At 72.1% G+C, this 55,671-nt stretch carries 53 protein-coding genes and 2 pseudogenes (1 of these 55 only partly in view); 29 read left to right on the forward strand and 26 right to left on the reverse strand.

Features of this window, described 5'->3' with window-relative positions; all coding sequences use genetic code 11:
• Positions 1–33: 33 nt before the first annotated feature.
• The 5 genes from ABGB05_RS19190 to ABGB05_RS19210 form a co-directional block, all read right to left on the reverse strand.
• A complete protein-coding gene (locus tag ABGB05_RS19190) occupies positions 34–1,656 on the reverse strand; it encodes a glycoside hydrolase family 13 protein (protein ID WP_347654901.1) in 1,623 nt (540 codons plus the stop codon).
• Positions 1,657–1,797: 141 nt separating this feature from the next.
• Positions 1,798–2,913 carry a LacI family DNA-binding transcriptional regulator gene (locus tag ABGB05_RS19195; RefSeq protein ID WP_347654805.1) on the reverse strand — a complete coding sequence of 372 codons (1,116 nt, stop codon included), beginning with the start codon at positions 2,911–2,913 and terminating at the stop codon, positions 1,798–1,800.
• Between the two features lie 141 nt (positions 2,914–3,054).
• Positions 3,055–4,023, reverse strand: a complete 969-nt coding sequence (locus tag ABGB05_RS19200) for a carbohydrate ABC transporter permease (protein WP_347654806.1) — start codon at positions 4,021–4,023, stop codon at positions 3,055–3,057.
• A gap of 1 nt (position 4,024) precedes the next feature.
• Complete coding sequence (locus ABGB05_RS19205) at positions 4,025–5,098, reverse strand: sugar ABC transporter permease (RefSeq protein ID WP_347654807.1); 1,074 nt, start codon at positions 5,096–5,098, stop codon at positions 4,025–4,027.
• Positions 5,099–5,185: 87 nt separating this feature from the next.
• The gene (locus ABGB05_RS19210; protein WP_347654808.1) at positions 5,186–6,529 is read right to left on the reverse strand and encodes an ABC transporter substrate-binding protein; all 1,344 of its coding nucleotides are present in this window, start codon (positions 6,527–6,529) and stop codon (positions 5,186–5,188) included.
• A gap of 304 nt (positions 6,530–6,833) precedes the next feature.
• Between ABGB05_RS19210 and ABGB05_RS19215 the strand changes: the two genes are divergently transcribed.
• Positions 6,834–7,292, forward strand: coding sequence for a hypothetical protein (locus tag ABGB05_RS19215; protein WP_347654809.1), 459 nt, complete (start codon positions 6,834–6,836; stop codon positions 7,290–7,292).
• 14 nt (positions 7,293–7,306) lie between these two features.
• On the opposite strand, the gene ABGB05_RS19220 is transcribed toward ABGB05_RS19215, so the two are convergent.
• Complete coding sequence (locus ABGB05_RS19220) at positions 7,307–8,059, reverse strand: HD domain-containing protein (protein WP_347654810.1); 753 nt, start codon at positions 8,057–8,059, stop codon at positions 7,307–7,309.
• Positions 8,060–8,188: 129 nt separating this feature from the next.
• Between ABGB05_RS19220 and ABGB05_RS19225 the strand changes: the two genes are divergently transcribed.
• A complete protein-coding gene (locus tag ABGB05_RS19225) occupies positions 8,189–8,968 on the forward strand; it encodes a peptidoglycan DD-metalloendopeptidase family protein (protein ID WP_347654811.1) in 780 nt (259 codons plus the stop codon).
• Positions 8,969–9,121: 153 nt separating this feature from the next.
• On the opposite strand, the gene ABGB05_RS19230 is transcribed toward ABGB05_RS19225, so the two are convergent.
• The 4 genes and pseudogenes from ABGB05_RS19230 to ABGB05_RS19245 all read right to left on the reverse strand — a co-directional run.
• The gene (locus tag ABGB05_RS19230; RefSeq protein ID WP_347654812.1) at positions 9,122–9,268 is read right to left on the reverse strand and encodes a GPGG-motif small membrane protein; all 147 of its coding nucleotides are present in this window, start codon (positions 9,266–9,268) and stop codon (positions 9,122–9,124) included.
• Between the two features lie 3 nt (positions 9,269–9,271).
• The gene (locus ABGB05_RS19235) at positions 9,272–10,042 is read right to left on the reverse strand and encodes a metallophosphoesterase (protein WP_347654902.1); all 771 of its coding nucleotides are present in this window, start codon (positions 10,040–10,042) and stop codon (positions 9,272–9,274) included.
• A 14-nt stretch (positions 10,043–10,056) separates the two neighbouring features.
• Positions 10,057–10,332 (reverse strand): hypothetical protein, encoded by a 276-nt coding sequence (locus ABGB05_RS19240; protein ID WP_347654813.1) that lies wholly within the window; start codon positions 10,330–10,332, stop codon positions 10,057–10,059.
• Between the two features lie 89 nt (positions 10,333–10,421).
• Positions 10,422–10,976, reverse strand: a pseudogene (locus ABGB05_RS19245) (nucleotidyltransferase); the annotation flags it as partial.
• 191 nt (positions 10,977–11,167) lie between these two features.
• Between ABGB05_RS19245 and ABGB05_RS19250 the strand changes: the two are divergent.
• A pseudogene (locus tag ABGB05_RS19250) lies at positions 11,168–11,773 on the forward strand (thymidylate kinase); the annotation flags it as partial.
• Between the two features lie 283 nt (positions 11,774–12,056).
• On the opposite strand, the gene ABGB05_RS19255 reads toward ABGB05_RS19250, so the two are convergent.
• Positions 12,057–12,785 (reverse strand): SDR family NAD(P)-dependent oxidoreductase, encoded by a 729-nt coding sequence (locus ABGB05_RS19255; RefSeq protein ID WP_347654814.1) that lies wholly within the window; start codon positions 12,783–12,785, stop codon positions 12,057–12,059.
• Positions 12,786–13,212: 427 nt separating this feature from the next.
• Between ABGB05_RS19255 and ABGB05_RS19260 the strand changes: the two genes are divergently transcribed.
• The 3 genes from ABGB05_RS19260 to ABGB05_RS19270 all read left to right on the forward strand — a co-directional run bounded on the left by ABGB05_RS19260 (position 13,213) and on the right by ABGB05_RS19270 (position 16,766).
• A complete protein-coding gene (locus ABGB05_RS19260; RefSeq protein ID WP_347654815.1) occupies positions 13,213–14,121 on the forward strand; it encodes a MurR/RpiR family transcriptional regulator in 909 nt (302 codons plus the stop codon).
• A gap of 228 nt (positions 14,122–14,349) precedes the next feature.
• Positions 14,350–15,249, forward strand: coding sequence for an N-acetylmuramic acid 6-phosphate etherase (murQ, locus tag ABGB05_RS19265; protein ID WP_347654816.1), 900 nt, complete (start codon positions 14,350–14,352; stop codon positions 15,247–15,249).
• 566 nt (positions 15,250–15,815) lie between these two features.
• Positions 15,816–16,766 (forward strand): sigma-70 family RNA polymerase sigma factor, encoded by a 951-nt coding sequence (locus ABGB05_RS19270; RefSeq protein ID WP_347654903.1) that lies wholly within the window; start codon positions 15,816–15,818, stop codon positions 16,764–16,766.
• Between the two features lie 185 nt (positions 16,767–16,951).
• Here ABGB05_RS19270 and ABGB05_RS19275 read toward each other — a convergent pair whose 3' ends face one another.
• Both ABGB05_RS19275 and ABGB05_RS19280 read right to left on the reverse strand, forming a co-directional pair.
• Positions 16,952–18,073 carry a DUF5808 domain-containing protein gene (locus ABGB05_RS19275; RefSeq protein WP_347654817.1) on the reverse strand — a complete coding sequence of 374 codons (1,122 nt, stop codon included), beginning with the start codon at positions 18,071–18,073 and terminating at the stop codon, positions 16,952–16,954.
• Entirely contained in the window at positions 18,070–18,501 is a 432-nt protein-coding gene (locus tag ABGB05_RS19280) for a GntR family transcriptional regulator (protein ID WP_347654818.1), read from the reverse strand. The genes ABGB05_RS19275 and ABGB05_RS19280 overlap by 4 nt, the downstream gene beginning before the upstream one ends.
• A gap of 246 nt (positions 18,502–18,747) precedes the next feature.
• On the opposite strand from ABGB05_RS19280, the gene ABGB05_RS19285 reads away from it, so the two are divergent.
• Both ABGB05_RS19285 and ABGB05_RS19290 read left to right on the forward strand, forming a co-directional pair.
• Positions 18,748–19,500, forward strand: a complete 753-nt coding sequence (locus ABGB05_RS19285) for an ATP-binding cassette domain-containing protein (protein ID WP_347654819.1) — start codon at positions 18,748–18,750, stop codon at positions 19,498–19,500.
• Entirely contained in the window at positions 19,497–20,294 is a 798-nt protein-coding gene (locus ABGB05_RS19290) for an ABC transporter permease (protein ID WP_347654820.1), read from the forward strand. Before ABGB05_RS19285 ends, ABGB05_RS19290 begins: the two co-directional genes overlap by 4 nt.
• Before the next feature lie 39 nt (positions 20,295–20,333).
• On the opposite strand, the gene ABGB05_RS19295 is transcribed toward ABGB05_RS19290, so the two are convergent.
• Positions 20,334–21,029 carry a hypothetical protein gene (locus ABGB05_RS19295; RefSeq protein WP_347654821.1) on the reverse strand — a complete coding sequence of 232 codons (696 nt, stop codon included), beginning with the start codon at positions 21,027–21,029 and terminating at the stop codon, positions 20,334–20,336.
• 89 nt (positions 21,030–21,118) lie between these two features.
• On the opposite strand from ABGB05_RS19295, the gene alr reads away from it, so the two are divergent.
• Together alr and ABGB05_RS19305 are read left to right on the forward strand one after the other, a co-directional pair.
• The gene (gene alr, locus ABGB05_RS19300) at positions 21,119–22,300 is read left to right on the forward strand and encodes an alanine racemase (RefSeq protein ID WP_347654822.1); all 1,182 of its coding nucleotides are present in this window, start codon (positions 21,119–21,121) and stop codon (positions 22,298–22,300) included.
• On the forward strand, positions 22,293–23,303 hold the full coding sequence (locus ABGB05_RS19305; protein ID WP_347654823.1) for a D-alanine--D-alanine ligase family protein: 1,011 nt from the start codon (positions 22,293–22,295) through the stop codon (positions 23,301–23,303). The genes alr and ABGB05_RS19305 overlap by 8 nt, the downstream gene beginning before the upstream one ends.
• 134 nt (positions 23,304–23,437) lie before the next feature.
• On the opposite strand, the gene ABGB05_RS19310 is transcribed toward ABGB05_RS19305, so the two are convergent.
• Positions 23,438–24,391, reverse strand: a complete 954-nt coding sequence (locus ABGB05_RS19310) for an NlpC/P60 family protein (protein WP_347654824.1) — start codon at positions 24,389–24,391, stop codon at positions 23,438–23,440.
• Positions 24,392–24,998: 607 nt separating this feature from the next.
• On the opposite strand from ABGB05_RS19310, the gene ABGB05_RS19315 reads away from it, so the two are divergent.
• Positions 24,999–25,541 carry a DUF6232 family protein gene (locus tag ABGB05_RS19315; RefSeq protein WP_347654825.1) on the forward strand — a complete coding sequence of 181 codons (543 nt, stop codon included), beginning with the start codon at positions 24,999–25,001 and terminating at the stop codon, positions 25,539–25,541.
• 54 nt (positions 25,542–25,595) lie between these two features.
• Here the strand turns inward: ABGB05_RS19315 and ABGB05_RS19320 are convergent, their stop codons facing one another.
• Entirely contained in the window at positions 25,596–25,925 is a 330-nt protein-coding gene (locus ABGB05_RS19320; protein WP_347654826.1) for a DUF3817 domain-containing protein, read from the reverse strand.
• Complete coding sequence (locus tag ABGB05_RS19325; protein ID WP_347654827.1) at positions 25,910–26,467, reverse strand: hypothetical protein; 558 nt, start codon at positions 26,465–26,467, stop codon at positions 25,910–25,912. Before ABGB05_RS19325 ends, ABGB05_RS19320 begins: the two co-directional genes overlap by 16 nt.
• A 133-nt stretch (positions 26,468–26,600) precedes the next feature.
• Here ABGB05_RS19325 and ABGB05_RS19330 point away from each other — a divergent pair, with 133 nt between their 5' ends.
• From ABGB05_RS19330 to ABGB05_RS19340, 3 genes are all read left to right on the forward strand, one after another.
• Positions 26,601–26,963: a DUF6158 family protein gene (locus ABGB05_RS19330; protein WP_347654828.1), complete on the forward strand. Its 363-nt coding sequence runs from the start codon at positions 26,601–26,603 to the stop codon at positions 26,961–26,963.
• Between the two features lie 20 nt (positions 26,964–26,983).
• Positions 26,984–27,298 (forward strand): hypothetical protein, encoded by a 315-nt coding sequence (locus tag ABGB05_RS19335; RefSeq protein WP_347654829.1) that lies wholly within the window; start codon positions 26,984–26,986, stop codon positions 27,296–27,298.
• A 76-nt stretch (positions 27,299–27,374) separates the two neighbouring features.
• On the forward strand, positions 27,375–27,893 hold the full coding sequence (locus ABGB05_RS19340; RefSeq protein ID WP_347654830.1) for a DUF1360 domain-containing protein: 519 nt from the start codon (positions 27,375–27,377) through the stop codon (positions 27,891–27,893).
• A 40-nt stretch (positions 27,894–27,933) separates the two neighbouring features.
• Here ABGB05_RS19340 and ABGB05_RS19345 read toward each other — a convergent pair whose 3' ends face one another.
• Positions 27,934–28,140, reverse strand: a complete 207-nt coding sequence (locus tag ABGB05_RS19345) for a hypothetical protein (protein ID WP_347654831.1) — start codon at positions 28,138–28,140, stop codon at positions 27,934–27,936.
• Between the two features lie 117 nt (positions 28,141–28,257).
• Here ABGB05_RS19345 and ABGB05_RS19350 point away from each other — a divergent pair, with 117 nt between their 5' ends.
• Positions 28,258–28,659: an amphi-Trp domain-containing protein gene (locus tag ABGB05_RS19350; RefSeq protein WP_347654832.1), complete on the forward strand. Its 402-nt coding sequence runs from the start codon at positions 28,258–28,260 to the stop codon at positions 28,657–28,659.
• Positions 28,660–28,992: 333 nt separating this feature from the next.
• Here the strand turns inward: ABGB05_RS19350 and ABGB05_RS19355 are convergent, their stop codons facing one another.
• The 3 genes from ABGB05_RS19355 to ABGB05_RS19365 form a co-directional block, all read right to left on the reverse strand.
• Positions 28,993–31,491, reverse strand: coding sequence for a transglycosylase domain-containing protein (locus ABGB05_RS19355; RefSeq protein ID WP_347654904.1), 2,499 nt, complete (start codon positions 31,489–31,491; stop codon positions 28,993–28,995).
• A gap of 146 nt (positions 31,492–31,637) precedes the next feature.
• Positions 31,638–32,723 carry a 3-deoxy-7-phosphoheptulonate synthase gene (locus ABGB05_RS19360; protein ID WP_347654833.1) on the reverse strand — a complete coding sequence of 362 codons (1,086 nt, stop codon included), beginning with the start codon at positions 32,721–32,723 and terminating at the stop codon, positions 31,638–31,640.
• A gap of 335 nt (positions 32,724–33,058) precedes the next feature.
• Positions 33,059–36,808 (reverse strand): M12 family metallo-peptidase, encoded by a 3,750-nt coding sequence (locus tag ABGB05_RS19365; RefSeq protein ID WP_347654834.1) that lies wholly within the window; start codon positions 36,806–36,808, stop codon positions 33,059–33,061.
• A gap of 425 nt (positions 36,809–37,233) precedes the next feature.
• Here ABGB05_RS19365 and ABGB05_RS19370 point away from each other — a divergent pair, with 425 nt between their 5' ends.
• The 10 genes from ABGB05_RS19370 (at position 37,234) to ABGB05_RS19415 (ending at position 48,422) form a co-directional block, all read left to right on the forward strand.
• Entirely contained in the window at positions 37,234–38,523 is a 1,290-nt protein-coding gene (locus tag ABGB05_RS19370) for a pitrilysin family protein (protein ID WP_347654835.1), read from the forward strand.
• 5 nt (positions 38,524–38,528) lie between these two features.
• Entirely contained in the window at positions 38,529–39,872 is a 1,344-nt protein-coding gene (locus ABGB05_RS19375) for a pitrilysin family protein (RefSeq protein ID WP_347654905.1), read from the forward strand.
• Positions 39,873–40,068: 196 nt separating this feature from the next.
• On the forward strand, positions 40,069–41,094 hold the full coding sequence (locus ABGB05_RS19380; protein ID WP_347654836.1) for an aspartate-semialdehyde dehydrogenase: 1,026 nt from the start codon (positions 40,069–40,071) through the stop codon (positions 41,092–41,094).
• Between the two features lie 67 nt (positions 41,095–41,161).
• Entirely contained in the window at positions 41,162–41,599 is a 438-nt protein-coding gene (locus ABGB05_RS19385) for a PPOX class F420-dependent oxidoreductase (protein ID WP_347654906.1), read from the forward strand.
• 187 nt (positions 41,600–41,786) lie between these two features.
• Positions 41,787–42,203 carry a CBS domain-containing protein gene (locus ABGB05_RS19390; protein ID WP_347654837.1) on the forward strand — a complete coding sequence of 139 codons (417 nt, stop codon included), beginning with the start codon at positions 41,787–41,789 and terminating at the stop codon, positions 42,201–42,203.
• A gap of 96 nt (positions 42,204–42,299) precedes the next feature.
• Positions 42,300–42,695 carry an SCP2 sterol-binding domain-containing protein gene (locus ABGB05_RS19395; RefSeq protein ID WP_347654838.1) on the forward strand — a complete coding sequence of 132 codons (396 nt, stop codon included), beginning with the start codon at positions 42,300–42,302 and terminating at the stop codon, positions 42,693–42,695.
• Positions 42,692–44,752 carry a glycogen debranching N-terminal domain-containing protein gene (locus tag ABGB05_RS19400; protein WP_347654839.1) on the forward strand — a complete coding sequence of 687 codons (2,061 nt, stop codon included), beginning with the start codon at positions 42,692–42,694 and terminating at the stop codon, positions 44,750–44,752. The genes ABGB05_RS19395 and ABGB05_RS19400 overlap by 4 nt, the downstream gene beginning before the upstream one ends.
• A gap of 180 nt (positions 44,753–44,932) precedes the next feature.
• A complete protein-coding gene (locus tag ABGB05_RS19405; RefSeq protein WP_347654840.1) occupies positions 44,933–45,325 on the forward strand; it encodes an SCP2 sterol-binding domain-containing protein in 393 nt (130 codons plus the stop codon).
• Positions 45,326–45,377: 52 nt separating this feature from the next.
• Positions 45,378–47,408, forward strand: coding sequence for a glycogen debranching N-terminal domain-containing protein (locus ABGB05_RS19410; protein ID WP_347654907.1), 2,031 nt, complete (start codon positions 45,378–45,380; stop codon positions 47,406–47,408).
• Between the two features lie 48 nt (positions 47,409–47,456).
• Positions 47,457–48,422: a hypothetical protein gene (locus ABGB05_RS19415; protein WP_347654841.1), complete on the forward strand. Its 966-nt coding sequence runs from the start codon at positions 47,457–47,459 to the stop codon at positions 48,420–48,422.
• 42 nt (positions 48,423–48,464) lie between these two features.
• Here ABGB05_RS19415 and ABGB05_RS19420 read toward each other — a convergent pair whose 3' ends face one another.
• From ABGB05_RS19420 to ABGB05_RS19435, 4 genes are all read right to left on the reverse strand, one after another.
• On the reverse strand, positions 48,465–49,649 hold the full coding sequence (locus tag ABGB05_RS19420) for an MFS transporter (protein ID WP_347654842.1): 1,185 nt from the start codon (positions 49,647–49,649) through the stop codon (positions 48,465–48,467).
• 220 nt (positions 49,650–49,869) lie between these two features.
• Positions 49,870–50,562: a hypothetical protein gene (locus tag ABGB05_RS19425; RefSeq protein ID WP_347654843.1), complete on the reverse strand. Its 693-nt coding sequence runs from the start codon at positions 50,560–50,562 to the stop codon at positions 49,870–49,872.
• Positions 50,559–51,416 carry an ATP-binding cassette domain-containing protein gene (locus ABGB05_RS19430; protein WP_347654844.1) on the reverse strand — a complete coding sequence of 286 codons (858 nt, stop codon included), beginning with the start codon at positions 51,414–51,416 and terminating at the stop codon, positions 50,559–50,561. The genes ABGB05_RS19425 and ABGB05_RS19430 overlap by 4 nt, the downstream gene beginning before the upstream one ends.
• A complete protein-coding gene (locus ABGB05_RS19435; RefSeq protein ID WP_347654845.1) occupies positions 51,413–51,751 on the reverse strand; it encodes a PadR family transcriptional regulator in 339 nt (112 codons plus the stop codon). The genes ABGB05_RS19430 and ABGB05_RS19435 overlap by 4 nt, the downstream gene beginning before the upstream one ends.
• An 88-nt stretch (positions 51,752–51,839) precedes the next feature.
• Here ABGB05_RS19435 and ABGB05_RS19440 point away from each other — a divergent pair, with 88 nt between their 5' ends.
• Both ABGB05_RS19440 and ABGB05_RS19445 read left to right on the forward strand, forming a co-directional pair.
• The gene (locus ABGB05_RS19440) at positions 51,840–52,472 is read left to right on the forward strand and encodes an ABC transporter ATP-binding protein (RefSeq protein ID WP_347654846.1); all 633 of its coding nucleotides are present in this window, start codon (positions 51,840–51,842) and stop codon (positions 52,470–52,472) included.
• Positions 52,469–54,031: a DUF6297 family protein gene (locus ABGB05_RS19445; protein WP_347654847.1), complete on the forward strand. Its 1,563-nt coding sequence runs from the start codon at positions 52,469–52,471 to the stop codon at positions 54,029–54,031. Before ABGB05_RS19440 ends, ABGB05_RS19445 begins: the two co-directional genes overlap by 4 nt.
• A gap of 21 nt (positions 54,032–54,052) precedes the next feature.
• On the opposite strand, the gene ABGB05_RS19450 is transcribed toward ABGB05_RS19445, so the two are convergent.
• Complete coding sequence (locus ABGB05_RS19450) at positions 54,053–54,763, reverse strand: alpha/beta hydrolase (protein ID WP_347654848.1); 711 nt, start codon at positions 54,761–54,763, stop codon at positions 54,053–54,055.
• A 233-nt stretch (positions 54,764–54,996) separates the two neighbouring features.
• Between ABGB05_RS19450 and ABGB05_RS19455 the strand changes: the two genes are divergently transcribed.
• Both ABGB05_RS19455 and ABGB05_RS19460 read left to right on the forward strand, forming a co-directional pair.
• A complete protein-coding gene (locus tag ABGB05_RS19455) occupies positions 54,997–55,401 on the forward strand; it encodes a hypothetical protein (protein ID WP_347654849.1) in 405 nt (134 codons plus the stop codon).
• A gap of 81 nt (positions 55,402–55,482) precedes the next feature.
• On the forward strand, positions 55,483–55,671 hold the beginning of the coding sequence (locus ABGB05_RS19460; RefSeq protein WP_347654850.1) for a hypothetical protein. 669 nt of this gene lie beyond the right edge of the window; the window shows 189 of its 858 coding nt (coding positions 1–189); its start codon is at positions 55,483–55,485; the stop codon falls past the right edge of the window.

The raw sequence follows: 55,671 nt of genomic DNA on the forward strand, positions 1-55,671 counted from the left end.
TCCCGCCCCCCCACCCCCCACCCCCCCACCCGATCAGGCCGGGGTGTCCTCGGCGATCCGGAACCAGACCGTGACGTCGGTCGGCACCCGACCGTCGGTGTCCAGCGGCCCGCTGGCGTGCACCAGCTCCGCGCTCTCCGGCAGGTCGACCGGGGCGGCGCCGAAGTTGGTGAGCACCCGCAGCCCCTGGTTGCGGAAACAGAGCACCTCGTCCGGGCTGGTCAGCCAGTGCACCGTACCGGCGCCGAGCCGCAGGTCACGGCGCAGCCGCAGGGCGTGCCGGTACATCTCGTACGTCGAGCCGGCCACCCCGCGCTGCCGGTCCAGCGCGTACTCGGCCCAGAGTTCCGGCTGCGGCAGCCAGCTGGCGTCCCCCGGCCCGAAGCCGTACGACGGGGCGTCCGCCTCCCACGGAATCGGCACCCGGCAGCCGTCGCGGCCACGTTCGGTGTGTCCGCTGCGCTGCCACGTCGGATCCTGACGGAACTCGTCCGGCAGGGTGGTGTGCTCCGGCAGCCCCAGTTCCTCACCCTGGTACAGGTACGCCGAGCCGGGCAGCGAGAGCATCAGCAGGCTGGCCGCCCGGGCCCGGCGCAGGCCGAGTACGGGATCCGGCTGCGGGTCGCCGATCCCGATGCCGTTCGGCCGGGGCGTGCCGACCGGCAGGGCCAGCCGGCTCGCGTGCCGGATCACGTCGTGGTTGGAGAGCACCCAGGTGGTGGGGGCGCCGACCGCCGCACTCGCCTCCAGGGAGCGGGTGATCACCGCGTACTGGGCCGGCGCGGTCCAGGCCGCGAGCAGGTACTCGAAGTTGAACGCCTGGTGCATCTCGTCCGGCCGGATGTACGCGGCCAGCCGCTCGGCGGGCTCCACCCAGGCCTCCGCGACCAGGATCCGCTCGCCCGGATAGCCGTCCAGTACCCGCCGCCAGTCCCGGTAGATCTCGTGCACCCCGTCCTGGTCCCACATCGGCGGCCGGGGGCGGTCGACCTCCGGGCCGGAGAGGATCTCCTGCGGTTCGTGCCAGTCCGCCAGGTCGGCCTGCTTGACCAGGCCGTGCGCGACGTCGACCCGGAACCCGTCGACGCCCCGGTCGAGCCAGAACCGCAGGATGTCGCGGAACTCCTCGCGTACCTCGGGGTGGTCCCAGTTCAGGTCCGGCTGGCCGGTGTCGAACAGGTGTAGGTACCACTGTCCGGGCCGGCCGTCCGGCTCGACGACCCGGGTCCAGGCCGGGCCGCCGAAGACACTGCGCCAGTCGTTCGGCGGCTCGGCACCGTCCGGGCCACGCCCGTCCCGGAAGACGTACCGCTGCCGGGCGGTCCCGTCCGGGCCCTCGGCGAGCGCCGTGCGGAACCAGGGGTGGTCCGCCGAGGTGTGGTTGGGCACCAGGTCGACGACGAGCCGCAGACCCCGCTGCCGGGCGGCGTCGATCAGGGCGTCGGCGTCGGCGAGGGTGCCGAAGAGCGGGTCGACGTCCCGGTAGTCGGCCACGTCGTATCCGGCGTCGGCCTGCGGTGACGGGTAGAACGGCGACAGCCAGACCGCGTCGACCCCCAACTCGACCAGGTGGTCCAGCCGGGCGGTGATGCCGAGCAGGTCACCGATTCCGTCACCGTCGGAGTCGGCGTACGAGCGCGGGTAGATCTGGTAGATGACGCCGTGCCGCCACCAGCGGTCGGCCGGAGTGTCGTCGGGTCCGCCGGAGGTGGGGGCTTCGGCGGTCGGGTCGGCGGGGGCGGTCGTGTCGGCGGTGTTCAGGGCGTTCTCCCAGAGGTGTGTACCGGACGGGTGTAGTCAGTTTGCCCGGGGCGGGCCGGTCGAATCCCGCACGATCAACCGGGTGGGCAGGATGTGTCGCTGCGGTTCACCATCGGCGCCACCGCCACCGCCACCGCCACCGCCACCGCCACCGCCACCGCCACCGCCACCGCCACCGCCACCGCCACCACGGCCGGCGAGCCGGTCCAGCAGCGTACGGGCGGCGAGCCGGCCCAGTTCGGCGGCGGGCTGGGCGACCGTGCTCAGCCCGACGACCCGGGCGTAGTCGTGGCCGTCGACCCCGATCACGCTGACGTCCGCCGGAACCCGCAGGCCGGCCCGGCGCAGCGCGACGATCGCCCCCATCGCCATCTCGTCGCAGGTGGCCATGATCGCGGTGGGGACGGGTGCGGTCCGGGCGAGCAGGCTGGCCGTCGCCTGGCGGCCACCATCCACCCCGACCCGGGCCCCCACCTCCAGGATCGCTTCCGGTGGTGTACCGGCCGCCTGCATCGCCTCCCGGTAGCCCCAGCGTCGGTCCAGGTCCGCCGGGCGGGTGAACTGGTCGGCGGCGTCGCCGGAGAGGCAGACGATCCGCCGGTGGCCGAGGGTCAGCAGGTGTTCGGTGGCGACCCGGGCGGCGGCCACGTCGTCGATCCCGACGCTCGGCCAGCCGGGGACCGGTGCGCCGGCCGCCACCGTCACCCCGGGCAGGGCGCGGTCGCGTCCGCCGTAGTCCGGTGCGGCGAACACGGGTGCGGCGCTGACCAGGGCCGGGGTGCCGACCAGCAGCACCGCGTCGACCCGCTTGGGCAGGTCGGCGGTCCGGAGCAACCGCTGCCGGGCGTGCTCCGGCCCGCCGACGTGCTGCAGCAGCAGGTCGTATCCGGCCGGACGGAGCAGTTCCTCGGCGGCGTCGACCACCACACCGGGAAACCAGGCACCGATCCGGGGCACCAGCACGGCGACCGTGCCGCTCTTGCCCCCGGCCAGTCGGGAGGCGCTGGGCGAGGCGGTGTAGCCGAGCTGCTCGGCGGCGAGTCGTACCCGCCGTCGGGTCTCCTCGGAGACCGTCGGAAGGCCACGCAGCGCCCGGGAGACGGTGGCGGTGGAGACCCCCGCCAGCCGGGCGACGTCGTCGATTCTGGTCACCGTGTCATCTCTCGGCCGGGCGCTGGCGCCGGCCATGCCGCCGAGGGGAGGGCGAAGGTGGAGGCCGCGGGCCCGGGTGCCGCGCCCGCCGCCGATCCGGCGGCGGGCGCGGAAGGTCCGGGAGTTCCGTTGGTCTCCCGGTCAGCCCTTGACACCGCCGGCGAGCAGGCCGCGGACGAAGTAGCGCTGCAGGGACAGGAACACGATCAGCGGTACGACGATGGAGACGAACGCGCCGGAGGTGAGGCGTTGCCACTCGCTGGCCCGGGTGCCGGCCAGCTCGGCCAGGCGTACGGTCAGCGGGGCGACCTCCTTGCTGCCACCCGCGAAGATCAGTGCGACCAGCAGGTCGTTCCAGACCCAGAGGAACTGGAAGATCGCGAAGGCGGCCAGTGCCGGCACGATCAGCGGCAGCACGATCGAGCGGAAGATCTTGGGGTGGCTGGCGCCGTCCACCCGGGCCGCCTCCATCAGGTCCTTCGGCAACTGGGACACGAAGTTGTGCAGCAGGAAGACCGCGAACGGCAGGGCGAAACAGGTGTGCGCGAACCAGACCTGGACGAACTTCTCCTCGTCGGCGAGATTCCAGGCCGGCAGCAGGGTGAACCCGCCCAGGCTCACGCCCTCGGAGAAGAAGCTGAGCAGCGGCACCAGCGCCATCTGCAGCGGCACGATCTGCAGTGCGAAGATGCCGATGTAGACCCAGTCCCGGCCCCGGAAGTTGATCCAGGCCAGGGCGTACGCGGCCAGTGCGGCGAAGGCGAGCGGGAAGAGCACCGACGGGATCGTGATCACCAGCGAGTTGACGAAGTAGCTGGCGAGCTGCCCGGATATCGCCGACCGCCCGAACAGCACCTCCTGGTAGTTGTCCAGGGTGAACGACGGGTCGGTGAAGGCGGTCCACCAGCCGGTGGTCTTGATCTCGTCCTCGGGGCGCAGCGAGGAGACGAACAGGCCGAAGGTCGGCAGGGTCCAGAGCACCGCGATGAGGACCGAGGCGAGCGTCGCGACCCGGGTGTTCAGCCGTTTGCGTACCCGACCGGCGGCGGTGGCCGGTACGGAGGCCGGGGTCGGGGTGCCGACCGGCGCGGGAGGCGTCGTGGTGGTCATCTCAAACCTCCCGCTGCTTGCGCAGGTTGCGGATCTGGTAGATCACCAGCGGGATCACCAGGACGAAGAGGAACACCGCCAGGGCTGAGCCCTGACCGGTCTGGCCGAACCGGAAGGCCTGGTTGTACATCTCGTTCGCGATCACACCGGTGTCGTAGTTGCCGTTGGTGGTGGTCCGGACGATGTCGAAGACCTTGAGGGTGGCGATCGAGACCGCGACCACGACGACGATCAACGCGGACCGGATGCTCGGTAGGGTGATCTTCCAGAACATCTGCCACGGGTTGACCCCGTCGAGCCGGGCCGCCTCGATGATGTCGGCCGGGATCGCCTTGATCGCCGCCGAGAGCACCACCATGGCGAGACCGGCCTGGATCCAGATCATGATGACGATCAGCAGGAACGTGTTCAGCGGCGCGTTCTGCAGCCACTGCTGCGGTTCGCCGCCGAACATCACCCAGATCTGGTTGAGCAGGCCGATCTGGTCGTACTCGCCGGAGCGGTAGGCGTAGACGAACCGCCAGATGATGCTGGCGCCGACGAACGAGATGGCCATCGGCATGAAGATCAGCGCCTTCGCCGCCGCCTCGAACCGGGCCCGGTCGACCAGCACCGCGTAGATCAGGCCGATCGCGGTGGCCACCAGCGGCACCACGATCACCCAGATCAGGGTGTTGGTCAGGACCCGGAAGATCTCGTCCTGGGCGAACATCCAGGTGTAGTTCTGCAGTCCCACCCAGTTCCGGCTGCCGCCGTCCATGAAGGACAGCAGCACCGTGCGGATCGCCGGCACGATCAGCCCGACGGCGAGCAGCAGCAGGGTCGGCAGCAGGAAGAAGAGTCCGAGGCCGCCCTCCCGGCGGTTGACCACCGATCGACGACGCGGCCGGGGCCCGCCGCCGGCGGGGGCCCGGGTGTGGGCGGTCGACGCGGCGACGAGCGCGGCCTCCCGGCGCCGGGCGAACCACGACGGTACGACGTCGAGCAGCACCAGCAGGCCGCCGACCACCGCCGCGAAGGCGAGCAGGCCGTACAGGAGCATGAGCAGCTTCGGTGCCTCGTCGGCGAACTCCATCAGCGTCTCCAGCGGATCGGGTACCTACGGCGCGGACGGGGAGACGGGGCGGCCCGGTCCGCTGCCGGACCGGGCCGCCCCGGGATGTCACTTCGGCCAGGAGCCCTCGACGAAGTCCAGGGTGCTCTGGGTGTCCTTGCCGTTGACCCAGTCGATCATGCCCTTCCAGAGGGTGCCGGAGCCGACCGCGGCCGGCATCAGGTCCGAGCCGTCGAACCGGAAGACCGCCGACTTGTCGAGCAGCACCTCCATGGAGAGCTTGTCGACCGCCTGCTCGACCTTGGTCACGTCGAGCTTGCTGTTCGGCGTGATCCAGTTGCCGAGTGCGGCGCGGGAGTTGGCGTACTCGCCGGAGGCGAGGTAGCGGCGGACCGCCTGCACCGTCGGCTCGTCGGTGAACGCGACGGTGAACTCGCCACCGCCGAGCACCGGCTTGCCCTTGGCCGGGTCGACGGCCGGGAAGTAGAACGCGTAGATGTCACCGTCCGGGCCGATCTTGGTGCCCTCCGGCAGGTAGTTGGCGTAGAAGTTCGCCTGCCGGTGCATCCAGCACTGGCCCTGCAGGATCGGCAGCCCGCCCTCCTGGAAGGAGGTGGAGTTGAGGCTCTTCACGTCACCGTAGCCACCGTTGACGTACTTCGGGTTCTTGAGGATCGAGCCGGCCTGGTCCACCGCCGCCACGACCCGCGGGTCGTTGAACGGGATGCCGTGCGCGGTCCACTGGTCGTAGACCTCCGGCGTCTGGGTACGCAGCATCAGGTCCTCGATCCAGTCGGTGGCCGGCCAACCGGTGGCCTCACCCGACTCCAGACCGACGCACCACGGCTTCTTGCCGTCGGCGGCGATCTGGTCGCTGATCGAGATCAACTCCGCCCAGCTGGTCGGGACCTTGTAGCCCTTCTCCGCGAACGCCTTCGGCGAGTACCAGACGAAGGACTTCACGTTGGCGCCGAGCGGGGTGCCGTAGGCCTGTCCGCCGACGGTGGCGTACTTCAGCCAGTCCGCCGGGTAGTTGGCGTCGGCGATGGCCTTCAGGTCGGCGGCCATCGGCTTGAGCTTGCCGGCCTCGGCGAACCGGGCCAGCAGACCGGGCTGCGGAATGAAGGCGATGTCCGGCGGGTTGCCGCCGTCGGCCTTCACCTGGAGCTGGGCCTCGAACTCGCCGCTGCCCTCGTAGTTGATTTCGATGCCGGTGCAGTCCTCGAACTGCTTCCAGGACTGCTGGAGCAGGTCGGCCTCCGCGTCCCGGATCGAGGCGTAGATCGACACCTCGCCCTCGTTGCCCTGGTAGCTGGCGTACGGGGCGCACTCCGGGGAATCCGGGTCGAGCCCGCTGGAGCTTTCGCCGGAACAGGCGCCTGCGCCGATAGCCAGCGCCAACACACCGGCGATCGCGAGGGCCTGGCGTGGTCTTCTGGACTGGACCGCCATGTAGTCCTCCTTTCGGGCCGGCATGCCGGGAGCCGACGGCTCCCGTGCCGGACTGTGGGCGTCACCACATGTAAGCGCTTGCACCGGAAGGGCGTCCAGCCCCGGAGAGGCACGAGGGCGTAACGATTCGGAAACCTGCTCAGCAATTGGCGGCCATGCCGTGGTGGCGCGGACCATGCCGTCGGGCCGGTCGGGCTAGGCTGCCCGCATGGCAGGCCCGACGCCCGGGACGGGCTCGACCGGCAGGCTCGTGTGGGCCTCCGACGAGGTGCGCAACCGCCTCAGCCGACAGGTTCAGCCGCAGGTGCGCCGGCCGAGAAAGATGGTGCTGGCAGCGACCACCGCGATTGTCTTCGTCTGGCCGGCGGCCTTCGTCGCGTTCGCGGCCACGACCGTCGCCGCGCCGTCGGTGACCGACGGGGCCGGCGTCGGGCGGGCGGCCTTCTGGGCGCTGCAGGTCGCGGTGCTGATCGCGATCGTCGCGGCGGCCACGACGCTGCGGCGGCACACCGCCGAGCCCGACCCGGCCGGCGGGGGTCCGCCGACCCGGGTGAGACCTCTGCGTGTGGTGGGCCACCTGCTGGTCAGCACCGTCACCGCGGCCCTGGTGCTGGCGCCGCAGGGGCTCTCCGCCGCGCAGATCGCACTGCTGACGGTGGTGCTTCTTGTCGTGCTTCACCTGCTGCCCATGGTGGTGGCCAGACTGCTGCTGCGGCGGCGTCGTGGGCGCCGTCCGGCCGACCCGTCCGACGGGCGGGCGTGACCGTCCGGTAGTGGTCACTCGCCGGCCGGGACCCGGGCGACCTCCGGACCGTCCAGGATGGCGGCGAAGCGCTGCTCGGCCAGGTCCAACTGACCGAGGATGTGGGTCCGGGCCTCGGCGTCCAACGGGGTGTCCGGGCGACGGACCAGGTCGCGCAGCAGCGGTAGCAGCGGACGGTACTTGCGGGCCGACCGGGGCACCTTGTCGCCGGTGGTGTGGATCACGCCGACGCCGTTGTCGGTGAAGTCGGAAATCTTGATCACCCGGGCCCAGGGCTCCCGTTCCAGGCTCTCGGCCAGGTGGGCGCGGTACTGCTCGTCGCGGTCGCGGTCGGGGGCGTACTCGGGATTGGTGACCGCGGCGACGAGCCGCGCGACCCGGGGGTTGAACCGCCGGGCCACCTCGGCGAGGGCCGCCTCGGTGGCGGCCGACCGAAAGCTGTCGGCCGGCAGGTCGGCGAGTTCGGCCGGGTGGTCCTCGACGGTGTCGTGCAGCAGCGCCGCGACGATCACGTCCACGTCGGTGACCCGGTAGTAGACGATGATCCGGATCGCCACCCGGAGCAGGTGGTTGAGGTAGGGCTCCCGGACGCGCCGGTCGTCCCGGTGCAGCCTCGCGGCCAGTTCCAGGGCTGCGCCGAGCCGGTCCCGTTGTGCCGGGTCGAAGCGTTCGACCTCCAGCTCGAACCGGTCGCGTAGGCCGGCTTCGCCGTACACCTCGGTGATGGCGTGCAGGGGCATGGATCTCAGGTACGTCGGCGAGGCCATGACGTCCAGGTATACCGGATCGGCTCCGGACCCGGTCGTCCGCACGCCGGGACACCGCCCTTCCGCCAGCTGAAGTTTTCTGCCACGATTCATTCAGCCATGGAAAACTTTCTGCGTAGGAGGTCATGGATGCGCTCCCGCCTGTTCGCCCTCGTCGGCGCCGGTCTGCTGATCGCCGCGACGGTGCTGGTGCCGGCCTCGCCGGCCGCCGCGGCACCCACCTTCAAGGTGCCGTTCCCCTGTAACCAGACCTGGTCCGGGCAGACCCGCAGCAACCACAGCCCGGCGTACGCGATCGACTTCAACCGCACCGACGACCAGGGCGACCCGGTGGTGGCCAGCGCGCCCGGCACCGTGGACGTGGTCGCCGACCTCGGCGGCACCAGCTACGGCAAGTACGTCCGGATCAACCACGGGGGCGGTTACACCACCTACTACGCCCACCTCAGCAGCTTCAACACCGCTGTCGGCCGATCCGTCGGCTACGGCACCGTGATCGGGTACGTCGGCACCACCGGCGGCTCCACCGGCCCACACCTGCACTACGAGCAGCGGCTGAACGGCTCCGACGTGCAGGTCCGGTTCAACGGAAGCCTGGCGCTCTACTGGGGCGAGCGCAGCTACACCAGCGACAACGGCTGCTCCGGCGGCGGTGCCGGCTCCGGCACGGTGAACACCTCCGGCACCGCGCTCACCGTCCGCTCCGGACCGGGCACCGGCTACTCGTCGGTTGGCACCGTCGCCGACGGCACCCGGGTCACCATCCAGTGCCAGACCACCGGTACGACGGTGACCGGCACCTACGGCACCAGCAACATCTGGGACCGGATCGGCAGTGGCCGGTTCATCGCCGACGCGTACGTCCTCACCGGCTACGACGGCTTCATTCCGGGAGTGCCCCGCTGCTGAGCCGGCGGAGAACAGGAACCGGGGTCGTCGGCCGGGGTCTTCAGGGGGAGGACTTAGACCCGGACCGGACGACCCCGGTTGGTTCGGAGGGATGTTGTTCGGAGGGATGTCGGTCAGCTCGGCGGGCCGGCGCGGCACTGCGTCGGCCCGGAACTAGCCGCTGAAGACACTGACCCCGAACGGCCCGACGAGCAGGCCGACGATGATCAGCACGATGCCCCAGAGGAGCTGCCGCCGGAACAGCGCCATGACGCCGGCGACCACCAGTACGACTGCGAGAATCCAGAGCAGTAGGTCCATGCCTCAGGAACTACCCGAACCGCTGATCGCGGAAACCCTCCCGCTCGTCCCCGCGTACGGCGCATGCAGGTGAAACACGCTGTACGCCTGCTTGATCACCGGGTGGGCCACGTTACGGACCCGTACCCCGCCCGGAGTGGTGCCCCGCTCGCTGCCGGCGTGCGCGTGCCCGTGCAGGGCCAGCTCGGTCGGCGCCGAGTCGATGGCCTGCCCGAGCAGGTACGAGCCGAGGAACGGATAGATCTCCAGCGGCTCCCCGGCCAGGGTGTCCGGAACCGGGGCGTAGTGGGTCAGCGCCACCCGTACGTCGCACTCCATCTCCCGCAGTGCCACCCCGAGCTGGTCGGCGATGGCCTGGGTGGTCCGGATGAACGCCTTCATCTCCGGCTCGCCGAACTCGCTCGCGCAGCGTCCGGCGAACCCGCCGCCGAAGCCCTTCGCACCGGCGATGCCGATCCGGGTCCCACCGCACTCCAGCACCAGGTTCGTGCCCTCCAGTACGACGATCCCGGCGTCCTCCAGCACCCGGATCACCGCCGGGACCTCGTCACAGTGGTAGTCGTGGTTGCCGAGCACCGCGACCACCGGTACGCCGAGGTTGCCGAACTCGGTGGCCACGCACCGGGCCTCGCGCTCGGTGCCGTGCCGGGTCAGGTCGCCGGCCAGCAGCAGCGCGTCCGCGCGCTCCGGCAACTGCTCCAGAGCCGGCCGGAACCGACCGAGCACGTCCTGGTCCATGTGCACGTCGCCGACCGCGGCGATCCGGACCACCATGTTGTCGTCTCCCGTCACCGCAGCTCCTCCACCTCGGTCGGGGCCTGGGTGCGGATCAGTCCGATGTCGACCGTCACCGGCAGCCGGGGAAAGTGCTCCAGCACCAGCCGGAGGATCTCCTCACGCCGCTGTGCGCTCTCCACCTCGCCGCAGACCACCAGCGAGTGGTCGCGGCGGGTCACGGTCAGGCCCTGCTCGGCGATCTCGGTGTGCTCGGTGAGCAGCCGCTGGATCGCCGCCTCCAGGTAGTCGTCGGGCGGCTCTTCCCCGGTTCCCGGTTGTCGGTTCACGCCACTACCTCCTCCTCTTCCCCGCCCCGGTGTGGCGACGCCGTACCGGCCGGTGTCACCCGCAGCGGTGGCCGGCCATCGTCGACCGGGCTGTACGGCACCACGTCCAGCCGGTCCAGCAGCACCAGGAAGGCCTCGGCGTAGGGGGAGTGCGCCGTCTCCTTGCGGACCCGATCCCAGTCGATCTGCTCGCGCAGGGAACGGGCCAGCGGCAGTCCACGGGCGAAGTCGCAGTAGTGCTGGGAGAAGCTCAGCAACTTGTGCACCATCAGGTGGGTCGCGGAGAGCACCGGCATGTGGATGGCGTCGACCGGTCGTACCACGGTGTCCCGGAAGGTCTCGTCGGTCACCGGGGTCTCGATCGGCCGGTGGATCAGGTCCACCATCCGGTCGTTGTCCCAGACCTTGACGAGCCAGTCCTCCGGGGGGCGTTCGGCGGTGAAGCCGGTCTCGACCAACGCCTCCAGAGCGCGTTCCACGTCCTGCTCCCGGATCAGGAAGTCGACGTCGTGGTCGCTGGAATGACCGCCGTGCGCGTACACGGCGAAGCTGCCGCCGAGGGCGAAGGGGATCTCGGACTGCTTCAGGACGGCGGCGACCCGTTTCAGGGTGGCAAGCAGGGTCTCGTCGCCGCTGTGCTCCATCTGTGCTCCCGGGTCGTTGAGTGAACGGGCAACTGGTCGGTGGGATGGAGATTTACCGTTACCCGGCATTCCGTTCGTTCACACCTGGGCCGGTACGGGGGGTCCCGGACCGCCGTCCGCCCGCCCTCGCGGGGTGCCCGGCGGAGCGCGGTTCGCGCCGCCGGGCGCCGTCGCCGGGTACCGTGCTGGGGGTGGCCCGGACTCTGCAGGAGCGGCAAGGCGGGGGACGGCTGCGGACCGTCTCCCTGGTCGGGATCGACGGATCGGGAAAAACCACTCAGGCACACCGTCTGGCGGACATCCTGACCGAGGCGGGCCTGCCGGCGACGTACTGGCAGAACGCCGGCGGGCGGCGCTGGCTCGGCCGGCTGGCCCGCCGGGTGGGCCGCCGGGACGCGCAGCGGCTGCTCGGGCGCAACGGGGTGCTGCTCGCCGAGTCGGTCCTGCGCTGGCTGGCGATCGCGCGGGCACTGCTCCGGTCCCGGCTCGGTTCACGGATCGCGGTGATGGACCGGTACGCCGTCTGCCAGTACGCCAGCATCCGGGCGCACGGCGGTGGCCGGCGCTGGGAGCGGCTGGCCCGGGTGCTGTACCGGGTCTTCCCGCCGTCCGACGTCACGTTCCTGCTCGACGTCGAGCCCGGGGAGGCGTACCGGCGGATCGAGGCCCGGGGCACCGACCACGAGAGCATCGACTACCTGACCGCGGGGGTGGCCGCCTACCGCTCGCTGCCGGAGTACGCCGCCTTTGTCGTGGTGGACGCGAACCGGTCGCCGGACGAGGTGACCGAGGCGATTCTCGCCGGCCTGCGGGACTGGCTGCCGCCGGAGCACGGCCCGCCCGGGGCGAATCCACTCCGGCCCGGCCCGGCAGCGTCCGGTCCGACAGCGTCCGGTCCGACAGCGTCCGGTCCGACAGCGTCCGGTCCGACAGCGTCCGGCCCGGTGGAGCAGAGCCGACCGCCCGCACGGTCCACTCCGGCGCCTGCCGGCCCGGGCGGACCCGGCGGCGGCGCACCGGCGGCCGGGGACGAGCCGGGCCGGGAGGTCGCCGACGACCACTCCGGACGGGAGGCCGCGTTCAGGCCCGTCCGTAGACCGGAATGGTCGCGCCACTCGTCGGCGCGGAATCGTCACCGGCCAGAAAACGAATCACCCCGGCGACCTCGGCCGGCGCCACCCAGCGGGAGTGGTCCGCAGTGGGCTGTGCCGCGCGGTTGGCCGGGGTATCGATGACACTCGGCACCACCGTGTTGCAGCGGATCCCCGCCTGCCGGTACTCCACCGCCACCGCCGAGGCGAACGCGAGCACGGCGGCCTTCGCCGTCACGTAACCGGCCGCGCCGGGGAACGGGGCGAGCGCGGCCCGGGAGGAGACGCAGACGATCGCCCCGCCGCCGGCCTCGACCAGGTGTGGCAGCGCCTGCTGGGTGACCAGGTAGGTCGGGCGCAGATTCAGGTTGATCATGTGCTCGAAGTCGTCCAGCGGGGTCTCGTGGACGCGGCCGCCGGCGGCGTACCCGCCGACCAGGTTGACCACCGCGCGCAGTGGCGCGGCCGGGTCACCCGCGGCGACGGCGACCGCGCGGGCCACCTGGTCGGGGTGGGTGAGGTCCGCGACGACCCGGACCTCCGCCGGCGTACCGGTCGCTGGCGTCCGGGCCTCGTGCAGGCCGGCGTCCGGTGTCGGTCCGGGACCGTCCACGCGCACCGGTACGACCACCCGCCAGCCGTCGGCCAGGAACGCCTTGGTGACGGCGCCGCCGAGGCCACCGGTGCCGCCGGTGACGAGCACACTGCGATCTACCATGGGCCCACGGTATCGGCCCGGACCAGGTTGGCTCCGCCACGGTATCGGCCCGGACCAGGTGGCTCCGCCACGGTATCGGCCCGGACCAGGTGGCTCCGCCACGGTATCGGCCCGGACCAGGTGGCTCCGCCACGGTATCGGCCCGGACCAGGTGGCTCCGCCACGGTACCGCCCGGGTCGGCGGTGGTCCGCCGACCGGCGCCCTCGGCCGACCGGTCCCGGGCGACCGGTAACCTATTGATCGGCGACGATTCAACCGGACGGTGTCCGACCGTACGTGCCGGCCTTCCGGTCCAGCCGAACGTGTTGCGGGATCGGCCCGCTCGGCTGGGCTGACCGGCCGCGATTTCCCGCCGGTCGGGCGTACCTTCGCAGGTGTCGCGCGTCATGGTTGACGCTCCCACCTTTATGAAAGTAAGTTTCATCCGTGGTGAAGACTGCGAAGATTTCTGCGAGTCACGAGACGGGTGGGCTGATCGTGCACATCAGCGGCCTGCTCCCGTCCCTGTCGCCCGCCGAGCAGCGGGTCGCCAGACTCGTCGTGGCCGACCCCGCGGACGCCGCCCGTCGCACCATCACCGACCTCGCGACCGCCGCCGAGACCTCCGAGGCCACCGTCATCCGGTTCTGCCGGTCGGTCGGCATGGAGGGCTACCCGCAGCTGCGGATCCGACTCGCCGCCGAGGCCGCCCGCCGGGTCGAACCGCCGGACGCCCGGGTCGTCGGCGGTGACATTCCGCCCGGTGCCGACCTGGCGCAGATCATCGCCACCATCGCCTTCAGCGACGCCCGGGCGGTGGAGGAGACCGCCGAGCAGCTTGACCCCGCGGTCTGCGAGCAGGTCGTCGAGGCGATCAACAACGCCGGCCGGATCGACATCTACGGCGCCGGGGCCAGCGGCTTCGTCGCCTCCGACTTCCAGCAGAAGCTGCACCGGATCGGGCGTACCGCCTTCTACTTCCCCGACGTGCACACCGCGCTCACCTCGGCCGCGCTGCTCGGCAAGGGCGACGTCGCGATGGGCATCTCGCACACCGGCACCACCCTGGACGCGGTCGAGGTGCTCGAGCAGGCCCGGGCCCGCGGTGCCACCACGGTCGCGCTGACCAACTTTCCCCGCTCGCCGATCACCGAGGTCGCGGACTTCGTCCTCACCACGGCGGCCCGGGAGACGACGTACCGGTCCGGGGCGATGGCCAGTCGGCTCGCCCAGTTGACGGTCGTCGACTGCCTCTTCGTGGGCGTGGCGGCCCGCAACCGTACCCGGGCCAGGAAGGCGCTCGAGGTCACCGCGGAGGCCGTGCAACCGCACCGGGTCAGCCGGCGGCGGTCCTGAGGCCCGGTGTGGCGGAGTGCGGTGCCGACGGCGAGCGGAGCGGGGCGATGGCATGAGCAGGAGACTCGGCGGAGGTCCATGCGCGGGAGGGTGGAGATGACGACCGGACGGGTCGAGCCCGGTGCGCCACCCGCGAGCCCGCGTCCGGATTCCGCCGCGGGGTCGTCCCGCCCGGGGACCGGGACCACGGCGGCCGACGGGGCCGGACCGGGGTCGGACGGACGTGCCGTGGCCCGGGTTTCCGCGCCGACCGAGCGACGCAACCCGCGCAGCGCCGATCTCGACCTGATGTCCACCCGGGACGTACTCCGGGTGATCAACGAGGACGACCGGCTGGTGCCCACAGCTGTCGCGGACGTCCTGGACGAACTGGTCGTCGCGGTCGATCTCGCGGTGACTGCGCTGCGTGGCGGTCGGCGGGTGCACTACTTCGGGGCCGGGACCTCGGGGAGGCTCGGCGTGCTCGACGCCGCCGAACTGGCGCCGACCTTCAACGCCCCGGACCGGTGGTTCTGTGCCCACCTGGCCGGTGGGCCGGGCGCGCTGCTGCGGGCCGTGGAGGACGCCGAGGACGACGAGATCGGTGGCGAGGCCGAGGCCCGGGACTGCGTCCGGTCCGGTGACCTGGTGGTCGGTCTCGCGGCGAGTGGACGTACGCCGTACGTGCTGGGTGCCCTGCGGGCAGCGACCGAATTGGGGGCGGACACGGTCCTGCTCTGCGCGGATCCGCATGCCGCCGCGGCGCGTACGGTGACCGTCTTCATCGGGGTCGACACCGGACCGGAGGTGGTGACCGGTTCGACCCGGATGAAGGCGGCAACGGCCCAGAAACTCGTCCTGAACGCGTTTTCCACCGCCGCGATGGTCCGACTCGGGCGGGTCTACTCGAACCTCATGATCGACATGGTGGCCACCAACGCCAAGTTGCGAGGTCGGATGATCTCCATCCTGATGGAGGCGACCGGCTGTGCCGAGGACGTCGCCCAGCGGGCGCTGACCGAGGCCGACGGTGATCTGAAGGCCGCTCTGGTGGCAATGCTCTCCGGAGCGGCCATCGCGGACGCCCGGGCCGCCCTCGACCGGTCGGCCAACCAGGTCCGGGGAGCCCTCGCTCTGCTGGTGGGCTGATCCCGGTATCCCGCCGCCACCCCGGACGACGTCGGTGTCCGCTCGCTCCGAAGCGTCGGCCCGCCGTCCTCCGGGCACCCGGCGCGCGGCGGGCGAGGACGGCGGTTGTCGTCGGTGGCTGCCCCGGGACTGGATCCGGGCTGCGGATTGTTGCCCGGGCGGAGGGGTAATCCTGGTGCGGCGGGGTGAACCGACCGGCCGTGCGGTACGTGTACCAGACCGTGACGAGAATCGCAGCAACCTGGTGACCTGGATCGCTGTGTGTCGTTGTGTGGCGATGGTGCGATACCTGGGCGCGAGTCGACGCAAGCCCCGTAGCTGTGGCGTTGCCGGTTTCGACTCACCCGATCGGGACGACTGACAGCAAACGTCGATCGTGCTTTCAGCAACTACTCAGGCATTCGTGACACTTTCGACTCACGAGATGGAATCCCCAACGCGTCTCAACTGTTGTGTAGGTGTCAGCACCGCGGGGCACAGCGGAAGTTACGGGGGAGGGGCTGATGAACGTGGGGACGGCAGGAGCAGGAGCCCGGGCGTCCACCGGGAAGAACGACGAGGGGACCGTGGGGAACGTGGAGAAGAAGATCGTGATGCGGACCGACGAGGTTGCCGAGGAGCGCGACCTGGTCGGCGTGTACCTGCACGAGATCTCCCGCACACCGCTGCTCGACGCCGCCGCCGAGGTCGACCTCTCCAAGGCCATCGAGGCCGGCCTTTACGCTGAGCACCTGCTCGACGAGGACCGGGTCCCCGAGGGTGTCAGCGACGCGGAACTCCGGCGGCTCGTGGCCGAGGGAGAACGTGCGAAGGACCTGTTCATCCGCGCCAATCTCCGGTTGGTGGTGTCGATTGCCCGCCGGTACGTCCGCTCCGGCATGCCGATGCTCGACCTGATCCAGGAGGGCAACACCGGTCTGGTCCGGGCGGTCGAGAAGTTCGACTACGAGCGGGGTTACAAGTTCTCGACGTACGCCACCTGGTGGATCCGTCAGGCGATCAGCCGGGCGATCGCCCAGCAGGAGCGGACCGTACGGCTGCCGGTGCACCTGGTCGAGGACGTCAACCGGATGCGTAACGTGGCCCGGCAGCTGACCCGTGAACTCGGTTCCGACCCGGAGCCGGAGCAGATCGCCGCCGCGCTGGGCGTGCCGGTCGAGCGGGTCCACGAGCTGGTCCGCTGGTCGCAGGACACCGTGTCGCTGGACACTCCGGTCGGCGACGACGGTGACACCAACCTCGGTGACCTGGTCGCGGACAGCGACGCCCCGTCGCCGGAGGAGATCGTGCTCACCGGTCTGGAGCGGCAGCGGATCGAGGGGCTGCTCAACCACCTCGACGACCGGTCGGCCGGCATCATGCGGGCCCGGTACGGCCTCGAGGACGGGCGGGAGCACTCGCTGACCGAGGTCGCGTCCCGGTTCTCGCTCTCCCGGGAGCGGATCCGGCAGCTGGAGATCCAGGCGCTGGGTCGGCTGCGGGAGCTGGCCCGGGCCGAGGGCCTGGCGGCGGCCTGACACACCTGACGGCGGCCTGACGGACGGTCAGACGCCGGAAGTCGTACCGGTGGTGGCCGGCGGCCGACTCGGATTCCGGCCACCACCGTGTTCCGGGGTCGTCGCCGGCCCGGCCGCGGGTCGTGGCCGACCGGTCGGTCTCCCGGGTCGTGGCCGACGGGAGGTCCCGCCGCCGGCCGGTTGAGCTAGCCGAGGGTCGGAACCAGGACGATGAGTGCGACGATGGCGAGTATGGCGGCGATGACCAGGTAGCTGCGGGGATTGCCGTAGTTGAGGGTCCAGCCGAGCCCGACCCGCTTCTGCACCAGGATCGCCGGGTCGTCGCGGTTGACGTAGCAGAGGCCGACGAACCGCCAGTACCGGTCGTCGTCGACGTGTGTGGTGTCCGGCCGCTCCCCGTCCGGTGCCTCGGCGGCGATCCGGCTGCCGCCCTGGCCGGCCCGTACCCCGACGATGACCACGTAGGCGGTGCTGAGCAGGCAGACCAGCATCATGCCGGTCGTGGCCAGCACGCCGGGCCGCCGTCCCTGCCAGATCGGCACGAACACGAAGAGCATGGCGGCGTTCATGCCGGCCGCGAAGAGCAGCAGCGCCCGGCCGATCCGCCGGAGGAAGAGCCGGTGCTGTGCCGCCGACCGGACCGGCGCGGAGGGCTCCAGGTCGGCCCGGGAGCGGTAGGACCAGGCGAGTAGACCGATGACGAGGGCGGTGACGAACAGGTCCAGCACCACCGGCAGGCTGACCGCCCAGGGTGACCTGGGCTGCCACGCGTGGACCTCCAGGCCGGTGGTGCGCATCGGTATCCGCGCCGGCATGTCGGGGTAGAGCGCGATCCCGACGACCAGGGTGCCGAGCACGGTCAGCAACGCCGGCAGCGTCCAAGCCCACGGAAAGCGTTCGGATTGGGTACGCAGCGAGGCGTCGACCGCGACCCGCTGGGCGAGACCGCCGTACCAGCCGTGGTCGGCTTTCACCCGCAGGATCACCTGCCGGGCCCGCAGGTAGAAGAGGGCGACCAGGAGCACCAGGGCGATCGTCGGCGCGCTGCCGACCAGCGTCAGGGTCTCTTCTCCGGCGGTGTGGAAGACGGCGCCGAGGGTGAGGGTGGCGAGCAGTCCGAGCAGCCCGGCCGTCGCGACCCGGGTCCGGAAGGCGCGGATCTGTGTGGTGATGGCGGCGTCGCCGGCCCGCTGGGCGGGCACCCGTACCCCGAAGGGCAGGGTGGGGCGCTGGACCAGGGGCATCGTCCAGGCCGACCCGGCGACCAGGAGCAGGGCCATGAGCGGTCCGATGAGCGTCGCGGTCATCGCTGGTCTCCCTCTCTGCCGTGTCCCGCCGCCATCCGCTCCGGCGGGTTGTCGAACCTGTCGAGCACCGAGCGGCAGAGGTCGAGCAGTTCGTCCCTGCCGAGCCCTTGGGCGGTGGCCTCGGCCAGCAGGGTGGTGGCCCGGGCGGTCCACTCCGGGACGAAGCCGGGCGTTGGCGGGCCCGAGTCGCCGTCCCGGAGTACGACCGCCCCGGACTTGCGGTTGATCCGCAGCAGGCCCTGCTGGCGGAGCAGGTCGTAGGCCTTGTTGACGGTGTGGAAGTTGATGCCGAAGTCGGTTGCCAGGGCCCGGGTGGAGGGCAGCGGGTCGCCGGCCCGGAGCGCCCCGGTGGCGATCGCCTCGACCACCCGGTCCCGGAGTTGCTGGTAGATCGGGACCTCGCTGTTCGGGTCCACCTCGATGATCACTCGTCCTCGCCCTCATCTGTTCCATCAGTTATAGAACAGCGCGGAAAGGGTTGACAAGACCCGTCGGGCAGCTGCTATACAACTTATAGAACAGATGGCCAACGTGTGGGCGGCGGCGGGTGCTGCCGCCGGCCACGACCCGACGGACGGTGAGCTGATGGCAACAAACCTGATCATCAACAAGGGCGCGGTCGCCGCCCGGACAGGTCCAGGTCGGTGCCGGCGACGGACCCCCGGGGTGCGGGTATGAGCGCCGACGGCCTGACCGTGGAGGTGTCCCGACTGACCAAACGGTTCGGTGCGGTCACCGCCGTGCAGGAGTTGAGTTTCAGCGTCCGGCCGGGTGTCGTCACCGGCTTCCTCGGTCCGAACGGGGCGGGCAAGACCACCACCATCCGGGCCATCCTCGACCTGGTCACCCCGACCTCGGGCGGTACGACGATCGGCGGCCGACGCTACCGGGACCTGCCCCGGCCCTCCGCCACGGTCGGCGCGCTCCTCGCCGCCTCGGCGTTCCACCCCGGTCACACCGCCCGGGCCCACCTCCGGACGTACGCGGCGATGGGCGGCTATCCGGACCGACGGGTCGAGGAACTGCTCCAGCTGCTCGGACTGGCCGAGGTGGCCGACCGCCGTACCGGCGGGTTCTCCACCGGAATGCGGCAGCGGCTCGGCCTGGCCACCGCCCTGCTCGGCGATCCCGGCGTACTGCTGCTCGACGAACCGGGCAACGGCCTCGACCCGGAGGGCACCGCCTGGCTGCGCGGTTTCCTCCGTGGGCTGGCCCGGGAGGGACGTACCGTGCTCGTCTCCAGCCACCAGCTCAGCGAGGTCGAACAGCTGGTCGACGACGTGGTGCTGATCCAACGCGGCCGCAAGGTGACCGCCGGACCACTCGCCGAACTGGTCGGCGAACACCGGAACCTCGAACAGCTCTTCCTGCGGCTGACCGCCGCCGCCGGACCGAGTCTGTCGACCGCCGGAGAGGGGATCTCATGATCCGCCTGATCGACGCCGAGTTCCGTCGGCTCCTGGCCACCCGGCTCTGGCCGGTGGCACTGCTGGTCGCGGTCCTCTCCGGCGGCACGCTGGTCGGGCTGCTGACCCTGCTCGGCCCGGAGAACCTCGACCAGCCGCTGCCCGGCCTCGACACCGCCGCCGGGGTCCGGACGGTGATCGGCTTCGTCGGGTACACCGTCTTCATACCGGTGGTGCTCGGCACCCTCGCCGTCACCTCGGAGTACCGGCACCGGACCATCGACACGACCTTCCTGTACGCGCCCCGGCGCTGGCAGGTGCTGCTGGCGAAGCTCGTCGTGTACGCCGGCTACGGGCTGGCGTACGGGCTGGCGCTCACCGCCACCGGCGCGGCCGTCCTCTTCGCCGGGGCGGCGACCCGGGGCGTCACCCTCGGGCTGTCCACCGGGACGGTGCTGGAACTGTTCGCCAGGCTGGCGCTGACCCTGGCCGTACACATGCTGATCGGTGTCGGGATCGGCGCGCTGCTCCGCAACCAGGTCGCGGCACTCGCGGTGGTGTTCGGCTACTTCTATCTGCTCGAACCGCTCCTGGTGCTGATTCCGGGGGTGGACCGGCTCTATCCGTTCCTGCCCGCCGGCGCGACCGCCGCCCTGACCGGCTTCAGCTACATGGTCGACACGGTCGCCGCGGAACTCGGTACCACACCGGTCCCGCTGATGTCGCCGCCGCTCGGCGGGGTGCTGCTCGCCGGGTACGCGGCCGTCGCCGCCCTGCTCGCCGTGGCGCTGCCGATGCGTCGCGACGTCAGTTGAGGTGGTGGGACCGGGGCTCGCCGCGCGGGCCCCGGTCCGTCACTTCAGTCGGCCGATCAGCTCGCCGATGGTGGCCTCGGGCCGGCTGTCGCAGAGCTGGTCGATGGCGGTCATCACCAGCGGGCTGTCCGCTCCGGAAACGCCCTTGGCCAGCCCGATCTCCCGGATCGCCGCCACCCGTTCCTCGGGCGGTGCCTGGCGGTACTCCGTACAGCTCGACTGTGCGGTCAGCCCGCCGGCGCCGCTGAGGTTGTCGACGACGGACCGGACGACCAGGAAGCCGGCCACGCCGAGCACGACGAGGGCGGCCAGCGCGATCCAGCCACCCCAGCGGCGGGGGCGGCGTTCCTCCGCCGACCCTTCGGACCCCTGACCGGCCGCTGCCGGTTGCTCCGCCGGTTGTGCCACCGCGTGTTCCGCCGTCCGGGCAGCCGGCCTCTCCTCAGCCGGGAGTGTGGCCACGGCGGCGGCGAGTGCGGCCGCGTACTCCTGATCATCGATTACCGCCTGGGCGAGCAGGCGCCGGGCCAACGAGTTGTTCCGGGGATCCCGGGCCAACTCGACCAGTGTCTCCTGCTCGTCCAGGGCGTGGAACCGCTCCGCGACCAGGGCGTAGAGCTGGCGGACCGGGGTACTCCGGCCCGGTGTGCCGCGCGGAGCGGCGAGCTCCGGCAGTCGCGGAGCGAGGCGGTCCAGCACCAGGGCGGCCAGCTCCCTGGCCTCGGGCGGGGTCATCCCGGCAGGCTAGTCGCCGCCGAGGTTCACATCACTACCGCACCCGGTCTTCACGGAATCCATACAACTTTTCCCTAGGCTCACTGAACGTGATCAACAACGGGGGAGAGTTGACGCTGCCACCACTCGCGGAGGCAGTTATCGATCTTGACGCGATCGCGCACAACACCCGGGTCCTGGCCGGCCTCACCGGCGCCGACCTGCTGGCTGTGGTGAAGGCGGACGCGTTCGGTCACGGATTCCTGGAGATCGCCCGGACCACACTGAACGTCGGGGCGCGGTGGCTCGGAGTGACGTCGCAGACGGAGGCGCTGCGGCTGCGGGCGGCCGGGATCGACGCGCCGGTGCTCAGCTGGTTGCACGCCCCGGACGAGGACTTCGGGCCGGCCATCGCCGCCCGGATCGACCTCTCCGTCGCCTCCGTCGCCCACCTGCGGGGGATCGCCGCCGCGGCCGGGCGGACCGGCCGGCGGGCGGAGGTCCACCTCAAGGCCGACACCGGGCTGTCCCGCAACGGCGCGACCGACACCGACTGGCCGGAACTGGTCCGGGTGGCCCGGGGGAACGAGCTGCTCGGCCGGATCCGGGTCCGGGGCGTCTGGTCCCACCTGGCCGGCGGCGAGACCCCGGGCGACCCCCGGGACGCCGTCCAGTTGCGCCGCTTCGACCGGGCGCTGGAGCTGGCCCGGGCCGGCGGGCTGACCCCCGAGGTACGACACCTGGCGAACTCGGCCGGCCTGGTCGGGCTCCCCGAGACTCACTTCGACCTGGTCCGGGTCGGGATCGCCCTGTACGGCCCGGAGCCGCGGGCGGACCGGCAGGTGGGGCTCCGACCGGCGATGACCGTACGGTCCCGGGTCATCCTGACCAAGCGGGTCCCGGCCGGCACCGGGATCTCGTACGGGCACGACTACGTCGCACCGGCCGAAACCACCCTGGCCCTGGTACCGGTCGGCTACGCCGACGGGGTCCCGCGTATCGTCTCCGGCCGCGGCGAGGTCTGGATCGGCGGCCGACGCCGTCCGATCGCCGGTCGGGTGACCATGGACCAGATCGTCGTCGACGTCGGTGACCTGCCGGTCCGGACCGGCGACGAGGTGTTGCTCTTCGGGGACGGCAGCCGGGGCGAACCGGTCGTCGCCGACTGGGCGCGGTGGGCCGGGACCAACCCACACGAGATCTTCACCGGCATCGGCGCCCGGGTGGCCCGACGCTACCTGCCGGTGCGTTCGGAACAGCAGAACAGTGGACGGGAGCGGGTGCATGTCTGATTCGACGCTGAGGGTCGCGGTCGTGACCGGCGGACGCAGCGGGGAACACGAGGTCTCCCGCAAGTCGGCGGCGAGCGTACTGGCGAACCTGGACCCGAGCCGGTACCGCCCGGAACAGGTGCTGATCACCAGGTCGGGGGAGTGGGTCTTCGGCGCCGGGGCGCCGGTCAACGTCTTCGCGGCGGTGGACCGGCTGCGCGCGATGGACGTCGTCTTCCCGACCCTGCACGGCCCGTACGGCGAGGACGGCACCCTCCAGTCGGTGCTGGAGATGGCCGGTGTGCCGTACGTCGGCAACGGCGTACTGGCCAGCGCGGCCGGGATGGACAAGGAACTCACCAAGAAGCTGGTCGCCGCCGAGGGCGTACCGGTGGCCGACGCGGTGGTGTCGCGGCCGACCGACCCGGACGAGCTGCCGTCCGAGGCGGAGCTGCGCCGGCTCGGCCTGCCGGTCTTCGTGAAGCCGGCCCGGGCCGGGTCCAGCCTCGGGGTGTCCCGGGTGACCCGCTGGGCCGACCTGCCGGCGGCGCTGCGGCAGGCCCGGCGCAGTGATCCGAAGGTGCTGATCGAGGAGGGGGTGCCGGGGCGGGAGGTCGACGTGGCGGTGCTGGAGTACCCGGACGGCCGGGTCGTCGCCGGGCCGGCACTGGAGATCCGGGTCACCGACGAGCGGTCGTTCTTCGACTTCGACGCCAAGTACGACGATCCCGGCACGGTCTTCGAGATCCCGGCCCGGCTCGACGGTCAGATCGCCGACCGGCTGGCCGACCTCGCGGTCCGGGCGTTCCGGGCGCTCGGCTGCTCCGGGCTGGCCCGGATCGACTTCTTCCTGCGGGACGGGGTGGAGCCGGTGTTCAACGAGATCAACACCTTCCCGGGCTTCACCCAGGTCTCGCAGTACCCCCGGATCTGGCAGGTGGCCGGGCTGAGCTATCCGGCGTTGCTGGACATCCTGATCGAGACCGCGCTGGTCCGGCACCGGCGGCTGAGCCCGGTCGGCTGACTGTAGCGGCGCCGCCGGGCACATCGGCGGATCGCGCACCTGCGCTGACAGCGACGATGCCGGGAGGTCGGGTTCACCGACCTCCCGGCATCGTCGTGCTGTGCATGCCCCCGACAGCGGGGGACCGACCGGCGCTACCGCACCCGGCCGTAGCCGTACGGCGTCATCAGGTCGACGCTGGCCAGCTTGACGCTCTCGCCCGCGGTCGGCGCGTGGATCACCTTGCCGCTCCCGACGAAGATCGCCACGTGCCCGAGGCCGCTGTAGAAGACGAGGTCACCGGGTTTCAGGTCGCCCCGGCCGATCTTCGCGACCACGCCCCACTGGTCGGCGGCGTTGTGTGGCAGTGACTTTCCGGCCGCCCGCCACGCCGCCGAGGTCAGCCCGGAGCAGTCGTAGCCGTTCGGACCGTCGGCTCCGTAGACGTACGGGGTGCCGATCGCGTTGTACGCGAAAGTGACCGCCTTGCCGGCGTCGCCGTCGATCTTGGGGATCGTGCCGGTGTACTTTCCGCTGTACGACGTCGGCGAGCCGTACGCCTCCCGGCGCATGTCGTACAGCTTGTCCAGGTCCTTCTCGATCTTCTTCTTCTGGCTGGCCACACTCTTCGCCTGGGCGTTCTGCCGGGCCAGCGTGGCGTCGAGTTCGGCCTTCTGGTCGAGGTACTGACGTTGGGTGGCGTCGAAGGTGGAGAGCTGCCGGTCGCGGTCCCGGGCGAGCTGTTCCAGCGCGCCGAGCCGGTCGACCAGGTTGGCGGCCGCACTCCGCCCGAGCAGCGCGTTCGCGTCGCTCAACCCGCCGAACTTGTACGCCCGGGAGGCGATCTGCGCCACCTCGGCGCGGCCCTGTGCCACCTGCTGTTCCAGCGGGCCGATCCGGGCGTTCAGTTCGGCCGCCGCGGCCTTGCTCTTCTTGATGTCCTCGTTCAGTTTGTTGTACGACTCGACGACCTTCTCGAGTTCGTCCGAGGCCTTGTTGATCTGCTGCGTGAGCTCGGCGACCGAGGGTTCGGCCCGGGCCACCGACATGGGGGCGACCAGAACGGCCGAGACGGCGGCCACGACAAGCGCCCGCAGCAGGTTCCGCACCGAAGAAGACAACGTGTGCAGAGCCCTTCCTGCGCTACCACCGCGGGTGCTGGCTGGACTCGCGGCGACACCGGACCGGCGCCACCCGGCGGGATGACTGACTTCCGGGCCGGCCGGTTCAACCTAGCCCGGGTCGTGGATTACCGACAGTGGCCAGCGGGCGATCTGCGGCAGTAGTGAGAGATAAGGCGAATGTCGTGATCGCTGTACGTGTCCGCAGTGGATCACACCGTGGACCTCGGCGGTTCCACCCGGGGGAACGCGTACCAACTGGGCCTTCGCCCCTTTGGTCGGTGTTTGCGGATGGTTCTGCCGGTCGACAGTGGGCAAACCTGGGCAAGATCCGCCAAGCAGGGATCATCCTGGCCGCTGTCGCCGGGAGAACCGACAGGCTCGGAGCTTCTGGGCGACCGTCCGCTGGCACACCCTCCGCACAATGGGGGACGCCTCGGGGGAGCTGTCAGTAACGGACAGAACGTCACCGTCGACGCCGCCACTGTCACCGGCACCCGGCCGGACCGGGCGACCGGGTGAACCCGGTCGCCGACCCGCCGATCCCCGGAACCAGCCGTACCAGAGCGCCTCAGGAGCCGTTTGGGAGGCAAGAATGGAGCCGAACCGCCGTACCCACCGCCTACCGGAGCACCAGTTCGACGTACCTGCGGTCAACGTGCCGCGATCCTCGGCCGATCTCTACCACCAGCCCGGCGTCAGAGTCACCCGCGAGGCACTCATCGTCGCCGGTCGACGCTTTCCGGTCGCCGAACTGACCCACCTGCAGACCGCCCGCGGCCCGCACGACCGGCTGACCACCCGGGCCGTCCTGCTCACCGTCGCGGTGCTCGTCGGCATCGGCGTCGCGCTGGGCTACGCCGGCGACCTCTACGAACTGCCCGCCGCCGCGTACGCCGGCCTCGGCCTCGCGGCGTTTGTCCCGGTCGGGCTCGCGGCCGCCGGCCACCGGTGGCGGCCACCGGCGTACGAGCTGTGGGGGCGGTACCGGGGCTCGGTGGTACTGCTCTTCAGCTCCGACCAGGAACGGCAGTTCGGTCAGGTGACCCGGGCGCTGATCCGGGCCCGGGAGGCGGCCCGGCTCGGCGGGCTGGCCCACCCGCCGGCCTCCGAGTCGCCGTACGAGCCGATGGCCTGACGGTCGACGGTCCGACGGCCGGCCCGGTCGCGGTCCGGGCCGGACCCGTCCGGGTCAGCCCGCCACCGGCTCCGGTTCCGGCCGGCGCACCTGCTGCCGTACCTGACGGGCCACCGAGCGTTCGACGTAGATGGACAGGAACGGCACCGTGCCGGCCAACATCACCAGCACCATCCGGCCCAGCGGCCAGCGGGCCCGCCGGCCCAGGTCGAACACGGTCACCAGCAGGACCATGTAGAGGAAGCCGTGGGCCGGGCCGACCGTCTCGACCACCACCGGGTTGTTCCCGAGGTACTTCAGCGGCATGCCGATCACCACGAGCACGATCAGCACCACGCCGACGATGTTGGCGACCACGCGGTAGCGGGTCAGGGCTGCGCCCACGATGTGTCCTTCCTGCTGCCGGCCGGGCCGGGATAACCGGGGTAGTCGGCGGGCCGTGCCCCGGGATTGGCGTTCAGCCAGGCCAGATAGTGGTTGTATTCGTCAAGCGCCGGGTCGTCGGTGCCCTCGACCGCCGGCCGGCGCCGGGCCGTGCGAACCGGTCGGCGGATCCCCGTCGCCCCGCCCTGACCGGGCGCCGACGCCGGCCCGGTGGCCGGGACACCCGCCCCGGCGGCGGAGCCGTCCGCCGTGCTGCCCTCCAGCCCGGGGGCGGAGCCGCCCGAGGCGGTGGCCGCCGCCCCGGAGCCGTCCGGACCGGTCGCCGGGATCCGGTCACCGCGCAGGGCGTACCGGATCTCGCGTACCCAGAGAAAGATCAGGAACCCGGCGAAGATCGGCCACTCGACGGCGTACGCCCAGCTCAGGGTGTTGCCCGCGAGCGCCCGGCTGATCTGCCACCAGCCGAGCGCGAGGAAGCCGACCACCATCACGACGGTGAGCACGTGGCGCACGATCCACGCCGGTGTCCACAGCCGTTTCATGCCCCGAGCGTACCGGGCGGCGGGGTGCTTCTCCGACACGGCGTCGTAGTGTCGGCGGCACCGGACGGGTTTGACCCTGCCCGGTCTGGGCAACCGTCTAGTCGTCAACCCAAACGAGCCATCGGGGGCGACGATGACCGAATCAGTGAGCCACGGCGGGTTCTCCCCGGCCGGCAGCGGGATACCGACCGAGGCCAGTCCGGAGCAGCGGCTCGGCGAGTGGAACGGTGACCCCGTCCGGTACGGCGGCACGGCGAGCGACTTCGTCGTCGCCGAGGAGGAGTCGCTCGGCATCGACCCGGTCGAGCTGAGCGACGACGACCTGATCCGGGAACTGCACAGCCTGCACCGGACCCGGCTCGACACCCTCCGGCACGCGGCCGACACCGCGCTCGGCCACCACCTGCGGCGTACCGCCGAACTGGAGACCGAGTACCTGACCCGGCATCCGGGTCGGGAGGTCGATCCGAGCCGACTGCGGGACGGCGCCTGGTGACGGTGCACGCCGAACGTGGCATGTCAGCCCCGCCGGAGGTCGTCTTCAGCACCGCGACCGACCCCGACCGGGTCTCCGCCTGGCTGCCGGAGCCGTTACGCGGCGATGGCGGCCAGGGGCCGGAGGTGGAGACGGCGGACCTGCGGGCCCGGTGGCGGACCACGGCAGGCCCGTCCTGGACGGCCCAGCTGGAGGTCGCCCCGGTCGACGCGGGCGGAGCCAGCGTCCGGTTGGCGCTCGACGCCGACCCGCCGGAGCGGCGGCTGCGCGAGATCGCCGACGAGTCGCTGGCGAGCCTGGCCCGCGAGGTGGCGGACAACCTGACCGCGGGTTGAGGGCGGCCGGCCCCGGCCGGCGACCGCCGACGGATCAGGACAACCGGAGAGCAGGCTACGCGCGGAGCGGAGCGGCATGAACGTACGGGACAGGGTGGCGCGGTTGCGCAGGGCGTACGCACCGCACGAGCACCGCCCGCTGGGCGGCTATCTCGCGGCGATGGGCACGTACGCCGGGGTGGCGACGGCGCTCGGGATCGCGGCGAAGACGACCGGCCGGCGGGTACCCGAGCGGCCGACCACGGCGGACGTCGTACTGCTGTCGATCGCCACCCACAAACTCAGCCGGCTGCTCTCCAAGGACGCCGTGACCAGCCCGCTGCGCGCCCCCTTCACCCGCTACGACCGGCCGATCGGCAGCGGTGAGGTGATGGAGCAGGTACGCGACCAGGGCAGTTCCGCCCGGCACGCCGTCGGTGAACTGCTCAGCTGTCCGTTCTGCCTGGCGGTGTGGGTGGCCACCGGGCTGGCCGGCGGGCTGGTCCTGGCCCCCCGCCTGACCCGGCTGGTGGCGACCGCGTTCACCGCCGTCGCCGCCTCCGACTTCCTGCAGATGGGGTATGCGATCGCCCAGCGCGAGGCGGAGAAGTCGTAGCTGTCAGACGGGCAGACGGTGGTGGGGGTCCGACCCGCCGTCAGCGGCTGGTGCCGCCGAGCAGGTCGGCCGCCTCGTCGACGGAGTACTCGCCCTGCGGCAACGCGGTGATCCGGGTCAGCAGCTCGGCCGGAACCTCGGCGGCGACCGCCCGGCGCTGGATCTCGGACTGGGTGACCCGCTCCTGACCGGAGTAGAGGTCGTCCAGCAGGTCGTCGAGTTCGGTACTGGTTGTCTCGTCGGTCACCCGGTCCGGCTACCCGGTGGGGAACCGGTCAAACAACACGTCGGGCCCGGCGACGGGACGGACCGTGTCGTCGACCCGTTCGCGTTTCGTCCTCAGTGGAATGCGAGCATGGCGGGCATGGAAATCTACAATGACACCCGTACGGTCGCCCGGAACGATCTGGCCGCCTGGCTGCGCCAGCTCGCCGACCAGCTCGAGTCCGGTCAGATCTTCTACGGTGCCGCGGGGCGGGTCGCCGTGGGCGACCAGGTCGAGTGCGAGCTGGAGATCGAGCGGGAGAGCGACACGGAGGTCTCGGTCGAGATCGAGTTCACCTTCACCAGTGCCGCGCCCGCCGCCGAAACGGACGAGGACGAGGAGTCCGAATCCGACGAGGACGACGAGTCTGACGGGGAGTCGGAGGACGAGGGCGACTCGGACGGGGAAGAAACGGACGGCGAGGACGCCGCGGCCGAGGCCGACAGCGGGACCGCCGGTGAGCCGGCCAAGGCCCCGGAGACCGGCGGCAAGGAGGCCTGACCGGGGCGGTACCCGGCCCCGGTGGACGAGTCGAAGCCGATCCGGCGAGGGTGACCTTCGCCACGACGGAGACCGGAACACCGGGCCGGGGTCCGGCGGTTGTACGGACTGTCGGTGTGTCCAGTGTCCCCGGGCCTCAACCAATTGCCCTCGCGGAATACCGTTCGGCTGGAGCCGCGTCGTGCCACTCGCCGAGAGGCGACCTGCACACCGACACCGCGCCGCCCATGGCCTGCCATGGGCGGCGCAACGTTTTCCGGGTCTTGTCAACCCTGGGCGTTGTGCGGCCGGCGTGAACAGGTCACGCCGGCCGCCGAACTCAGTCGGTCCGGCTCATTGCCGGCCGCCCGGCGGAAGGTCCGCCGGCGGCTCGGCACCGCCGTTCTGCGGCCCGCCGTTGCCGTTCCGGGGTCCACCATCGCCGTTTCCGCCCGGGCCACGCCCGTCCGGCCCGTCCGACCGGCCCTGTCCGTTGCTGATCCGCAGCATCACCAGACCGCCCGAGACGGTCCGGCCGTCCGGATCGGTCCGGGCGACCGTACCCGCCGGGCAGGACGAGGTGACCTGGTTGCTGTCGACCTCGACCCGGAAACCGGCACCGCGCAGCGTGTTGGTGGCGTCGTCGACGGAGCGGCAGGTCACCGACGGCACCGACCGCTGGTCACCGTTGACGAACGCGGCGTCCGGCTTCGGGAAGTCCTTCTTCGGCTTGCCCTTCATCGCGTCGGCCAGCGTCTCGTAGACGGCCGGGTTGACAAGGTTGTGGTTCATGTTCTCGGTGGTCTCCGGCCAGTCCGGGTCGGCCAGGATGCCGGCGACGCTCAGCGAGGTGGTGGTGGCCACCAGCGACGCGGTCCGATCGCTGTCCGTGGTACCGGTCTTGCCGGCCACCGGGTGACCGACCACCTGACGCACCACCGAGGCGGTGGCGCCGGAGCACCGGCCGTACGCCGACTGGTCGCCGACCGGGCAGCGGGCGGCGTCGATGGCCGCCCGGGCGACCCCCGGATCCACCGCCTGGTCACAGCGGGGTTTCGCCACGTCCAGCAGATTCCCGGACTGGTCCCGGATCTCCTGCACCGGAATCGGCTCGCAGTGCTTGCCGTCCGCGGCCAGGGTCGCGTACGCGTTGGCGAGGTCCAGCGGGGTGGTCGCCGAGACGCCGAGGGTGAACGAGCCCCAGCCGTCCGCCGACGCCTCGTCCTTCGCCATCTCCGCGTCGTTGCCGGCCCGGAACCTGATGCCGAGCCGCTCGGCCGCGTCGACCACCTTGGCCGCGCCGACCCGCTCCTCCAACGGCACGAAGTACGTGTTCACCGAGCGGCCGAAGGCGCTCCACATGTCGTGCCGCCCGGCCATGCCGGCATTGTCGTTGCTCGGGCACCACCGCTCGGTGCCGGGGCAGGCGGACTCGGTGCCGGCCGCCGCGGTGTACTTCGACGGGTACCGGTTCGGCGCGTCGATCTGGTAGCTGAGCGGATAGCCCTGCTCCAGCGCGGCGACCATGGTGAAGATCTTGAAGGTCGAACCGGCCTGGTACCCGGTGATGTCGCCACCGCCGGTGAGCAGCGGGTTCGTCGTACGCGGGTAGGTTGCCCGGACGTCCTCCCGGGCCTGCGCCGGGTTGCTGGAGATCGGGTTCTTCGGGTGCGCCGGGTCGTCCAGCCCGAACGTCCGGTTGGTGGCCAGGGCCCGTACCCGGCCGGTGCCCGGTTCGACCGCCGCGACCATCAGCGCGTCCTGCTTCCCGGTCGACAGGTACTGCTCCACGTTCTTGTGCGCCGCCTTCTGCACGGACGGGTCGAGCGTGCTGACGATCCGGTAGCCGCCGCCCTTGAGCTGCCGCTCCCGGTCGTACGAGGTGTTGCCGAACGCGTCCTGGTTCATCCACCAGCGGGACAGGTAGTCGCAGAAGAAGCCCCAGTCGTTGTGCACCGAACTGGTGCACCCGTTGCTCGGGGTCTTGCCCTTCACCTTCAGCGGTACGGCGAGAGCCGCCGCCTCCTCCGCCGGGGTGATCGCGCCGGTCTCCCGCATCTGGCCGATCACCCAGTTCCGGCGCTCCACCGTGTGCTGGTAGCCCGGCCCCTTGCTGTCCAGCGCGTCGTAGTAACTCGGCGACTTGACCAGGCCGGCGATCATCGCCGCCTCCGGAACGGTCAGGTCCCGGGGCTCCTTGCCGAAGTAGAAGCGGCTCGCCGCGGCCACCCCGTACGTGCCGTGGCCGAACGGGGCCATGTTCAGGTAACGCTCCAGGATCTGGTCCTTGCTGAGCTTCTTCTCCAGCGCCGCCGCCTGCCGCATCTCCCGCAGCTTCCGGCCGGTGGTGTCCTCGCTCGCCGCCACCACGTCGTTCGGATCGGTCGAGCCGTAGACCAGCGACATCCGGACCAGCTGCATGGTCAGCGTCGAGGCGCCCTGCTTCGACCCGCCGGTGCCGTTGGAGACCAGCGCCCGCAGGAAGCCCTTCAGGTCCACCCCGTTGTGGTGGTAGAACGCGTGGTCCTCGGCCGCGACCATCGCCTTGCGCATCGCCGGGGAGATCTGGTCCAACGGGACGTCCTGGCGGTTCTCGTCGAAGAAGGTCGCCAACAGCGTCTTCCCGTCGGACGCGTACACCTGGGTCGCTTCGGGGACGTGCGGCACCGTCAACTCGGCCGGCAGGTCCTCGAACGACTCGGCGCCGGCCTTCGCCGCCAGACCCGAGAACGCCACCGCCGGGAACGCCGCGCCGGCCAGCACCAGCCCGGCGAGCAGCGCGCAGAACAACAGCACGGCGGGTCGGTTCAGACGACCTCGGAACAGACGGAGTCGGCGAAGACGGAGCAGCATCATCAACCTCTGGGTGGGGGCGGACACGTCGCAGACAGGCGCTCGGCGCGCGAGGACAACCGTACGCGCGTCTTTCGCCCTATTGATCCAGACGCCGCCCCCGACCACACGGTTGCGCGCGGGGCGAAGCACAAATGACTGCTACGTCACACCTCGGCCGGGGCGGTCGCCCGGCGGGCCCGGACCGCCGTGGCCAGCTCCGCCAGCACCTGCTCGGTCTCCGGCCAGCCGAGGCAGGCGTCGGTGATCGACTGTCCGTACACCAGCGGACAGGTCGGGTCGAGGTCCTGCCGGCCCGGGACCAGGAACGACTCCAGCATCACCCCGACGATGCCGCGCTGCCCCTCCGCCATCTGTCGACCCACCTCCGCGGCCACCACCGGCTGGCGGCGGTGGTCCTTGCCACTGTTGTCGTGGCTGGCGTCGATCACCAGACGCTCGGGCAGCCCGGCCGCGCGCAGCAGCTCCAGCGAGGCGGCCACCGACTCGGCGTCGTAGTTCGGCTCACCCCGGCCGCCGCGCAGCACCAGGTGACAGTCGGTGTTGCCCCGGGTGTGCAGGATCGCCGGCGCCCCGGAGACGTCGATGCCGGGGAAGACGTGCGGCACCCCGGCGGCCCGGATCGCGTCGACCGCCGTGCCCACGCTGCCGTCCGGACGGTTCTTCATCCCGATCGGCATGGAGAGCCCGGAGGAGAGCTGGCGGTGGACCTGGCTCTCCACCGTACGGGCGCCGATCGCACCCCACGCCACGGTGTCGGCGATGTACTGCGGGGTGATCGGGTCGAGGAACTCGCAGCCGACCGGCAGGCCGAGCCGGAGCACGTCCAGCAGCAGGGCGCGGGCGGCCCGCAGACCGGCGTTGACGTCCCCGGAACCGTCCAGTCCCGGATCGTTGATCAGACCCTTCCAACCGACGGTCGAGCGCGGCTTCTCGAAGTAGACCCGCATCACCACCAGCAGGTCGTCGGCGTGCCGGGCCGCCGCGTCGCGCAGCAGGTGGGCGTACTCCAGGGCGGCGACCGGGTCGTGCACCGAGCAGGGACCGACCACGACGAGAAGTCGATCATCCTCGCGGTCCAGCACCCGGCCGACGGATCGTCGTCCGTCCAGCACCGCCGCCGCCAGTTTCTCGTCAAGCGGTAGTTCGTGGTGCAGCAGCGCCGGTGTGGTCAACGGCACGATCCGGTCGATGCGCTGGTCGCTGACCCGACTCATTCCGGTGGTGGTCATCTCGCAGTCTCCCTCCGCCGACCTTCACCCGGGGGCCGGCGCCCGGGAGCCGAGCCGGCTGCTCACATGGAAAAAGCAGGGACGAATGTCCCTGCTTCAGCCGGCTCTGCTGGATCTGGTGACGTCAGGTCATGGCTGAGTCACCGGCTCCGGAGCCGGCTGACTAAACCATCGATACGACCGCATCACGCGGTGAACGATACCCGATGAGTGGCGGAGGTGGTGGCGGAGCGCCACCGTACAGTGTCGGACCGCCGACGGTCGCGGGCGCCCTGAGCTCTGCGGAAGGCCCCTTCCGCTACCAGAACGGTGCGGAAGGGGCCCGGCCCTTCGTCTCAGAGGACGAGAAGGGTGCCGCCGGAGAGGGTCAGTTCCCGGCTCTGCGCCCCGGCCCAGTCGGCGGCGAGGAGCAGCCGGTCGCCGTCGAGGACGGTGACCGCCAGGCTGTCCCGGCCGCCGCGCGGCCCCCGGTCGGCGCCGGTCAGCCGCAGGGTCAGCCCGGTGGCGACGGTCACCGGACGCCGGGCGTCGGTGACGTCGACCAGGCTGGCGGTGGTTCGCAGGTCGAGCCGGTCCGCGCCGTCGACCCGCCGGGCGCCGAACGAGTCGACGTCCGTGCTCCGGAGCTGGTACTTCCGGTCGCCGGAGCGGAACTCCAGGTCGACCAGGCCGGCGGCGGCACCGGTCCGGGTCTGGGCCAGCAGCAGGCCGACCTCGATCCGGGACCGGGGGTCGACCCGGTAGGCGCCGGCGGAACGGGTCGGGGTCAGCTCGGCGGCCCCGAGCACCGCCCGGTTCTCCGGCCGGGACACCTCGACCCGGGCCGTGGCGCTGCCGGCGTAGTTGCCGCCGAGCGTGACGGTCACCTCGTGACCGCCGGTCGGCAGACTCGCCGTACAGCTGGCGACCGCCGCGAAGTCGTCCGTGCCCAACGGCGCCGGCACGGCCGTGCAGAGCGTCCGGCCACCGGCGGCGAAGGTCACCGTCGCGGTCGAGACGTCACCCGGCCAGGGGTCGGTCCCGGGGTACGGCAACGTCTCCCGGAAGGTGGTCTGGAGCAGCACCTCGGTGTCGCCCCGGCCGGCGCCGAAGACCACCGCGTCCCCGGCGTACGCCACCTCGGTCGACTCGGGCAGCACCCGGACCACGAACCGGACGGTTTCTCCCAGGCCGTGCTCGTCGGTGACGGTCGCCGTGACCGGGTAGTCGCCCGGGGCCGCCCGGGTGGTGCCGAGGATGCCCCAGCGGGTCGGTTCACCGGTGCCGCCCGGGGTCGGACGCCCGCCGACGAGGAACAGTCCGGCGGGCAGGCCGGTGGCCGTGCCGGTGAGTTCCGACGGGTCCCCGTCCGGGTCGGTGGCCCGGACGTACACCTCGGGGTAGACCCCGTCGCTGTACTGGACCGTCACCACGTCCGGACCGTCGAAGCTGACCTCCGGGGTGGCCCAGATCGGGAAGTTGACGTCGCTGAGGTCGAAGAAGACGTTGCCGATCGCCTCGACCCTGATCCGGGCCGCCGGCTTGGCGCCGACGTTCGGCACGGTCACCGTCGCGGCGCCGTCGTTGGCGGTCCGCTCCGCGAGCACGTACGGGAAGGTGAGGCCGCCGTCGACGGAGAGCGAGATCCGTACCTCGGTCACCCCGATCGGCGCCCGGTCGGTGCCGGCGACGTCCCAGGCCACCGGCAGGTCGGAGCCGCCGGCCACGGCGTCGGCCGTGGCCGGCGCGGTGACCAGGAACGGCCCGGCCTCCGGGGCCAGGGTCAGCGCGGTGTCGGCACTGCCGATGCCGCCGGCGCCGGGGTGGCCGTCCCGGGCGGTGAGCCGGAAGTGCAGGGTCCGGTCGCCGGTGAAGCCGACCCAGTCGGCGGTGGGCAGGAACTCGGAGTAGCAGTCGACGACGTGCGGCGGCACGTTCGTCGCGCCGCCGCTCGGCGGGACGGGCGGGGCCGCCGGGCAGGCCCCGGTCGCCGCGTTGGTGTGGTTGGCGGCGATCTGGTCCAGGTCCGGGAAGGTCCGGGTCGGGTCGGTGGTGACCGCGTTCAGCCCCCGCGAGTGGTACTCCAGCGTCTCGTCGGGGCCGACGACCGCCGCCCTGCCGAACTGCCGGAACAGCGGCCCGTTGGTCTTCGTGTTGTTGACCAGCGCGGTGCCGGTGGCGCTGCCGCCGCTGACTCCGCCCCGGTCGTTCTGCTCCCACAGGTAGGTGACGGTGTCCCCGTCGGCGTCGGTCGCGCCGCCGGTCAGCGCGAACGGGGTACGGACCGGGATGGTGTACGACTGCGGCGCGGTGACCACGGGTGCGTGGTTGCCGGTCTGCTCGACCCGCCAGCCCTGGTTGTCGATCGCGCCGCCCTTGACCGTCTCGCCGACCAGCGCGGTCGGACCGCCGTTACCGGAGTCGGCGGTGAGCACCAGCGACTCGACGTTGGTGCCGGCGAGAGTGCCGCCGAAGGTGACCTGGAAGCCGGTGTCGTCGAGGACGGCGCCGCCGCCGAACCCGGTGACGCTGACCGTGGCGCCGGCCGGCCAGCCGGGGATCCCCTCGATCGTCGACTTCAACCCGGTGGGCGTGTAGTCGCCACCCCGGACGATCGGCGCCGAGGTCTGGCCCCGGAAGCCGAGGCGGAAGCTCTGCCCGTCGGTGTCGAAGCCACGCAGGCCGACGTTCTGCACCTCGTTGACGGCCGGCCGCTCCGAGTTGACGTACGTGGTGATCTCGGTGTAGCTGCGCTGCGACCAGTACGGGTCGCTGTGCGGCTGAAGGTTGTCCTGCTGACAGATGCCGGCGTACGCCATGATCGACGACCCGCTGCCCGGCTCGTACGAGTTCGCCGCACTGCGGTTGCCGCCGGAGCAGTTCCACTGGGTGCCGTTGAAGGTGTGGTTGCCGGCGAACTGGTGGCCGAGTTCGTGCGCCACGTAGTCGACGGCGAAGTAGTCGCCGACCGGGGTCGGCAGTCCGGTGCAGCCGCGGGCCTTGTTGGCCCCGCCGACCACGCCGAGCCCGGCGACGCCGCCGCCGGCCTTGCCGAGCCCGATGTGCCCGACGTCGTAGTTGCCGGCGCCGACGAGCTGACCGAGTACCACGACGTTGCGGCTGAGCAGGCCGCCGGTGCAGGAGCTGAGCTGCGCCTCGGTGTAGCAGGGTGCCGCACCGCACGGCCCGTCCGGTCCGGTCGCCTCGGCCGGGGTGTTCAGGTTGGTCTTCTCGGTGGCGTCGACCAGGACCAGCCGGATCGCGGTCTCGTCCTCGTAGATCTGGTTCACCCGGTTGACCAGCGTTACCTTCGCCGCCGTGACGTTCTCCGGCCCGAAGTACGTGGCGTACGAGGGGTCGGTCACCAGGGCCAGCCGGTACGTCCGCAGCCGTACCTCGGCCCCGGTGGCGGCGGAGGCGACGTCGTCGGCGAGGTCCCCGACGGCCTGCGTCACGTCCTCCCGTTCGACGAACACGTCCTCGGGGTGGGCGGTGTCGTGCACGTGGTAGCTGGCGTACCGCCGCAGGTCGGTCCGGCTGTACGGGTCGACGTACCAGACGCCGTCGGCGGAGCGGACCGAGGCGTGGAAGCCGAGCGGGGTGAGGTCGGCCCGGACGGTCGCGGTCGGGTCGTCCAGGCCCCGTCCGGCGTACGTCCGGATCTCCGGGTGCCGGGCGGCGAGGCCGGACTCCATCACCGGTGAGTCGACCAGTTCGAAGCGCTGGAACGTCCCCTCGGGGGTGGGCAGGGGGACGACCAGCGGCCGGGTACGGGCGGTGGTGCTCCGTTCGGCGGGTGCGGACTCCAGGATGGTCTCGAAGGCGGCCCGGTCCAGCGCGAAGCCGGCGAACCGGTCGACCCGGACGTCGGTCGGGCCGGGGATCCGGGCGGTGGTCGAGGTGCCCAGCGCCGTCCACGGGTTGGTCGGACCCGCCGGTGCGGCGGTGGCCGGTGCGGTGCCGGCCAGCGCCGGCAGCAGGCCGGCCGCGAGGGTGACCACGGTCAGGACCGCCAGCCGCCGCCGACCTCCGGAGGGTCCGGTGGGTGGGCGGCGGCCGGACAGCGCCGGACCGTGGTCGGCGGCGGGGGTCGAGGGCGTCGTCAAGGGCGTCTCCTTTGACTACGCCGACCGCCGGTGGTCCCGGGGCACCCGTCGCCGCCCGGCCCGACCGTCGATCGACTTGGGGGATTGATCAGGACCATAGGGGTCGACGAGCCGGCGGACCACCCTCCGCGTGGTCGGATCCGTTTCCCGGCCCGGGTTCCGGCTGCCGGGCATGCGCCCGGTTCGGGTTGGGTGACCACTGTGGTCTGCCGCCGCCTCCGGGCCGCGCCGGTGCCCGGGCCGGTCGACTGCCGCGTCCGGGCCGCGCCGGTGCCCGGGCCGGTCGACTGCCGCGTCCGGGCCGCGCCGGTGCCCGGGCCGGTCGGCGGAACGGAGGGCCGGCCGGGGGAGTGTCCGGGATCAATCGGCCGCGCACGGCATGGTTGGCGCCCGGTCCGGTGGTCCGATCGGATAGCGTCGTGCTCATGCCCGAGACCGGTTACCCCTGGCCGATCGAGACCGCCCGGCTGGACAACGGCCTGCGTGTGGTGGTCAGCGAAGACCGCAGCGTGCCCGTCGTGGCGGTCAACCTCTGGTACGACGTCGGGTCGCGGCACGAGCCCGACGGCCAGACCGGCTTCGCCCACCTGTTCGAGCACCTGATGTTCGAGGGCTCGGTCAACGTGGCGAAGACCGAGCACATGCAGCTCGTCCAGGGCTCCGGTGGGTCGCTGAACGCGACCACCAACCCGGACCGGACCAACTACTTCGAGACCCTGCCGTCCGAGCACCTGGCCCTCGCGTTGTGGCTGGAGGCCGACCGGATGGGCGGGCTGGTCCCCGCGTTGACCCAGGAGACGCTGGACAACCAGCGTGAGGTGGTCAAGAACGAGCGGCGGCAGCGGTACGAGAACGTGCCGTACGGGGACGCATGGCTGCGCCTCCTGCCGCTGCTCTACCCGCCGGGGCACCCGTACCACCACCCGACGATCGGCTCGATGGCCGACCTGAACGCCGCCGACCTGGCGACCTTCCAGGCGTTCCACACCACCTACTACGCCCCGAACAACGCCGTCCTGACGGTGGTCGGGGACACCTCCCCGGGCGAGGTCCTCGCGCTGGTCGACCGGTACTTCGGTCGGCTGCTGCCGCAGTCGGACATCCCGCCGGCACCGGAGGGCCGGAAGGTGCCGGCGACCGGCGTACCGGCCCGGGAGACGGTCACCGGCGACGTGCCGGCGCCCCGGGTCTACCTGGCGCACCGGACCCACCCGTTCGGCGAGCCCGGCTACGACGTGGTGACCGTGTTGGCGATGGTGCTCGGCGCGGGCCGGGGCAGCCGGCTGTACCAGCGGCTCGCCGACGGTGCCCGGCTGGCCCAGCCGGACAGTGTCAGCGCGTTCGGGGTCGACCTGGCGCACGGACCGGCGCCGTTGATCGTCAGCGCCACCGCCCGGCCCGGGGTCACCGCCGAGCGGTTGGAGGCCGGGCTGGTCGAGGTGCTGGAGGGGCTGGCCGACGGCGTGACCGAGGCCGAACTCGACCGGGCCCGGGCCCTGCTGACCACCGCGTGGTGGCGTCAGCTCGCCACGGTCGACGGCCGGGCGGACCTGCTGGGCCGGCACACCACCCAGCTCGGCGACCCGCACCGCGCGGCGGACCGGCTCGCCGGCTGGCTGTCGGTCACCGCGGACCAGGTGACCGGGCTGGCCCGGGACCTGCTCGGCGCGGCCGACCGGGTGACCCTGACCTACCTGCCGGAGGAGAAGGCGTGAGCGAGCTGTTGATCACCGACCGGCCGGCCACCGGTACGCCGCGGCCGTACACCTTCCCGCCGGTGGTCCGGCGGACCGTGGCCGGCGGGGACGTGGTCGCCGCCCACCTGCCCGGGTACAACCTCGCGGTCGCCGTGCTGCTGCTCGACGCCGGCGCCGGCCGCGAGCCGGTCGGCCGGGAGGGTCTGGCCGCCGTGGTCGCGAAGGCGATCGAGGAGGGTACGACCCGACGCGACTCCACCGCCTACGCGCTCGCCCTGGAGGGACTCGGCACCGAACTGGTGATCTCCGCGGACTGGGACTCGTTCCAGGTCAGCGTGCAGGTGCCGGTGGAGCGGCTGCCGGAGGCGGTGGAGCTGCTGACCGAGGCGGTACGCACCCCGCGGCTGGACCCGGCGGACATCACCCGGGTCCGCGACGACGAGGTGACCGCGCTGCGGATGTACTGGGCGAACCCCGGTCCCCGGGCCGACGCGGCGCTGCGCGCCGACCTGTTCGGCGCCGACCAGCGGCCCGGCCGGCCGATGGACGGCGATCCGGACTCGGTCGCCGCGGTCACGGTCGAGGACGTCACCGCGTTCCACGCCGAGTGGCTGACCCGGACCGGCACCCTGCTGGTCGCCGGTGACCTGGACCGGATCGACCTCGACCGGCTGGCCACGACCGTCTTCGCCGGCGCCGCCGGCGCACCCGCCTCGAGCGGTGGGCCGCTGCAGGTCGGGGTCCCCGGGCAGCGGCGGATCATCCTGGTCGACCGGCCCGGCTCGGTGCAGTCGACGCTGCGGCTCGGGCACGTCGCGCCGCACCGGGCGCACCCGGACCACGTACCGATGACGCTCGCCGCGACCGTGCTCGGCGGGGCGTTCACCTCCCGGCTCAACCACCTGATCCGTGAGGTGCGCGGCTACACGTACGGGATCCGGGGCGAGTTCGGGTACTCCCGGCGGTTCGGACGGTTCGTGGTCAGTTCCGGGGTGCAGACGGCGGTGACGGCACCCGCGCTGGTGGACGCGGTCGGCGAGATCACCCGTACCCGGGACAGCGGGGTGACCGAGGCGGAGCTGACGGTCGCCCGCGCCTGGCGGGCCGGGCAGCTCTCGGTGGAGCTGCAGACCCCGCCCGCGATCGCGAACGCGCTGGCCACCCTGGTCGTGCACGGCCTACCGGACGACTACCACGCCACCTTGCGGGAGGCGTTGCTCTCCGCCACCGAGTCGGAGGTGTCGGCGGCGGCCGCGACGCACCTGCACCCCGAGGGGCTGACCCTGGTGGTGGAGGGGGACGCGGCGACGATCCGCGACGACCTGGCGGCGAGCGGGCTCGGCGAGGTCGTCGACGCGGCCGGCTGACCGGCCCGCCCGAAAGGGCGTCGCCACAGCCGGCGGGCAACGACCGGGCCTGTCCGGCCGATCCGGTGGCCGCCGGACCCCGTCCGGCCGTCCTGGGGCGCCGGGAGGGTCCGGCCGTTCCGGGTCGCCGGCCGGGTGCGTGGCGTGGCGGTAATCGCCTTGCCAGCCCGTCCGGTCGACTGGGTAGCCTCGCGGTATGAGGATCGGCATTGTGGGGGCCACCGGCCAGGTCGGTGGCGTGATGCGGCGGGTACTCGCCGAGCGGCGGTTTCCGGTGGAGCAGCTGCGGCTGTTCGCCTCGGCCCGGTCGGCCGGCCGGCCGCTGCCCTGGCAGGGCGGCGAGATCACCGTGGAGGACGCCGAGACCGCCGACTACCGCGGGCTCGACATCGTGCTCTTCTCGGCCGGGAAGGGTACGAGCCGGGAGCTGGCTCCCCGGGTCGCCGAGACCGGCGCCGTGGTGATCGACAACTCGTCGGCCTGGCGGATGGACCCGGACGTGCCGCTGGTGGTCGCCGAGGTCAACCCGCACGCCGCGGCGGTACGCCCCCGGGGCATCATCGCCAACCCGAACTGCACCACGATGGCGGCGATGCCGGCGCTGCGTCCGCTGCACGCCGAGGCTGGACTGGTCGCCATGGTCGTCGCGACGTACCAGGCGGTCTCCGGGGCCGGGCTGGCCGGCGCCGCCGAGCTGGACGAGCAGGTCCGCAAGGTGGCCGACGGCGCCGCCGCGCTGACCTTCGACGGGTCCGCCGTCGAGTTCCCGACCCCCCGGCAGTTCGCCGCGCCGGTCGCCTTCAACGTGCTGCCGCTGGCCGGCTCGATCGTCGACGACGGGTCGAACGAGACCGACGAGGAACAGAAGCTCCGCAACGAGAGCCGCAAGATCCTGGAGATTCCCGACCTGCTGGTTTCCGGCACCTGCGTCCGGGTGCCGGTCTTCACCGGGCACTCGTTGCAGGTCAACGCCCGGTTCGCCAACCCGCTGAGTCCGGCCCGGGCCCGGGAGCTGCTCGAGGGTGCGCCCGGGGTGGCGCTGACCGACGTGCCGACGCCGCTGCTGGCCGCCGGCGCCGACCCGACGTACGTCGGCCGGATCCGGGCCGACGAGACGGTGGAGCACGGGCTGTCGTTCTTCTGCTCCAACGACAACCTGCGCAAGGGTGCCGCGCTCAACGCCGTACAGATCGCCGAACTGCTGGCCGACGCAGCGCGGTGACCCGGGACACCGCGCCGGTGTCGGCGACCGGTTAGGTTGGGGTGAGCACGACGGAAGGACGGTGGACTTGGACGGACGGACCCGGCAGGCCCTGCTCGACCTGCTCCACGCCGGATCACTCGGCGTGCTCGCCACGATCAGACGGGACGGCCGTCCCCAGCTGTCCAATGTGAACTACACCTTCGACCCGGCCCGACAGCTGATCCGGGTCTCGGTGACGGAAGGGCGGGCGAAGACCGCCAACCTGCGCCGGGACCCGCGGGCCAGTTTCCAGGTCAGCAGCGCCGACGGCTGGTCGTACGTGGTCGCCGAGGGCACCGCCGAGTTCGGTGCCACGGCGGCCGACCCGGACGATCCGGCGGTCGAGGAACTGATCGAGGTATACCGCGCGATCCAGGGCGAGCACCCGGACTGGGACGACTACCGCCGGGCGATGGTCGCGGACCGCCGGCTCGTGTTGCGCCTGCCCGTCGACCGGGTCTACGGGGTGCCACCGCGCGGCTGACCCCCGGCCGGTCGGCGCATCCCGGATACCGCACTCCCCGGACGATCCGACCGAAGTCTCCACCGCCGGCCCGGACAGGGGCGGCGGGAACCGTCCGTCACAGGTGAAACGCCGTGGCACCTTTCGCGAAACGCGTTATCCCGGGGGCAGTCCGGGTAGACGGCGGCCGACACGAGAGGGAGGCAGGATGACGACCGTCGGAGAGTTCATGACGACCCGGCTGGTGACCATGGACGGCACCGATACGCTGACCGCCGCCGCGCAGGAGATGCGGGACAGCGCCATCGGCGATGTGATCGTCACCAACGGGGACCAGGTGATCGGGATCGTCACCGACCGGGACATCACGGTACGTGGGGTCGCGGAGGAGCTGAATCCGTCCACCGCCACACTCAACGAGATCCTCACCCAGGACGTGGTGACCGTCACCCAGTACGACGACGCGGTGGCCGCCGCCGACCTGATGCGTACGTACGGCATACGCCGGCTGCCGGTGGTCGAGGACGGTCGGCTCATCGGCCTGGTGTCGCTGGGCGACCTCGCCGTCGAGCGGGAACCGCAGTCCGTCCTGGCCGACATCAGCGCTGACGAACCCAACAACTGAGCCGCCGGCCCGCAGACCTGGTACGCCGGGCTGCCGGCCCGCCGCCGGGCCAGGGTCGGCGGCCCGCCGCCGGGTGCGACGAGGAGGTGCGGGGCGATGGATCCGATCATCAGGAAGATGGACCCGACCACCAGGTTCTTCGAGGAACTCAACCACCGGGGACCGAACCCGCTGCTGACCAAGGTACGGGGCACGGTGCGGTTCGAACTGGAGCAGGACAACGAGGTCGACACCTGGCTGCTGGTGTACAGCGCGGGAAACGTGAGTGCCACCCAGGCGGACCGCCAGGCCGACTGCACCGTACGGACCGACCGCGAGTTCTTCCACCAGATCGCCTGCGGTGAGGCGAACCCGCTCGCCGCGTTCCTGCGTAACCGGGTCACAGTGGAGGGCGACGTGCTGCTGTTCAGCTACCTGCACCGCCTGGTGCCGGGACCACCCGGTGCGCACGAGCCCCGCGACTGGGTGAAGCGGCAGGGGCGGCGACAATGAAAAAGCTGGTCAGCATCCTCGACGGGAACACCTTCGTGGTCAGCGACAACCGGGGCGACATCGACCCCTCGCCGACCTTCCCGACCGGACTCTTCTCCTTCGACACCCGGTTCCTGTCGAAGTGGGAGCTGCGGGTCAACGGCGAGCGGCTCAACCCGCTCTCCGTGGACGACCTGCAGTACTTCGAGTCCCAGTTCTTCCTGGTGCCGGGCGAGCCGACGCACTATGTCGACGCCAAGTTCTCGATCATCCGGCACCGGTCGGTGGGTGGCAGCTTCCTGGAGGAGTTGACCATCCTCAACCACCAGGACCAGGCGGTCGACCTGACGGTGCGGCTGAACGTGGAGGCCGACTTCGCGGACCTGTTCGAGATCAAGGACGTCCGGGAGAAGGTCGGCACCACCACCGTCCTGCTCGAGGAGGGCCGGATGCGGCTCCGCTACCAGCGGGAGACGTACCGGCGGGAGGCGATCGTCACCTCCAGCGCGCCGGCCGAGTACGACGAGGCCGGGCTGACCTTCTCGCTGCACCTCGGGGCGCACGAGCAGTGGGGAACCCACCTGAAGGTGGAGACCCTGGTGGAGGGGGCCGGTGGGCGGGACATCCGGCTGAGCATCCAGCGGCACCGCAGTCGTACCCGGGAGCAGATGCGCGCCGACCTCGACGAGTGGCTGGCCCGGGCACCGAAGCTGACCAGTGACTCCGAGCCGTTGGAGGAGACGTACGAGCGGAGCCTGGTCGACCTGGCCGCCCTCCGCTACTCGCCGCTGGCCACCTCGGACCGGTTGCCGACCGCCGGCCTGCCCTGGTTCATGACCCTGTTCGGCCGGGACAGCATGATCACCTGCCTGCAGACGTTGCCGTTCACCCCGGAACTCACCGCGCCGACGCTGCGCTACCTGGCGATGGCTCAGGGCATCAACCTCGACGACTTCCGGGAACGCGAACCGGGCAAGATCCTGCACGAGGTCCGGTACGGCGAGTCGACGGCCTTCGAGGAGCAGCCGCACTCGCCGTACTTCGGGTCCGCCGACGCCACCCCGCTGTTCGTGATCCTGCTCGACGAGTACGAGCGGTGGACCGGGGACACCGGGCTGGTCGCCGAACTCGAGCACGAGGCCCGGGCCGCGCTGCACTGGATCGACCGGTACGGCGACCTGATGGGCAACGGTTACATCTGGTTCGAGCGGCGGAACCTGCGTAACGGTCTGGAGAACCAGTGCTGGAAGGACTCCTGGGACGCCATCTCGTACTCGTCCGGGCGGCTGCCGGCGTTCCCCCGCGCCACCTGTGAACTGCAGGGCTACGCGTACGACGCGAAGATGCGGGGCGCCCGGCTGGCCCGGTTGGTCTGGCAGGACCCGCTGTACGCGGACCAGTTGGAGCGGGAGGCGGCGGAACTCAAGCAACGGTTCAACCGGGACTTCTGGGTGGAGGACGGCGAGTACTACGCGCTGGCCCTGGACACCGAGGGCGGGCAGGTGGACGCGCTCTCCTCCAACATCGGCCACCTGCTCTGGAGCGGGATCGTCGACGACGACCGGGCCCCGAAGATCGCCGCCCACCTGCTCGGACCGCGGCTCTTCTCCGGCTGGGGCGTACGGACGCTGGCCGAGGGCGAGGGCCGGTACAACCCGGTCGGCTACCACGTCGGCACGGTCTGGCCGTTCGACAACTCGCTGATCGCCTGGGGACTGCGCCGGTACGGCTTCCGGCACGAGGCCGGGCAGATCGCCGAGGCGATGATCGACGCGGGGCAGTACTTCGGGGGACGGCTGCCGGAGGCGTTCGCCGGCTACGACCGGGGGCTCACCAAGTATCCGGTGCAGTACCCGACCGCCTGCAGTCCGCAGGCCTGGTCGACCGGAACCCCGATGCTGATGATCCGGACCCTGCTCGGTCTGGAGCCGCACGGCGAACACCTGGTGGTGGATCCGGCGCTGCCCGAGCGGATGGGACGGATGGAGTTGCTCGACATCCCCGGCCGGTGGGGGCTGATCGACGCCTTCGGTCGGGGGCGGGCCGAGCACGCCCGGCGCCGTGCTGTCGTCGGATGACCGCAACGGGGTCGTCGGTCGCCGTCGGAGGGAGCGGCGTCGGATGACCGGCCGGGAGAGGTGCCGTCGGTCGCCGCCGGAGAGGCGTCGGATGACCCGCCGGGGGAGGTGCCGTCGGACGACGACCCGGCGGGGACCTGCTGTCGGAAGAGTGGTGCGAGGACGAAGGGATCGACTGCGATGGCGGACCCGACCAGCGACTTCTTCGCCTGGATCGAGGACCACGGGCCGGAGGTCCTGCCCGACAAGGCCAGGGGGACCATCCGGTTCGACCTCGACGCGGGCGAGGGCCGGGTGAACCACTGGTTCGTGGCGATCAACCGGGGCAACGTGCTGGTCTCGCACGAGAACCGGGAGGCGGACTGTGTGGTCAGCACCGAGCAGCGGCTCTTCGACCACTTCGCGCTCGGTGAGTCCCACGTGGTGACGGCGTACAACCGCAACGACGTGACGGTGCAGGGCAACCTGCCGTTGCTGCTGATGTTCCGGCGGGCCTTCCCGTCGCCGCCGGGCACCCGGGATCCCCGGGAGCGGGTCCGGGAACGGTTCGTCGGCCGCAGGGCCCGACGATGACGGAACGGAGGCCGCGACGGTGACGGGTGCGGGTAAGAGTTCGGGCACCGGAATGGTCAGCATCCTCGACGGCAACACCTTCATGGTCAGTGACGCCCGGGGCGACGTCGACCCGTCCCCGGACTTCCCGGCCGGTCTCTTCGCCTGGGACACCCGGTTCCTCTCCAAGTGGGTGCTCACCGTCGACGGCGAGCGGCTCAACGCGCTCTCCGTGGACGACCTGCAGTACTTCGAGTCCCGGTTCTTCCTGGTGCCCGGTGAGCCGACCCACTACGTCGACGCGAAGACGTCGGTGATCCGGCACCGCTCCCTCGGTGGCAGGTTCGAGGAGCGGCTCACCGTACTCAACCACCGGGACGAGCCCACCAGCCTGACCCTACGGATGGAGATCGGCTGCGACTTCGCGGACCTGTTCGATGCCCGGGAGGCCCGCCCTCGGCCGGGTCAGACGGTCCGGATGGTGGAGGACGGCCGGCTGCGCTTCTGCCACCAGCGGAACCGGCACGTGGCAGAGACCATTGTGACCAGCACGGAACCCGTCGACATCGACGAGAGCGGGCTCACCTTCCGGATCGAACTCGGCGCGCACGGCACCTGGACGACCACGCTGTACGCGGTCGGCATCATCCGGGGCGCGGGCGGACGTGACGTACGGGAGAGCGTCCGCGGCTACACCGAGGTCCGGCCGGAGAAGCGGCAGGAACTCGCCGAGTGGCTGGCCCGGGCACCGCAGCTCGTCTGCGACTCGGAGGCGCTGCAGCGGACGTACCGGCGGAGCATGATCGACCTCGCCGCGCTGCAGTACACCGGGCTGACCAGCCAGGTACGGCTGACCGGGGCCGGGCTGCCCTGGTACATGACCCTGTTCGGCCGGCACAGCATGCTGACCGGCTTCCAGACCCTGCCCTTCGTACCGGAGATCGCCCGGCAGACCCTCTGGACGATGGCACTGCTGCAGGGCGGCCGGGTCGACGACTTCCGTGACGAGGAACCCGGCAAGATCCTGCACGAGATCCGGTACGGCGAGCCCGGCGGCTTCGAGGAGCAGCCGAGGACGACGTACTACGGGGCGGCGGACAGCACGCCGCTGTTCGTGATCCTGCTCGACGAGTACGAGCAGTGGACGGGGGACGCCGACACCGTACGCCAGTTCGAGTTCGAGGCCCGGGCGGCGCTCACCTGGCTCGACACGTACGCCGACCTGATGGGCGACGGCTACGTCTGGTACGAGTGCCGCGCCCCGGGCGGGCTGGAGAACCAGGGCTGGAAGGACTCCTGGGACGCGATCTCCTACCGCGACGGTCGACTGCCCGGCCACCCCCGGGCCACCTGCGAACTACAGGGATACGCGTACGACGCGAAGGTGCGGGCGGCGCGGCTGGCCCGGACCTTCTGGAACGACCCGGCGTTCGCGGACCAGCTGCTCCGGGAGGCGGAGGTGTTGAAGGACCGGTTCAACCGGGACTTCTGGATCGAGGACGGGGAGTACTACGCGCTGGCGCTCGACGGCGAGGGCGGCCAGGTCGACGCGGTCGCCTCGAACATGGGACACCTGTTGTGGAGCGGGATCGTGCCCGAGCACCGGGCACCCCTGGTCGCCGCCCGGCTGCTCGGCGACGAACTCTTCTCCGGTTGGGGAGTACGGACGCTGGCCCGGGGACAGCAGCGCTACAACCCGGTCGGCTACCACAGCGGTGCGGTCTGGCCGAGCGACAACTCGCTGATCACGATGGGGCTGCGCCGGTACGGCTTCGAGGAGGAGGCGGCCCGGATCTCGTTGACGATGATCGAGGCGTCGCGGTATTTCGACGGCCGGTTGCCGGAGGCGTTCGCCGGCTACGACCGCTCGCTGACCCGGTATCCGGTGCAGTACCCGGGAGCGTGCAGCCCGTTCGCCACCTCGGCCGGGACCCCGCTGGCGCTGCTCCGTACCCTGCTCGGGCTGCTGCCGCACGAGGGGCATCTGACGATCGTGCCGGCGGTGCCGGAGGAACTGGGGCGGATCGAGCTGATTGGCATCCCCGGCCGGTGGGGCCGGATCGACGCGTTCGGGCACGGCCGGCTGCGGATGGGGCGGCGCTGAACGCTGTCGTGGGTGGTGGTCGGCGGCCGACCGTGATAGCGATGAGCGATGGCGGATCCCGACGCGTTGGAAGGCGTCGCGTTGGCCCGGGTGCTACGCCAGGCCGGCGGCGCCGAGATCCTCAACACCCTCGGTGTGCAGCTTTCCGGGGCGGACCTGGTCGCGCTGCTGCTCGCCGCGTTCCGTACCCGGGCCGGCTTCCTCAGCCCCGCCGACGTGCTGCGCCGGTACACCGAGGACCGGTTCGTGGCGCCGGCGCCGGTCGACTTCCGAGTGCAACGACGGGTGGAGGACCGACTGCTCTCGGCGGTGCCCGACGAGGTGGAGTTGGTGACCCTGGCCCCGGTCACGCCGCTGGGCGCGCACTCCACCGTCGCCGGGGTACACCAGAACAACGTGCTGGCCACCGTACGCGGCAGTGAGGTGGCGGCGGATCCGACCACCGGGCTGGCGTTGGAGGCGGCGGTGCGGCGGCGTGACCGGGGTGCGGGTGCCCGCCGTGGCGCGCCGCCGGTGCGGCTCGCCGCGCTGCAACGGGTGATTCGGGCGCGGCGTTCCGCCGGGGCCGACCGGTTCGCCCACGCGAACCTCTTCGCGCTGGCCACCGCCGGCGCGGACAGCGGCGGCCTGGGGTTCGAGCGCCGGCACTCGGTCGAACAGTTGGGGCTGCTCTGTACCGCGCTGCGGGCCACCGGCGTCCAGTCGGTCGAGGTGGGCCTCACCCTGCTGGATCCGGCGGCCGGTCCGGTCACCGAGGCCGTCCGGTCCGCGCTGCGGGACCGTCCGGACGTTGTCCTGCGGGAGGTTCCGGAGCCGGTCGACGGGCCGTGTCACCACACCGGCTGGTGTTTCCGCCTGGCCGTGCTCCACGACGGCGTCCGGGTCGAGGTCGGTGACGGCGGTTTTGTCGACTGGACCCGGCGGCTGCTCGGTCGGCCCCGGGAGCGGCTGCTGGTCAGCGTGCTCGGCGTCGACCGGCTGTCGGCGCTGGTGGCCGAGGGCCCGGCCGGCTGACCGTGCCGGCTGACCGTGCCGGATCCCGGGGGTGGCGGCGGGTCAGGCCGGTGACGGGGCTGGTGCCGGTCGACGGGTGAGCCGGAGCACGCCGTAGGCCAGCGCGATGGTGACCGGCGCGACGGCGAACCCGACGGTGAGGCTGCCGGACCGGTCGAGCAGCGCGCCCGTCAGCGCGGAGCCGAGCGCGCTGCCGACCGAGAACGCGGTGGCCGCCCAGGCGAACGCCTCGGCGGCGGTGCCGGCCGGGGCGACGCCGTCGATGGTGACAAAAACGATGGTCAGTAGCGGTGGCAGGGCGAGACCGCTGACCGCCATCAGCCCGAGCATGACGGGCAGCTCCGGGACCAGCAGCAACGGCAGGTAGCCCAGGGCCAGCGCGGCCGCCGCCCGGGGCAGCGTGCCGGAGCGGCGGGCAGCGGCGAACCGGACGTAACCGAGCCCGCCGGCCAACGCCCCGGCCGCCTGCGCGGCCAGCAGCCAACCGGCCCAGGACCGGTCGGCGGTCGCCTCGGCGTAACCGGTGGCCGCCACCACCACGCTGCCGACTCCCGCGCCGACCAGCACCAGCGCGCCGAGGATCAGCCGGAGCCGGCCGGCCCGCAGCGGTCCGGCCCAGTGCCGTACCGCCGGCACGCCCTTCCACCGACGGACCACCGGCGCGGTGGTGAACCAGGCGGTGCCGACGAGCTGGCAGAGCGCGGCGGCGACCAGGCCGCCGACCGGCCCGGCCAGGCCGACCGCGCCGAGGGTGAGCACCGGACCGACCACGAAGATCATTTCCTGGGTCGCGGTGTCCAGGGTGTACGCCGTGTGCACCTGGTGCTCGGGCAGCAGGTCCCGCCACAGCACCCGCAGCCCGGCCTCGAACGGCGGCGCACCGAGCCCGGCGAGCATCGCGGCCACGACGGTCAGCGGGGTGGAGAACGCCGCCGCGACCAGGGCGAACCCGAGACTGGAGAGGCACACCGCGAGCCACATCACCGGAGGTAACCGCCACCGGTCGGCGAACCGGCCGAACAGCGGCTGACCGACCGCCATCCCGGCGGTGTACGCCCCGACCAGCAGCCCGGCCAGGGTCAGCGTCATCGTCTCCCGGGCGAAGACCAGCAGAGCCAGCGGTGCCGCGCCGAGCGGTATCCGCCCGAGCAGGCTGGCCGCCAGTACCCGGGCGGTCTGCGGGGTTCTCAGCACGGTGCGGACGGAGGTGTCGAGGGTACGGGACATGACGGAACGCTCCCGAGGCGTACGCAGGGACAGGCCGGATGGGGTGGGGTGGCACCGGCCGGTCAGGGAGCGAAGTCCGCGCGCTCGTGGTCGTTGCCGTAGAGCGGCAGGTCGGGAGTGGACCACTGGGCGTACGCGGCGGCGAGCGCGTCCAGTGGGGTCATGGGAGCAGGGTACTGCGGCCGGGGCGGAATCCGCAGGGCCCGCGGACCGCGACCGGTCAGCGGGCCGAGACGAACCGCAGGTGCGGGCGACGCCGCAGCCGGATCGTGGCGGCGACCGCGACCAGCGCGGTGAGCACGACGGCGGCGACCAGCCCGTGCGTCAGCCCCCGGGTCAGGTATCCGCCGTCGGTGTGGTCGATCGCGTACGTGCCGATCTCGCGGCTGAACCAGAACGGCAGCAGCCGGGCGGCGGAGTCGGCGGGGTCCATCACCATCTGCAGGCCGACCACGATCAGCAGCACCAGCGTCCCCTCCAGTTCCCGGGGCAGTACGGCGCTCAGCGCCAGTCCGAAGGGTGCGGCGGTGGCCACGGTCAACACCATGATCAGCGCGATCGCGTCGTACCGGACGTTGTCCTGGTCGAACCGGACGAGCAGGAAGTACGGCACGGAGAGCGCGACGCCGACCGTCCAGAGCGCGAGCAGCCGGCCGAGATGCAGGTGGTGGGGCCGGTAGCCGGAGAGCCGCAGCCGTGGTTCGATGCCCCGGGCCGCGCTGCCGGCGAAGAGCGCGGCGGTGCTCAGCGCCCAGCCGATCCCGAGGCAGACGAACCGGATCGACTGGCCGAGGTGGTCACCTCGGCGGCTGAGGTAGAAGGCGAGCGGCAACAGCAGCATGATCAGCAGCACCCCGCGTCGGCGCAGGATCTCCCGCAGGGCGAACTCGGCGACCGTCCAGATCTTGATCATGATGTCGTCTCCCGTGCCGGGGTCAGCTCGAGCACGGTGTCGACCCGGTCGAGCTGGTTGAGCAGGTGGGTGACCACCACGATCGCCTTGCCCGCCGAGCGCCACCGCCAGAGCTGTTGCCAGAAGTCCAGATAGGTGCCCCGGTCGAAGCCCTGGTACGGCTCGTCGAGCAGCAACACGTCCGGTTCGCCGAGGCCTGCCATCACCAGGTTCAGTTTCTGCCGGGTGCCGCCGGAGAGGTGCCGTGCCTGGGTACGTCCGCTCGGGTCCCAGTCCAGCGACGCGGCCTGGTCACGGCCGGCGGTGCGGGACTGGCTCCGGGACAGCCCTCGGCCGGCGCCGACGAGCGCGAAGTGCTCCTCGGGGTAGAGGAAGTCGCTGGTGCCGCCGGCCTGCGGGCAGTAGCCGAGGGTGCCGTACACCCGGACCTGACCGGCGTCCGGGCTGAGCAGGCCGGCGCAGATCCGCAGGAAGGTGCTCTTGCCCGAGCCGTTGGCGCCGACCACGGCGGCGATCTCGCCGGCCCGTACCGTCAGGTTGACGTCGGTCAGCACCGGACGTCGGCGGTACCGCTTGCTGATCCCGCGCACGTCGAGCCGGACCGGCCCGGGCGGACCCGGCCGCGACGACGCCGGCTGACGCACCCGGTCGGGCGCAGCCGTGCCCGCCGTCCCCAGGCTGTCCGCGACGGCCGCCGCGTACGTCCCCGGCGGGCCGAAGACCGCCAGCGGCGGCTCTCCGCTGTCCCGCAGGTGGGAGGCGGCCTCCGAAACGACGTGTGCGGTGAGTTCCGGGTCGACGCCGCGCCGGCGCAACTCGCCGGCGAGGGTGTCGAGCCAGCCACGCTGGTTCATCGGGTCTGTACCTCTCGCAGGATCACGCCCACCCCACTGGTGAAGGCGTCCCAGTCGACGGCGGTCCGGTGGAGCGTCTCGATCCCGACCGGGGTGATTCGGTAGTACTTGCGGGCCGGTCCCGCCGCGCCCTCCCGCCACTGGGCGGCCACCAGTCCGGTGCGCTGCAGCCGGAGCAGCACCGGGTAGAGGGTTCCGCCCTGGATCGGGCCGACGCCGGCCGCGTTCAGCGACTGGGCCAGTTCGTACCCGTAGGACTCGCGGTGCCGCAGTAGGGCGAGGACACACAGGTCCAGCACTCCGCGCAGCCACTGGGCCCGGCGTTCCTGATCCACGGCGGAGACAGTAGCACAGTCATCTAGCTTGCGCCGCAACCTAGGGCGGCGGACGGTCCGGGGTGACAGCGAGGCGGAGAATGACCGGATGATCCTGCGGACCGACGGGTTGGACGTCGGCTATCGCGACCGGGTGCTGGTTCGTGGCCTGCGCCTCACCGCGTCGGCCGGTGAGGTTCTCGCGGTCACCGGACCGAACGGCACCGGGAAGTCCAGCCTGCTGCGCTGTCTCGCCGGACTGCTCCGGCCGCTGGCCGGCCGGGTGCTGGTCGACGGAGCACCCGCCGACGAGCGGTCCCCGGCGTTCCGGCGCACCGTGGCGAGTCTGCTGGAGACCGCCGCCTGGTACCCGAACCTCACCGCCGGCGAACACCTGGAGTTCGTCCGGTACGCCAACCGCCCGGTCGCCACCGACTGGTTCGAGCCGGCCGTGCTCGCCGACCGGCTGGAGGTCACCCGGTTCGCCTCGATGCTGCCCGGACGGCTCTCCAGCGGTCAGCGGCAACGGCTGGCGCTGGCGCTGGTCCTGGCCCGGCCGAGTCGCCTGCTCCTGCTCGACGAGCCCGAGCGCCATCTCGACGAGGCCGGCCGGGCGGCCGTCGGCGCAGTGCTGCGCGACTACGCCCACCGGGGCGGAGCCGTCGTCCTGGCCAGCCACGATCCCGCGCTTGTCGGCGCGGCGCAGGCCCGGACCCTCGACGTGACGGACTGGCAGGAATGACGAACGTCGGCGCGGCCAACTCCGCCCGGGCGGCCCGGGCCTGGCTGCGGGCCCGGCGCCGGTCCCGCGCCGCCAACCGCCTCGAACAGGCCTACCTGGGACTGCTCACCGTCCTGGTCGGCGGCGGGGTGGTGGCCAGCGTGCTGCCGAAACTCGCCAGCAGGTTCGCCGCCGGACCGCCCACGGTTCCCGGCCCGACGACCCTGCTCGCGATCGGCCTGCTCTGGTACGCCGCCGTGCTCGCCGTCGCCGGCCGGTTCGGGCTGTTGGCCGCCGCACCGGCCCAGGTCAGCTGGCTGCTGTCCAGCCCGACCGGACGACGTGGACTGCTCTGGCCCACCGCGCTCGTCGTGCTGGGACTCGCCACCCTCGCCGGCCTGCTGCACGGCACCCTGGTGGCCTGGGCGCTGACCGCGCCGCTGACCATGGTCGTACTCGCCGGTGGGGTCGCCGGGCTCTTCGTCGGCGGAGCCGCCACGCTGGTACCGACCGTGGTCAGCGAGCCGGCGACCGTACTCGACCGGTTCGCGCTGCTGCTCGGTGCCGGTGCGGCGGTGCTGACGATCGTCGACCTGCCGACCCGCGCCGCCGCCGTGGTCGGCCGGCTCGGGCCCTGGGGCTGGCCGCAGACCGTCGCCGGGGACGGCGGAACGTCGGGTGACTGGCCGTTCGTCGCCGGCCCGCCCGGGTGGCTGGCCGTTCCCGGCGTGGCCGCCGTGCTGCTCGCCGGTCTGGCGCTGGTCCGGCTCGACCGGGTCCGGCTCGGCACCCTCGCCGCCGGTGGCGCCCAGGTGCAGACGCTGACCGCCGGTGTGGTCACCCTCGACCTCGGCATCGCGGCCCGGATCGGCGAGGAGCGCCGGTGGGCGGCCCGGGCGCCCCGTCGTACCGGCCTGCTCCGGTTCCCCGGACCGATGGTGGCCCTGGCCCACGACCTGCTGACCCTGCGACGGTCCCCGGAGCGGCTGGCGCTGGCCGGTGCGGCGCTGCTGCCACCGGTCCTCTCCGCCGGCCTCCTCGGCCCCGGGCCGCTGCTCGCCGTGGTGTGGCCGCTCTGCGGCCTGCTCGCCGCCGGGGTGCTGACCGGGAACGTCCGGCGGGACCACGACCTCCCGGCACTGGGCCGGCTGCTCGGCGTGCCCGAGCGGGGCCTGCTGGCCGTCCGGTCGATCGTGCCGGTGGCGGTGGCGACCTGCTGGAGCGCCGGCGCGCTGGCCCTGGTCGCCGGCGCGTTCTCCGCCGCCGTCCTGCCCTGGCTGCTGCTCGGTGGCGCGGCCGGCCCGGCGCTCGCGGCCGGCGCGCTCCGGGCCGCCCGCCGGGGGGCCGTCCGGCACGACCTGCCGCCGATCGTCACCCCGATGGGCTGGGTGCCGACCGCGCCGCTGCACCGGCTGGTCACCGCCGTGGACCTGGGACTGCTCTGCACCGTGCCGACCCTGCTGGCGGTGGTCAGCGGCGACCCGGCGGGCTGGCTGCCGGTACAGCTCGCCGGATCACTGCTCGGCCTGGCCGGCCTGCTCGCCCTGGCCGGGGCCCGGATCTGGCCGGTGCCCCGCTGACGGTCGCCGGTCCGGTCCGCGTCAGCGGCTGGCGAGGTTGGCGTCGAGGAAGGCGGCGGTGACGGCGCGGATGTCCGGACGGTCCAGGTCCAGCGCGTGGCCGCCGTGGGTGACCAGCGAGTGCACCGGATGCCCGGCCCGGAGCAGCGCCGAGGTCAGCGCCAGGGTCTGCCCGACCGGTACGGCGGCGTCCTGCGCGCCGTGCACCAGGAGGACCGGCACCCCGTTACCGAGATGGCGCGACGGGGTGGCGTCCCGGGTTGTCGGATCGTCGGCGGACGGCTCCCGGCCGATCAGGTCCCGCCACGGGTCGTTCCCGGCCCGGGACCGGATCCATTCCTCGTCCAGCGGGTCCACCGGCGCCCAGTACGCCAGTACGCCGTCGACGTCGCCCGGCTCGGCGACCCCGCGCAGCCCCAGGTGCAACGCGAGGTGGCCGCCGGCCGAGTCGCCGGCGACCAGGAACGGCAGACCGGCCGCCCGGGCCCGGGCCAGCGGCTCCCGCGCCGCGGCCCGGATGTCGGCCAACTGTGCCGGCCAGTGGGCCTGGTGGCTGAACCGGTACCTGCCCTGCACCACGGTCAGCCCGTGCTCGCCCAGCGCCGTACCGTCCTCCTCGGACCTGGCCCGCCAGCCGCCGCCGGGCAGCCAGAGCACCACGCCACGTACTCGCGGGTCGGGGTCGTCGGTCCGCCGGGTCGCCGGCCCGGCCGCTGCGCTCGGTGAGGTCATCCGGTCAGCCTGGACGCCGGCCGGCGATCGGCCAAGCGCCGGACCCCGGAGTACGCCGAGAGCGCAACCGGGCCGACTGCGCCGGTGCGTGCCGGTTGCCGCCGCCGAGGTGGATTGTGACCGCTGCGGCACCTGCCGGCGCCGCCGAGCGGTTTCGCCGTGGAGCGGGTACGTTTTTCTCCGTGGTATCCGTCGCGCTGTTCCGCCCCGTGTGGTGGATGGCGTGCCGGTCGGTGCGGTTCGTGACCGCCCTGGTGCTGATGGCGTTGCTGCTGGGCGCTGGCGGCGCCCGGCCGGGTCAGGCCGCCGGGCCCGGTACGACAGGTGGCACGTCCACGATCGCCGCCGAGGCTCCGTCCGGTGTGTCCGGTCGGACGGTCGAGGCGGACCGGGTAGCGGCCACCTCGGCCACCGGTCCGGGCAGTGGCGTCGCCGGCCCGGCCGACCCGGCTCGGGTCGACGCCGGCGAGCCCACGGACCCGACCGGGGCGGACGCTCCGGCGTCGGCCGTCGGGCCGGTCGCCCCGACGGGCCGGCCGGTCGCGTCGGGCGCGCTGCCCGGCGGCGGGGCGGCGACATCGCCGACCGGTGACGCGTACCCACGGACGAGCGGATCGCGCGCACCCCCGATTGGGTAGGTACCGGACGCGCCCCGATGCGGCGTGCCCGGTTCCCGAGCACCCGTCCGTTCGTTTCGTCCACCCCCGTGAGGTGCCGTTGTGGAGAAGCTCTACTACTACTTCCTGGTCGACGTTCCCCGAGCCATGACGATCTGGGTCGTCCTGATGGGGCTGGCCGCGGCCGCCACCGTCGGACTGCTGATGCGCCCGCGCCCGTCCGGCGCCGGTACGACCGACCCGGCGACCGACGGCGCGGAGCCGGACGGTGCCGTCCCGGCCGGCGGCACT

It is taken from the genome of Plantactinospora sp. B5E13, from assembly GCF_039871775.1.
In the GTDB taxonomy this organism is placed as follows: Bacteria; Actinomycetota; Actinomycetes; order Mycobacteriales; family Micromonosporaceae; genus Plantactinospora.

Bases quoted from the DNA above. Each gene is read 5' to 3' on its own strand.
- ABGB05_RS19225 (WP_347654811.1), top strand. From the start codon at position 8,189: ATGCGCTCCCGCCTGTTCGCCCTCGTCGGCGCCGGTCTGCTGATCGCC.
- ABGB05_RS19425 (WP_347654843.1), bottom strand. From the start codon at position 50,562: ATGATCAAGATCTGGACGGTCGCCGAGTTCGCCCTGCGGGAGATCCTG.
- ABGB05_RS19340 (WP_347654830.1), top strand. From the start codon at position 27,375: ATGAACGTACGGGACAGGGTGGCGCGGTTGCGCAGGGCGTACGCACCG.
- ABGB05_RS19230 (WP_347654812.1), bottom strand. From the start codon at position 9,268: ATGGACCTACTGCTCTGGATTCTCGCAGTCGTACTGGTGGTCGCCGGC.
- ABGB05_RS19285 (WP_347654819.1), top strand. From the start codon at position 18,748: ATGAGCGCCGACGGCCTGACCGTGGAGGTGTCCCGACTGACCAAACGG.
- ABGB05_RS19450 (WP_347654848.1), bottom strand. From the start codon at position 54,763: ATGACCTCACCGAGCGCAGCGGCCGGGCCGGCGACCCGGCGGACCGAC.
- ABGB05_RS19350 (WP_347654832.1), top strand. From the start codon at position 28,258: ATGGAAATCTACAATGACACCCGTACGGTCGCCCGGAACGATCTGGCC.
- ABGB05_RS19415 (WP_347654841.1), top strand. From the start codon at position 47,457: ATGGCGGATCCCGACGCGTTGGAAGGCGTCGCGTTGGCCCGGGTGCTA.
- ABGB05_RS19305 (WP_347654823.1), top strand. From the start codon at position 22,293: ATGTCTGATTCGACGCTGAGGGTCGCGGTCGTGACCGGCGGACGCAGC.
- ABGB05_RS19395 (WP_347654838.1), top strand. From the start codon at position 42,300: ATGGATCCGATCATCAGGAAGATGGACCCGACCACCAGGTTCTTCGAG.
- ABGB05_RS19410 (WP_347654907.1), top strand. From the start codon at position 45,378: ATGGTCAGCATCCTCGACGGCAACACCTTCATGGTCAGTGACGCCCGG.
- ABGB05_RS19200 (WP_347654806.1), bottom strand. From the start codon at position 4,023: ATGACCACCACGACGCCTCCCGCGCCGGTCGGCACCCCGACCCCGGCC.
- ABGB05_RS19335 (WP_347654829.1), top strand. From the start codon at position 26,984: ATGTCAGCCCCGCCGGAGGTCGTCTTCAGCACCGCGACCGACCCCGAC.
- ABGB05_RS19315 (WP_347654825.1), top strand. From the start codon at position 24,999: ATGGAGCCGAACCGCCGTACCCACCGCCTACCGGAGCACCAGTTCGAC.
- ABGB05_RS19430 (WP_347654844.1), bottom strand. From the start codon at position 51,416: ATGAACCAGCGTGGCTGGCTCGACACCCTCGCCGGCGAGTTGCGCCGG.
- ABGB05_RS19355 (WP_347654904.1), bottom strand. From the start codon at position 31,491: ATGCTGCTCCGTCTTCGCCGACTCCGTCTGTTCCGAGGTCGTCTGAAC.
- ABGB05_RS19445 (WP_347654847.1), top strand. From the start codon at position 52,469: ATGACGAACGTCGGCGCGGCCAACTCCGCCCGGGCGGCCCGGGCCTGG.
- ABGB05_RS19220 (WP_347654810.1), bottom strand. From the start codon at position 8,059: ATGGCCTCGCCGACGTACCTGAGATCCATGCCCCTGCACGCCATCACC.
- ABGB05_RS19440 (WP_347654846.1), top strand. From the start codon at position 51,840: ATGATCCTGCGGACCGACGGGTTGGACGTCGGCTATCGCGACCGGGTG.
- ABGB05_RS19275 (WP_347654817.1), bottom strand. From the start codon at position 18,073: ATGACCGCGACGCTCATCGGACCGCTCATGGCCCTGCTCCTGGTCGCC.
- ABGB05_RS19210 (WP_347654808.1), bottom strand. From the start codon at position 6,529: ATGGCGGTCCAGTCCAGAAGACCACGCCAGGCCCTCGCGATCGCCGGT.
- ABGB05_RS19380 (WP_347654836.1), top strand. From the start codon at position 40,069: ATGAGGATCGGCATTGTGGGGGCCACCGGCCAGGTCGGTGGCGTGATG.
- ABGB05_RS19295 (WP_347654821.1), bottom strand. From the start codon at position 21,029: ATGACCCCGCCCGAGGCCAGGGAGCTGGCCGCCCTGGTGCTGGACCGC.
- ABGB05_RS19290 (WP_347654820.1), top strand. From the start codon at position 19,497: ATGATCCGCCTGATCGACGCCGAGTTCCGTCGGCTCCTGGCCACCCGG.
- ABGB05_RS19405 (WP_347654840.1), top strand. From the start codon at position 44,933: ATGGCGGACCCGACCAGCGACTTCTTCGCCTGGATCGAGGACCACGGG.
- ABGB05_RS19390 (WP_347654837.1), top strand. From the start codon at position 41,787: ATGACGACCGTCGGAGAGTTCATGACGACCCGGCTGGTGACCATGGAC.
- ABGB05_RS19420 (WP_347654842.1), bottom strand. From the start codon at position 49,649: ATGTCCCGTACCCTCGACACCTCCGTCCGCACCGTGCTGAGAACCCCG.
- ABGB05_RS19360 (WP_347654833.1), bottom strand. From the start codon at position 32,723: ATGACCACCACCGGAATGAGTCGGGTCAGCGACCAGCGCATCGACCGG.
- ABGB05_RS19255 (WP_347654814.1), bottom strand. From the start codon at position 12,785: ATGGTAGATCGCAGTGTGCTCGTCACCGGCGGCACCGGTGGCCTCGGC.
- ABGB05_RS19370 (WP_347654835.1), top strand. From the start codon at position 37,234: ATGCCCGAGACCGGTTACCCCTGGCCGATCGAGACCGCCCGGCTGGAC.
- ABGB05_RS19235 (WP_347654902.1), bottom strand. From the start codon at position 10,042: ATGGTGGTCCGGATCGCCGCGGTCGGCGACGTGCACATGGACCAGGAC.
- ABGB05_RS19325 (WP_347654827.1), bottom strand. From the start codon at position 26,467: ATGAAACGGCTGTGGACACCGGCGTGGATCGTGCGCCACGTGCTCACC.
- ABGB05_RS19205 (WP_347654807.1), bottom strand. From the start codon at position 5,098: ATGGAGTTCGCCGACGAGGCACCGAAGCTGCTCATGCTCCTGTACGGC.
- ABGB05_RS19330 (WP_347654828.1), top strand. From the start codon at position 26,601: ATGACCGAATCAGTGAGCCACGGCGGGTTCTCCCCGGCCGGCAGCGGG.
- ABGB05_RS19400 (WP_347654839.1), top strand. From the start codon at position 42,692: ATGAAAAAGCTGGTCAGCATCCTCGACGGGAACACCTTCGTGGTCAGC.